Genomic DNA, 57,671 nt, shown 5'->3' on the forward strand with positions numbered 1-57,671 from the left:
AGAACCTGCGCCGGGCGCTGATCTTTTCGCAAGGCGACTGGACGGCGCTTGTGTCCAGCCCGATCAGCATCACCCTGCTCGGTATGTCCGCTCTGGCGCTCATCCTTATATCGACACCCAGCGTGCGCCGTATGCGTTCCAATACGTTTGCCGAGGCCGAAGACTAGAAAACTCAGCAGAGACATGTTCGCATTCGGCGCCTGGAGGCGACCCTAGTCACGGTCGGTGTTCCGGACGCAACGAGCTGTCTCAGACGCGCGCTCAGCCTCTTGAGTGTCGCCATCTGCTTTTCACTAAGCCGCGTACGCGTCCCGTAACGTTCGGTCCTCTGGCGCATATCCATGAGAAACTGGCGCTGACATGCGGTCGGCCGCCCCTCCCGCAGGATGTCATCGATGCGACTGCGAAAATACGTAACCTCGATCTCGCTCAGCAAGTTCGCCCCCACACGAAGATCATAGCTCAACCCGGGCCAAAGGCGAGTACCTTCGTCGCTGGCAATCGAGAGTGCGTCTTGCAAAGCCGATGCTCTCGCCTGAAACGCCTGTTTGGTCCGTATTTGCACCGCTTTCGTCAACCATTTGATATGTACTCATTAGCCTATCAACCATCCAGGTTCTGTAACTTTTAATTTAGTATCGACTCCACTTCAGGACCATGTATAAGTTGCATGGCAATGGAGGGACCATCATGAAGTTGATTAAGCTTGGCGCGGCAGCGCTCATCCTTTTGGGCAGTGCAACCTACGTTTCCGCTCACAGTGGGGGCACAGACGAAAACGGCTGCCACACCAATCACAAGACGGGTAGCTACCACTGTCATTGACACCTGCCCCAGGGGCTCCCTCAGGGCGGCACTTAATGAAGTAGTGGACGAAGGTTGCATGAGCGAAGCAGCGCATGAAAGACATCTGGGATATATTCCAGATCATGAAACGAAGGTCGACCTGCTCCGCAATGAGGCGATCGCAAGGACAGTCATAAACCTCATCACCCTCAGTGATGATCGCCCAATCACAATCGGTGTTCACGGCTACTGGGGCGCTGGCAAATCGTCAGTCCTGGAAATGATCGCCGCCCGCTTCCCCGATCAGGGGAAGGACACGCTTGTTATCCGTTACAACGGATGGCAGTTCCAGGGGTTCGAGGATGCCAAGATTGCCCTGATCGAAGGCATCGTGCACGACCTGATCGAGAACCGTTCGCTTGCTACGAAAGCGGCTGATCAGGTTCGGAACATCCTGCAGCGGATCGACTGGCTGAAGATTGCCAAGCGCACTGGCGGTCTAGCGTTCAATCTTGCGACGGGGCTGCCGTCCCCGGACCAGCTCTCCGACATCGTAGGCTTCATCGGATCCAAGCTAGGGTCACCTGCCGAAGTGCTTACCAAGGAGAACGCAGAAGCCGTCGTCGAAAGGGCTAAGGGTTACTGGAAGGAAAAGGGGGAATCACCTTCCGTCCCCTCTGAGATCCGCGCCTTTCGTGCGGCATTCAAGGATCTGATGACGGCAGCCGGCATAAAGAAGCTCGTCGTTCTCGTAGACGATCTCGACCGCTGCCTCCCCGAGACTGCCATCGAAACGTTGGAAGCCATCCGCCTCTTCGTCATGCTGCCGAACACTGCGTTCGTCATCGGCGCGGACGAGAACATGATCAAATATGCGGTCACGAAGCACTTCCCCAATCTTCCGGAAGGCGAAGTCGCCGCCGAGTACCCGCGGGCCTATCTCGAAAAGCTGATCCAGGTTCCTTTCAGAATTCCGTCGATGGGTCACGCGGAGACGCGCACTTACCTGACGTTGCTCGTCGTCGGTTCGATCATCGGGGAGACGTCGAAAGGATTCGAGAAACTGCTGAAGACGGCGACAGACTACATGTCGAAACCTTGGGAGCAGAAATCGATCTCGGAAGCCGAAGTGCGAGAAGCGCTTGGAAATGGTTACAACGACCAGGTCAAGAGTGCGGTCATCACCGTGCACCAGATCGCTCCGGTCCTCGCTACGGGCACGAACGGCAACCCCAGGCACGTGAAGCGTTTCGTGAACGCGCTGAATCTTCGGCTGCAGGTATCGGAAGCCCGAGGATTCGGCGACGCGATCGATCAGGCCTTCCTCGCCAAGATCATGCTCGCGGAATACTTCCTGCCGGAAACGATGTTCAATCTGATCGCGCGCGAAGTGGCTTCGTCGCCGGACGGACGGAGCCCAAGCCTTGGAGAACTCGAGCGGGCGGTCATCGGTGCCAAGGAGGAAGAGGCGGCAGATGAGGACGATGCAAAGGCCGGCCCGTCGCCAACCGCGACGGGTGACGTCCTACAATGGACTGCCGACACGAAGATCCGGCGTTGGGCCGAGACACTCCCCGCTCTGGCCGATGTTCCTCTCAAGCCCTACCTTTTCGTCATCAACGACGTGAAGAACCACACCGCGTCCGCCGCCCTGCTGGATCCTCACCTCATGGAGATCGTCGTCAAGCTGAACGAGGGTTCGTTCTCGGCGAAGTCGATCAGCAAGGAACTGAAAGCTCTTAGCCCGACAGAAAGCGGCAAGGTTTTCGATGAGGCACGCCTGAGACTGCTTTCCGCTCCGGATTTGATGACCAAGACACCGCTGTTCGAGGGGATCGTGACGTTCGTCGAGACCCTTCAGCATTTCGAGGGTCGATATCTCGACCTTCTGGAAGAACTGCAACCTTCCAAAATCTCCGGATGGATCTCGAGCGGACACGACGGCGCCGTAAAGTCGGCTGCCGGGCAAGCGCGGCTGGTCGCAGTACTGGAGAAATGGAGCAAGTCGCCCAACGCGGCCCTCAAGATCTTCGCAAGCCAGGCCCACAAGCTCAAGGCGGCCAAATAATGGGTACATCGACTCCCTTCGGCGGCGGCAAAGGCAGCAACCCGCTGCTTCCCTCATGGCTGGGCGGTGGAGGCGGCGGAACAGCAGCAGGTGGTCCCGGCAGCCAGTCGCCTGCATCCCCTGGTCACGGTGGCGGCCCCTCCGGCACGCCGCCTGCGCAGCCGGCGGCACCATCGCCGAACAAGAACAGATACCGGGGCGGTCGCCGCCTTCTCAACGCGGCCGCAAAGGCATCCTCAAGCGACGACAGATCGCGTGGCTTCGCCAAGGCCGCACGATCCTATGTAAAGACGGCATCCGGGGGCTCCCGTGGTGCGACCGCCCGAGCTGCATCTGACCGGCGTGCCGCCTCCAAACTCGCCTTTTTCCTGCTCGGTGCTGGTGCTGAAGGATCGGACATCCGGCAGGAACTGCGGCGGCTGAACCTCGAAAGTCTCGCCAACCGGACCACCGAGGAGATCTTCTACGCACTCGTCGACTATATCTGCGAGCCCGGCGGCGATCTGGACGAAGCGTATGCCCGAGCCGCGTACATCGATGCCATCTGCGAGATCCCCGATGGAATGAAGGGGCGGCTGGAACGCCCCGACGCAGAGACGATCAACTTCATCCTGGAGCGCTTCATCGCGAACACCGTGACGAAGCGCATTGAGAACGCTATCGGTAACGACATGATCACCCTGCCGGAAACTGGCCTGTCGGCCCGGGAACTGCAGCGACTGTTCCAAGACTGGGTATCGGGACGAGTGAAGGATGCCATGGCCGAAATCGGCGGCGTTCTCCGCCAGGATCAGGTCCGATCCCAGATCGACATGATCTACGAGGAGGCACACGCGTCCTTTGGCAACTATGATGAGAAGGATGACGAAGAGTGACCCGTTACGTCCTTTCGCCGAAGCTCGGCACCCTTGACAGCTTCTCCCCTGCACCGCGTGGCGATGAGCTGGTGCTGGATTTCGACATTCTCCGTCCGGACCTCAAGCTCGGGCTTTCCATCGATGACGCGATCAGGCAGATGAAAAGCGTCGACGCCGTCCCGTCTACGGTGGGTCTCGAAATCCTTCTCCTGTCGGCGCTGGTGTATCTGGCCGACACGCGGATTAATCGGATTCAGACGAGCCAGGACGGGTGGACGAGAGAGATCGGGTTGTATCTCCCCGTTCATGACGTCGCCATGTGGGATGGCACGAAGGACACCTTGGAAGCCATGCTGAGGTTCCTGACAGGTGACCTGTGGTCCGTCGATTTCCGGCAATGGCCCGAGAAGGTGGCCACAGGACTTCCGGACCAAGCGAACCTTCTTCAGCCAAGCTTCAAGGGCATTTCACTCTTCTCCGGCGGCCTCGACAGCCTCATCGGAGCAATCGACCACCTCAAGGCCGGACGCGAGAATGTCCTGTTCGTCAGCCACCGCGCCGATGGATCAATCAGCAAGCCTCAGGGAGATCTGTTCGAGCACGTCAGGCAGCGCTTTGACAATCAAGGTGTGAAGCGTCTCGCATTCGGCAACCCTCGGATCGATGACGGGTTCCAAGAAATCAAGAGCGAGAACTCCACACGCGGCCGATCGTTTCTGTTCATCGGCCTTGCCGCATTCGCGGGATCAGCCCTGCGCGCACCGTTCCCGATCTACGTGCCAGAAAACGGCCTGATCTCACTCAACGTCCCCCTCGATCCGACCCGCCTTGGCAGCAACAGCACCAGGACGACGCACCCCTACTATTTCCGGCGCTGGAACGACCTCCTGCGGAAGCTCAGGATCCCTGGCACGGTCCAGAACCCTTACTGGAACAAGACGAAGGGCGAGATGATCGTCGAGTGCAAGGATGCGACCTTCCTCAAAGAGGTCGCAAGCATTTCCCTGTCCTGCGCCCATCCCGCACATGACCGATATCATGGCGGCGGAAAACCCCACTGCGGCCATTGCCTCCCTTGCATCATCCGCCGCGCGGCGTTTAAACGAGCCGAGGCGGTGCTGGGACCGGACCCGACGCCCTACAGGACGGATGACCTGCCCGCGATGGAATTCGACAGCAGCAAGAAGACCGGAGAACAGTTCCGCGGCTTCGAGTTCGCGACTGGGATGCTGGCCGAGAACCCGGCGCGGGCCAAGGCGTACATCTACAAGACGGGACCATTATTCGAGGACACGGACAAGATCGACGACTACGCCGACCTCTATCTTAGGGGGATGACGGAAGCTGCAGTATTTTTGAAAGCCGCGGGCGTGACGACATATTCATCTAAGGCCGGAAATGGCTAAGCTGGTCGATTTCCATTGCCACCTCGATCTCTACCCTGACTTCGAGGCCCTTGTGAGGGAATGCGAGTCGAAGGAGATCTACACCCTTGCCGTGACGACGACACCTCGCGCCTGGTCGCGAAACCATGAGCTCGCCTCGAAGACGAAGCATGTAAGGGCTGCCCTAGGCCTCCATCCTCAGCTCGTCCAAAGCCATGCGGCAGACATTGCAATGTGGGAGAGGCTTCTCCCCCAAAGTAGCTATGTCGGTGAAGTGGGACTGGATGCGGGACCGCAATATTACAGGTCACTCCCCGAGCAGACGCGAGTCTTCGAGCGCATCTTGAAGGCATGTTCGAAGCAGGGCGGGAAGGTTCTTTCGATCCACAGCATTCGGACGGCCTCGACCGTCCTGGACATGGCGGAAGAACATCTGGATCTGCGGAACAACACGATGGTTATGCACTGGTTCACGGGCACGCCCGCCGAAGCCCGACGGGCCGCCGAGATGGGGTGCTACTTCTCTATCAATGCCCGGATGCTTAGGAGTTCCAAGGCGAGCGCTCTGCTGAAGGCCATTCCGGTGGAGCGGATGCTGACCGAGACGGATGGCCCCTTCACTGAAGGGAGGGTTGGTCCCGCCAGACCCGGGGACGCAATGGTATGCGTTGAAGTGCTTGCTGGAACATACGACATCACGGTCGCGGATATGCAAAAAAGGATCGTCGGAAATCTGCTCGCGATGTTGAAGAAGACATCCCATTAGACCGCAAGCCCAGACGCCGGAGAATGATAGAGCAGCAATTTCCACGCAGCCAAGCGACGTATCCATAATATTTGCGAAACAAGCCATCCGCCGGATGGTATCACGCAGCACGCACAAGTAAGATAAAATTTAGACGCGAATCGCCGGAGACGATATTGTTTTATGCCAACCCATGGTAGATCGGTATACCTTCATTTCTTTGACCGGGAGCTAGGTGAATCAGTTCAATGCACGGTAACTGAAAACAACGTACAGATTTCTCTTAAGTTGTTGAGCATTCTCACCGGCTCAGCTCTCAACTGCAGCGCGTCCATTTTTTTCGAAAGCCCAGCGATCAACAGCTCACCCTCTCTAGCCGAGTTTACCCAGCTGTTAGTCCATACAGGGCATCTTGATATTTTAAGCAGCCACCCGACACTAGCTGAGTTTTTTGAATCAAGAGCTACGTTGTACACCGACGACCGCGATCGTTACCCCATGTACTTCGGCAAGACTAATAACATCCCCGAAACGTTAGCTATAATACCGAAATCGACAAGCGCTACTTTATCCCTTGCTACGGGCCTTTCAGGATGGGGAGCTGATTTGCAGTCGTCATCCGACGCTGAACGCGACGCGAAGCGAGTTGTGAGCGAAAGTCTGATCAAGCGAGCAGACAGGGCCGTAACTGCGGCTTTGTTTTCAACCGCGACCGAGGCCTCCAAAAGGCCCGAATTCGCGATCGGAATTATAAGGCGTCAGATTTCCGTCCAATATACCAAACATTTTATGGGATCGCTAAACTCCGATATCGCTACGGGTATCGACGGCCTAAGATATTTTGACGACTGTTCGCTGAATTTTCCATGTCTCGATATTCCCATCTTAATTGATGTCGCAAAAACGATTGGCCTCGGGGAACTGATAAAGACCGACTGGCTATCCTCAAAAGCGTTCTGGCAAAATTATTTTTCCTCTAGCTCTCGATTTGATGAGAGGAGTGACCTTCACGAGAAAATGCATCTGCTCGGCGCGAGCCTAGCTGGCATGTATAGAAGTGATATCTCGAATAAAAGGGAAACGTTCCGGCTTTTCGTTCAGCAGACCTTGAGGGCCATCAGCAATCAAGTCACTCGTACAGAGATAAACGCTGGTGCGGAGACGCTGAGTTTAGCCTCTTCACGACTGGAGAAGGTCCTCGGCATTCTTTCACACAACCTAGAATTTCGTAATGCGATGGAGGCTGCCCGAGTGCAGGCGCAAGGAAAGACCATGTTTGATTACGTTATCGTTGTCGCAACGGATATCGAGCGCAACGCAGTCTTTGATGCCGTTAGAAATTTAGGCGGCGAACCCGAGCCAAAGTTTGGCGGTAGCCGAGCCTATTTTGATTGTGGTTATATACATGGAAGCCGCGTTGCCGTCGTAAAGGTGGCGATGGGGTCTGTTTCCGTCGGCGGGTCCGTCTCTACCACGATGCAGATCACATCTCACCTCAAACCCAAGCATGTCATCATGGTTGGGATTGCATTCGGGATGGATGAGTCCAAATACCCTATTGGCACCGTGTTGGTCGGCCGGCAGGTGCTTGGATATGAGCTGCAGCGCGTTGGAAGCGACGAACATGGAGAGGCCGCGGTTGTTTCTCGCGGGTCGCGGACTGACGCCAGTCCGATGCTAGTGAGCCTCATCGAAGCAGCAGCAGCAGTATGGAATGATGCAGAGGTTAAAATCGGGCTACTCTTAAGCGGCGATAAACTGGTCGATAACCTCGACTTTCGGGAAAAGCTTCAGAAACTCGCTGGTGGTGACGCCATTGGGGGCGAGATGGAAGGCATTGGCCTCGTAGTGGCTCTCGCTGAAAAGCCAACCCATTGGGTGATAGTCAAAGGAGTCTGCGATTGGGCCGACGGTAACAAATCTGAGGACAAGCATTCACGCCAAGCGCTCGCAGCCAAGAATGCCGTATCGTTGGTCTTTCGGGCTATGAAGATCGTTCCAGACAGTGAGGGAATCTAATTGTCTGAGAAAGCTGTTGACTACATAGTCCTCGGCGCGGGCTTGGCTGGCATTAACGCTGCGCAAGTACTTGCTGAGGCCGGGAAGAGTGTAACTGTCATCGATGAGAGCTTACCACAAGCAAACGGGGCTCTTGGCGGTTTCACTCGTTTCTCTGGTGCAAAATTTTCCCTGCTTCCCGCAGGACAGGGTCTTATTCCAGTAGCCGGAGGTCTGGACAAACTAGACCAACAAATAGGTCTTGCCTTATCTTTCTGCGAACTGAGCGCCAGAGGAGTAACCCGCTCAGCTGATCTGCATGGTGACGAGCGGCTTTCAAGCGAAGCGACGATAAGAACGTATGAGTCGATCGTCTTGAGCCCGCGCGAAATTGAACATCTTATCGAGACGATCTCAAAGAAAATCCGGAAGCTTGCTCGCGTTTTAGATGCGAAGATTGTTGATCTCAAACATACTCGTACGGGGTGGGTTGTCTCGGATCGTCTTGGTTCAGTTGCCACGGGCCGGGTGCTAATTGCAGCTGGCGGGAGAGCTGCAGGGTCCCTGCTGAAAGTTGCAGGCGTTTCACCACAAGAAGGCAAAGGCCTCGACGTTGGCGTCCGTTTGGAATTTTTAGACCGCCGAGCTGTGCAAAAGTTGCGAGCACGTGGGCCCGATGCGAAGGTTCTTCTGGGGGATACTCGAACGTTTTGTCTGAATCACCCTGGAACGATATTTCGGTACCCGTTCCAGGAGATCTCTATACCTGGTGGCATCGTAGCTGACGAAGGCGAGCCTCACGCTAACTTCGGAATTCTCACACGCGTCAAAGGAAAGGCGGCCGCGCTCAACCGAGCGCTCAACTCATTGAAGGCTGTGCCGCAGGCGGAATATGAGCAGGCCCCCATTGTAATGGGAATTCCAAGCTTCTTTGAGCTTCCGATAATCCGTTCAGCGTACGGAGATCCGGTTGCCCAGAGGCTTACGGTATTTGCGGAGACCTTGGGCGCACTCGGCCTAGTCGACTGGAGTAAAGAACATAGGATCCATTTTCCCTTGCTGGACTGGCACTGGGACGTTTTCGCAATCGGTGACACGCACCGGACTGATCACCCGGATTTATTTGTTGCAGGGGATGCGGCCGGACATGCTCGGGGTCTTTTGCAGGCAGCCGTTTCGGGTAGGCTGGCCGCCTTGGAGGCGTTAGATTATGCAAGCGTTTAGATCATTCGACCCTCTCTACGGCCGCAGCGAGTTCTCTGAGTTCGAGACCGCCTTAATTCGAACGCCGGAGGTTCAAAGACTCCGCAACGTCAGAATGTGCAATATCAATTCTTTACTAATTACGGGCGCATCGGAGATTTCGCGCTTTGAGCATACTCTTGGGGTGGTGCGGTTAGCCAAGGAATGGGCGAAAGCTTCCGATTCCCCGGCTGACACTGCCGCTATGATCTCTGCGGCAGCCATGCTGCACGACATGAAAACTGGGCCATTTGGCCATTCCCTTGAGTATATCTTCGCCGACGATCCCGAGCTCGAGGACCTGAACCATCAGCGGGTGGGACAACGCCTTGAAGACGCTTTCTTCCAGCGCACAAAAGCAAACGTATCTTATTTTGGATCATCATTTCAGGCTCCCGCGCTAATCGGTAAAAACTGGAGCCAGGTTGCTGACGCGATAGCTGGAGATGGACCATTGGGGCCATTGATCAGCAGCCAAATGGATTTAGACAATATAGATAATGTGGTTAGGCTTTCCTACCATGTGGGTATCGCATCGAGAGACGATAGCTACGTTGCACTTGCTCTTGCGAAAGATCTCCGCGTCACTTCAGGCAAATTGTCGATACAGAGCTCAAGCATTCCTCATGTTAGACGGTGGCAGTCTCTGAGACATCAACTGTATCGCTACCTTCTCCACGACTGGGCCGAGTTCTCCGCCAAAGCAATGCTGACAAAGGCAGTAGAGCTGGCAACAAGCGCCGACATAATTGGTGTTGATAGCTGGATACTAACGGATGATCTGCTGATACAGCAGCTCATTTCGGGTTCAGTCGGGGTCAATCAAAACATAGGTACTCTTGTAAAACGCATAATGCTCGCCGACTTGTACTATCCTGTCAGTTTGAGACGCAGCTCCATCACTAGCGGATATGATGAACTATCAACTCCTTCCGTCAAAAGAACGTTGGAGGCGAAGATGTCGCAAGCTCTCAAGTGCCAGACGATCGTTCACGTTATACTTGATCGGTCGAAAACCGACAGGGGCGTAAATTTGCACATTCGAGATAGAAATGAAGATGCTGAAATAGGCGAATCCTCTAACGAGCTTCTGATCGGTCTGTTCTCTTCTCGCGAGCAGTCTGAGAAAGTGAATTCAAAGGCAGCAGAAGAATTCCAGCGTGCTATATCGGAAATTGTCACCGAGTCACAACCGTTAGCAGATCCACTTGAAGACCCTTTTCGGAATTCAACAAGCCAGTTCCAATTGATATGAGCGATCAAGCAGTTTTTAGGCAATTATCCTTCGTTGACTGGGACTTCATTGAGCGTGGTCCATTGGATATTTCAGCACTGCACTGGTATCCGGGAAGTTTTGCGCCTGGCCTACCGGGCGTGCTGGTCGACTTGCTGTCGTCGGAAGGAGATACGATATTCGATCCGTTCTGCGGGATTGGGTCGACGGCTGCAGCAGCGATTTTGCGTGGTCGACACTCGGTTTCATGCGACATCAATCCTGTGGGGGTGATGTCGGGCTTGACCACGACGGGCCTTATTTCTTTGCTGATGAAGGATCATTTTCTTTTCGAGGCTGTGCTTGACGACTTGCGCTCAATTGTTGAGGAGATTCGAACGCCAAACGCCTTTTTGATTGAAGCGCTGCAGTCGGGGTCTACTGTTGACGAGCACATCGATGAGGTAGGCGGTCGATCCGTTTCCAACGTGTTGAACCTGCTGTTCAAGCAGCCAGCAACCGGGAGTCTTAGCAACTGGTATCATCCAAGAACGTTAGACGAGCTGAAAAGACTTCTCGACTTTCTCGAATCCTCCCGTACGGCCCGCTTTACGAAGATAGTCGGCTTCACAATGCTTTCCGCGATAGCACGTGGCACTTGTTCCGAGACACGGAGCTGGGGCCATGTGGCAGACAATGTCCGCCCTCGTGAGTTTGTATACAAAGACGCGGGTGGCGCGGCGCTGGCGTGGATAAAGCGGACGCGGCGGCAATTGGATGGAATTAGACGCACGATCCCCATCACATCGCGACATGGGAGTTTCGATTTTTCGGTGATTGACTGGAACAACGATCGCTTTTCGATGCCGTGTCAGGCACCTGCGCTACTCTTGACCTCACCTCCCTACGGCGGCGCTATCGACTACGGCCTCGCACAACGACTTACGATGTATTTCCTCGGCAAATCGGATGATGAGATAGCAAATCTCGTCAATTCCGAAATTGGGGCGAGAAGAAAGCGGTTTAAACCGGGCCACATCAACACGTGGGCCGAGCAGCTTATACGCGTGGCGACAGTTCAGCTGAGCCTGACAAGCGGACGCAGCGTCGCTGCCTATGTCATGCCTCATAAAGATCATGGACGTGACGCGGGAGAGGTCATGCTTAAGTCTGCCCTTGAGGAAGACGGCTGGGAGCTTTGGTTTTCCGCCGACCGATCTGTTCGCCAATCAAGAACGAGACAATCCTGGACCTCAATCAAAAAGGAAACAATATTGGTTTTTAGGAGGAAGAGTTAGCTATGCTGTATATACTCACAGGTGTCCGCGGTGCGGGCAAGACAACCCAAGTCGATCGGATCAAAAGCACGAATATTGGACAGGTCCTGCAGCCCTCGACAACCCGACCGCCTCGATTTGAAGGCGAATCCGAGTACGATTTTGTAGAAACTTGGTATTCTGAAAAGTATGCTTGGTCTATTGATGTTGGCGAATACAAATACGGAATGCGAAAATCAGAGATACAAAGGGCCGCCACTGCTCCCGCTTTCACGGTATTCGAACCCATTGCGATCGACACCTTCTATGACTTCCGAGATAGATCTGGCGTTTCAGCATGCACCATAGGTCTGGATACAGTGGCTGATCTCGCCGAGCAGGTCAGCCGAGTCAAAAATGCAGGATCACGCATCATGACCATCGATCAATTCAATCTAGCTCAGAAAAAAGTTCGTGAAGCGGACGTCGTCTTGGTAGGAGATGAGGAGGAGGTCTTTGCAAAAATCAGCGCTATTTTGAGTGCGCAATCGAGCCCACCTTCGACTTAAAGGACGCCCCAAGCTCGAAACCTCCCCCTCCCCGTCATCTCCCTGAGGCCGAGTTCCAAAACGATCCGCCGCGCCGCCTGCGGCGTCATGTCGAGCGTCTTCGCCACCATTTTCGCCGACACCAGTGGCTTCGCCATCATCAGCTCGACAAGTTCCGGCAGTTTTGACGACGCTCGTCGCCCGTCCAGTTTTCGGTCCATCATCGTTTTCGCCAGCGTTAGCCGGTCATGCTCTTTCATGCCGATCTCGGCGGCCGCCAAAAGTCCGTGAGCGATGGCGAGCAGCCGCGTTTCGCGATCGGGATGCCGGCGCCGATCGACCGGGATGGTTTTCAGGCCGAGATTGATCGCCGCGAGATGGGCGCTGGTGGTGATGCCGGCCTCTCGTAGGATGGAAGCGCAAAACAACCGGCCGAGCCATGGCGCATGCTGCAGGACGGAGAGTTCGTTCCAGGCATCGAGGGCGACGATCGCCTGCAGCGCCGCCGGCAGATTCTCAGCCTGCCGCAGCACACCGCGCCATTCGTCGATCCTGGCATCCTCGTCCCAGTCGAGGTCGTAGATCATCGGATGTTTTTCTGCCGCGCCGGCGCGACCGGGCCGCGTTGCGTTCTCGATCGCCGCTTCCGAGCGGGCGAGCAGCGCATCGATAGCGGCATAATCGACGCCCGGGAAATTTTCGACGTCGTCGTCCCCCTCCGCTTCCGGATCGATCGCGACCGAGCGCCGGATGGCATTAGCGGTCGCCGCCTCGTCCGTGTCGGCCGATGTGATCTCGGAGGTTTTTCGCAATGTGCGAATGCCGTCGGACGACAGCGCCCAGCCGGGGAACTGGCCAGCAATGCGCCGGCGGGTGCGTAGCACGTCGCGGGCGATTGTCAGCTCGTGGGTGGGCGTGCGAATATCGCGGGTGTCGTCGTGGAGGACGAGGTCTTCGAGGTGGACCAGTTCGCCATCGATCCATAGCGATGCGCACGCATCGGCGAACTGGGACCGTTCGATCCATCCCGCGCCCACCGGTGAACGGGCGACGCGCTCGTCCAGGCGGGTGAGCGCTATGCCGGCGTCGAAAGCCGGCCGCATCAGGGCTGTCATGCCGAGTTTCGAAAGTTCGTAAGCCATTGAAACCATGGTAAATGATTTCTTATAAGAACTCTATATTAAAGTTACGGTTCGCCACATAGTATGGCAGATAGTTGGCGTTATAACCATCGATAAGTATTCCGTATCAATAGGAGCGATTTGGAGTCGCAACCGGAATATGTCGGTCTTCCCGGAAGCCCGGAAACGCCCGGTTTTCCGGGCTTCCAGGCCGTTTTCGCCTGGAATAGCCCGACTCCCCGAAACAGCATTCGGCGGGCGCCGGCATGTACATGGCTCCTCCTCTTCTCCGGAATTGAGTTTCCCACGCCTCCCAGCAGGCTCCTTCTTTCGCAGCCATCTCCAAAGCCGCTATTTTTCCGGCATTTCCGCCACAGAAGCCCGCTGGCGCGCGTTTGCCTATGCAGACGCTCAGTCACTCGTCTCCCGCGGAGACTTGAGTCTGGCGAGCCGCTATTACATGCTTAAAACACGCTTGCAACTGATCAATTTCTCGCGCATTCCTTATCTGTACAAATCTCCTCGAAACGGACCTCTAAAAGCGCAATGGCGAAGCGACAAACAGTTAACGATCACCAGCTTCCAAAGCGTCTGATCGGTTATGCTCGCGTCTCGACAGAAGACCAGGTCCACGACGCACAGATGGACGAGCTGCGTGCTGCCGGCTGCGATCGGATCCATCAAGAACACGGCTCCGGGGCATCGCGCGCCCGGCCTGTTTTAACGCGGCTGCTCGGCGAGTTGACCGCGGGAGACGTCCTCGTGGTCGTCCGCCTCGATCGGCTGGCCCGTTCGGTGAGCCATCTCCTGGCAGTGATCGAGGATCTCGAGCAACGCGGTGTCCATTTCCGGTCGATCCGGGATCCGATCGATACCTCGACACCGCAAGGCATGTTTTCCCTTCAGGTCCTCGGTGCGGTCGCGCAGCTCGAGCGTGCGCTGATCGCCGAACGCACCAAAGCCGGCATCAAAGCGGCGAAGGCGCGCGGCAAGTTTCCTGGAAACCCCGGCCTGCGAGAACGACGACCTGAGGCAATCAAAGCAGTCTCAATAGCACGCGAGAAACTCTATCTCGACGAGCTCATTGCGTCCGCGCAGACGTGGCTGCCGATGGTGCGGCAACTCCGGCCTCAGCACAGTTGGGATAATGTGGTGCGGGTGCTCAATCGCCGCGGTCACGATTGGACCGTCGAGCGCCTCCGTCGCGCCGTTCATCGCATGGTCCGCGAAAAGTTCGCGGAAAAAGAACTCCTGGCCAGATCCCCTCGCCGCGCGCCCGAGGACCATCTGATGAAGCTGGTGGCGGCGATCGCCATTGCCGATCCCGATCTATCACTTCGCGACATTGCCGCTCAACTGGATCAGATGGGCGAGCGGCCCGCACGAGGCGGGAAGAAATGGCAGCCCTCGTCCGTCCGCCATCTGCTGGACGAAGCCCATCGGTTTGGTCTTATCCGCCGCTGAGGGCCCGGTTCGTCAGGCGACCGCGCGGCTGTTTCTTCCTGTCGCTAGTGGATGGACTGCTCTTCCAGGCCTGGCTTTTGAGGATTTGCAGCGCAAGGCGCCTGTTCTCCCTCCCCTCCCGAAAGTTCCTGAAGGCCTCATGCACCAAGGTCGGGACGGTTCCGATCTTCACCACACTCGACTAAGCCAGTAAGATGGCTTTGATGGAAACGGCGCTAGGCACGAGCAGCGTGGATAGCACTGACAGGCAGTCGGCGTTGTCATCCGTCCATGTCGGCCGACGAATACATTTCGTCGATGTCGCGGTGATCCTCGATGATATTGACACCTCGAAACGTTCCTCAACGTAGCGGACGAAGATGACCTATCCATTGTACGCCGCACCCGCATATCGGCACGCAATTCCGGCCTCGATCGGCCAAGGGTGTCGGGGGAGGGAAGTCAGTGTTCGACATCTTTGCCGAAGTTCCCCGACAAAGCAACGTCCCACGACCAAGCTGCCGTGCGCAATTGGTGACATCAAGCGTCCAACGCTGCAGTCCGAGGAGCCAGGAAGAACGGAACTATAAAACAGGTAGGAAACCACTCCCTCTCAGAGCGCCGGAGAACCTTAAAAATGCAGAAAATTTCAGACGAAACGACCCCGTCGAACTTCAGTTCAATTGGCAGCATTCTTGTCCATCGTCATCTCCGCATTGATGATCAAGCCCAGGAACCGTCATCGGCGCTTCGACCGCGGCGAGCTCGTCGGCCGCTTACCAACTCGACCCGGCGCTGGCGCCGCATCAAACGCAGATAGTCCTCGTAGGCGACCAAAACCGAGCGCGGGCGACCGTTTGGTGACAATCAATGGCTCGTGTAAGGCCGCATCCTGATAGGCTCGAAAGTTCTTGGAGACCGCGTCCCCGGTTACGGCGGATGTCATCATCGGTAGCTAGAGCGAAATCCGCCAACGCAATCCTTTGACGAGAGAAGAACTCGACGCGCTCGACGCCATCCTACCTGTCGACCGGCGCGATCAGATTGCTACGCTTCTCACAGACGAGGACGTCGCCATCCTCAAGCATCTCGCCCGCGAAGGCATGGCCGACAATACGCTTCGCGCGCCTGCATCCGACCTCAGTCATCTTCAGGCTTGGCGCTAGCTCGCGACGGGCAGTCCCCTCCCCTGGCCGGCCCTGGAAAGTCTGCTGCTGAAGTTCGTGGCCCATCCCTTTGGGATCTGGTCAAGCGTGCCGCGGACGCTGACCATGGCGTACCTTCGGAGGTGGAGCCTGGCTTGCGGGCAAGCAGCCTCCATCGAGCGAAAGGACCACATGCTCCGGGTGACATGGTGCGGCGGTGTCTGATGACTTGGTTGATCCTGACCCGCTAGTGCGGGCTTATCGGTTCATCAGACTCACGCCTTGCAGTGCGCGCCAGCGCCCGACCGCGACAGCGCAAAAGCAAGTAGGCCGTCCCGGCAGACGTTGTCGCAAAATTGCTGCAGGCCCCGCCGGCAAACTTCGGTCGGCCTGCGCGACCGGCCACTCTGTTGATCGCATTTGCGTGCGACGGCGATCTCATAGACGAGGATCCCGTTCCGATCCGAACGACACAAACCCCCTGCCCTGACTGTCGATCCGTCTCGGTCGTACCAAGACAACGACGAGCGATGGCGATGAACACGTTATCCTGATTGGCCGGCCGGACGTTGCGCTCAAGCGCAGGCTACAGGTCTCCGGCAAACCGAGGGGCCAACGTTTCGGCGCATTGACCAATGGGAAAATGTCGAAAGGCCGAGGCCATGCAGCAGTCGCTGCACAGCTCCGTGACGCAGGCCGCCCGCTCTCACAACGACGCGGAAGGCAAAGCAAGAACGGGCTTTCGAATGGTTTAAGAATTCAGCCCGCGACAGCGAAGCCCCCTTCTCGCGCTCACGCGCGCTGGCATTGGCGACTTCTCTTTCGAAAGCATCCTCCCTTCGAAGACGGCAACGAGCACTCGCGGGGCAACCAGGTCACTCGCCGTCACGATCGAGCACGGCAGGAAGGAGCATTACAGCCCGCTTGAGAAACATCCGTCCACGCTCGATATCACCGAGTGGTTCGGCCTACTTCGCCGAGACAATCTTGGGGGCTCAACAAACGGCTCACAGGCGCGTCGCCTTCCTCCTTAGCAAGGCTATATTTTACGATCGCTTGCGTGGACAGTTCAAACATCGGCAGGAAAAGGCGATTGCTCGAATGTTCCGCGAGGGACCTGCGGGATTTCGCGGCGATGGTCTCTCGTCCGCCCGCGCCCGTCAGCTGCTTCGATAGTCTCGTTCTCTCTTAAGAACAGGCCACGGAACACCGATGAATAGGGCAGGCGGCAACAAGCACCATTTCGCTCAATGAAGCATTGTCGTCATGCGCGTCGAGGACGAGCTGGAGTTGGACTCTCTGTAGGACTCACGAAAGCGCTGCCCTCTTCCAGACACTATCTTCTTCCCGATGGGTCTGGGTTGAGTTCGTTTGGGGGTCACAGCTGTGACCCCTCTACGGATTTGGCTCACATTCCCGATCCGGGGGTCACATCTGTGACCCCCTTTCCAAAGGACCAGATTGCGCAGATCCGCATAGCCGCTCAGCCGAGCCGCTTTACAAAAGTTTAGCACCGAGCGCTCCATAGGGGTCGGGTACGGCGAAAGTGCTACGTCGCGGAGGTACACGATCGGCCACCTTGCTTCTGTGACATCTACTGCAAAGATTGAGCATCTTGGTCGCATGAAATTGCATGCGATGTTCAAGGCGGGGTTGACGCCACGGCGCAGCTGCACCCGCCTGCGCAACAAACCCAAAAAGACATAGCTTTACTGCAAGCGAAACCGTATCGAGCGCATCTTCGCCAAGCTCGCACCAAAGTAAGCACTGGTAGCAATGCGACTACTACTGAAATACGGTTCAGGCAGCCCGGCGGGTTTCGGCGGGAAATTGGCGAACGCTCCCTCCTTGCGAAGAAAGGCCAGAATACGACGGAATCAAAGGCTTTGTTGCCAATCCAGCTAAGCCCTTTCCGGGGAAAGCCATGACGGACCTTCGCAGATGCGCAGGATCTTAGCCACCGATATTGCTCTCGATAGCCTTGACACCGAAACAATCGTGTAGGCGGAGCTGAGGCTGGGCACCCAGGCCGACCCGCAGAGGCTTTTTCTGGCAGTTCCGGTCTTACGGTGCGATCATTTCCAATGCATCAGGAAAATGCGCGATAGAGTGGTTTGAGCGCAGATCAATCCCTCTGTACGAGACTGGACCTTCTGAAAGCCTATTGGTGTAAAGGCATCCTAGACCTACATCGCTTTAGTGAGCAGGCGTCTACAAGAGGGTCACCCAACGGCCGCTGAAACCAATCGTAACTGCCCTCCGTTTCAACAGGGCATGCCCCATACGCAAAAATTGGCTCAAGCACATGATCGAGCGCTGGCGCACTGATCTAGTGGTGTCAGACAAATCGTCAAATCCGAGGAGCACGCGCGCGAACATTCGGCACGGAGGAGACGGGCAGGGGTCGTGTACTACTCCAATATCGGCGAACGACTTGGGGTAATCAGCCACCGATTATCACCGGACCACACCCTTCTCCAAGGACGGAGACAGTCACTGCCCGTCAATGCCAAACGCGTCTGCGGCATCGTGGGGCGCCAAGCCATGCTCCTAGGGAAACCCATGGCTGCGAGCAACAGCCGCATACACGACCGCAAGGACTTAGTCATGGTCATGCGTTCTGTTTGCACCAATGCTCACGCAGGCTGGTCTTCACCAGTTGGTACGGCGCCGATGACCCAGCATCGCCTTCATCGGTAAGTCAAGCAAAACCTCATCTCCTATACGGCATCAGCACGTGGTCGGCTGCGGAAGGACTACCACTGCCAAGAAACCCTCACATGGGAACCTCTGTGTCAAGTTAGTTAAAACATGTCGTCATCCTCAAAGTATCGGTTCCAGGTTCCAAGCCCGTCTGTGCGACACGGCTCGTTTCGCCGAGCCTCATCCACCTCACATACGGTCGCCGTTTATTTCGGCTGCACCAACATCCCGCTTCCGGCGGGCAGGGCTCAGGTCGACAAAACCATTCTATGAGACGGCATTTCGCCAAAGTTTCTCTCGGTCGTCGGCCTGGAACCACCAGGGTTCATGAGGCCTTGGTGGTATCTTAAAGGGGAGAGTGAAAGCGTTATGCGGTCTTCATCACGGCGCCGTCGATGATGACCCCAGAGCTGACGTACTTCCAAAGTGCGACCAACAGCTTGCGCGCCAGCGCGACGATGGTCGTCTTCTTCATGCGACCACCATTATGTTCAACACGCCCCCTGAACCATTGCGCCAATGCCGAATCCGGCTGATGCCGCAACCAAAGCCAGGCTAGCTGGATTAAAGTCGTGCGCAGTCTCGGATTGCCTGCTTTCGACACGCCCTGTTCGCGGTTAATCGAGCCGCTTTGCCAAGGCGTCGGTGCCAATCCTGCATAGGCCGCGACCTGGCGGCGGTTGTCGAAAGGCCGGAACAGACCTTCCGACCATAGGATGTTCGCAAACTCCGCACCAACGCCTTTGATCCCAAGTAATATCGCGACCGGCGATGGTTTGGTCTTGTCTGCCCGTTGCTCCGCGATAAGCGCGTCACGCTCATCCTCGACTACCTTGATTTGCTCCATAACCAGTTCCAACCGGTCCAGCTCACGGGCAATCTGAGCTTTCATATGTTGTGCCAACATATGACCGTCACCTGTTTGCAGTTCCTTGAGGCGCTGGCGTCGATCTTTCTGAAGGGGCTCGTAATCGCTGATACCCTGCGAGAAAAGAAGCCCCTTTATCCGATTGACGTGCCCGACACGTTCTACCATCAGCGCTTTTCGCTCCCGGCCGATCCGCCGCCGGTCTTCCTCTTCATGGGAAATGGCCCGCACCATCGCACAGACGCGCGGTTCCTTCCTCTTGAAGGCCAGCAGAACACGCAGCAGCGCCTCACCATCGACACGATCCGTCTTCACGCGCCGCCGGCGGCGAGGCGTAGCGATTGAAGCCGCATCAACGATGTGACTTTCGATACCTTCTTTCTCGAGCGATCGGTGGACCCAAAAACCATCGAGACCAGCTTCCTGGATCGTAATGATCGGATAGATCTGCCCGGTTCTGGCTCGGCTTCTTTCCTGCAGCTTCGAGAACAACTCAAATAGACCGACAATATTGCCAGCTGCTACCGAGTACTTCGACATCTTCTCGCCGTTCCCCGGTGACAGCGACGTGATGAGCCATGTCGAACGCGAAAGTTCCAAAGACAGAAATATTGCGGCAAGATTGGTTTGGACGGCGGTCGTCGGGATATCGGTCTTAAGCATCGCAGTCTCCTCAGATTAGGTGGTTGATCGGAAGACCACTCATTCTGCAAAAAAAAACGGCGGCCGTGATCCAGCCCATGGGATCTATGAAACCGAGGCCACGGTGCCATTCAGGGGCCAGCCAAACACAATTGTTCATGGCGTAAGCTTGCAGCCCAGGGCCGGCACTTGGTACCGGCTACCGGATATCGTGCACTTCGCCACCATGCCACGGGCTGTAGCTGTGTGCAGGAAGACCGTGCAAAGCACAATTCTCAAGGACTTTAGATCGCAACAGGGTAAATAGCACCAATTGCGCTCGCTATCTTGCCGAAGGACGTTGTTGTGGTGGAGGCGGAGGCTGTCGAAAGCTGGTCTATTATCCATTGCAAGTGGCGTCCTAAGCATCAAGCACTCCACGGCGGTCAACGTGTTGCTGGGATCAATGCAGTTCCTTGTCGAACGTAGAGAGGTGAATCCGGTGACGAAGTATCATGACTTACTTTTACAAGCGGGCTAGACGGACGACATCGACAGCTGTCTGTGGTCAGCAGTTGACGATGATAATGAGACGTAGCTTCCGGATAAAAGTTACGCGTTGTCGAAAGAACGGCCAACGAATGTTATTTCGTAGCCATTTTGGCCCTCCGTTCGAGCCCCTTCGCCGCGCGCAGATGACACGCGCGTGTCGAATGGCATCCTCCGGCCGTCATGGCGCCGCGCCATGACGTGACCTACCCGAAAACGCCTTTGAGCCTTGTCCCACTGGCTACCACGATGGTGACATTCAAATGTTCCACAGCGCGTCTGTCCGGCCAACAGCAGGCCGCAACGGAAAAAAAGGGGGCGAGATCATTGCGTCGGCCGCCAACGAGGCTGGCTCGCAGCGCAACGCTGTACCGCTGTTGCGCTCCATCCGCGCCAATGGCGTTTCTGGAAGGGGAGGGGAGAGGCGTCTCCAGTGTTGGAAACGCCTCCAGAACCCTATCCAGTGACAACATGCATTGAGGGCCTGTTGGATAGTGCATTCACCTCATCGTGCGATGCTCAGCCTTGGTCGCAGTAGCACTCGCTCAATGGCCATAGCTCGCATCTGCAAGCCCGAACAAACTGCGCTCCAGATTCAGGCGCCCATCGATTGCACGTTCAACCATTGCCCTGAAGTATCCGCCCGGCTTTGAGATCTGATCTGGATCACGAATATGCTTCTCGAGTACCGTGGCCAGGATCGCACTGGCCGCGTGAACCCCAATTTTGACCTGCCCATCCGTCCATCCGGCCTCGGAAAGCCCGATCATCCGGCGGAGGACCTCTCCAGACCGGGCCAGTGCCGACCAGCTATCAAACCGCACGCCAGTCAACGATTGGGCTTCGCGGCAGGCCGATTGAAGCAATCCTATCGAGACGGAACCCAGTACTTCTGCCTGAACTGCGCCTGGGTTGCGCTCACGTCCTCCGTCAGGATCAACTTGATGAGTTCTCGGTGCTTCGCCAGGCTTTTTTTCAAAAGCCATTTGGGCAGCTTTGCTGCCGCCAGGGTTGAAGTCCTGCTCGATTGAGCGGGGCCGTTGTTTCTTACTTTCAAGAAATGATTCTTGGGTTGTATTAATATTAGGAGTGACATCGATGTCACCCTCGGACGACATTTTTGATAAAATCTCAACGGGTGAAAGCTGTGCGACTAGCTTTGCATGAAGTGCTTTCAACTCCTCGGCACACTCTTCCACAGCAGCTGCTGCGTCCAGGATGCCCTGTCGCTCCGAACGGATTCCGCTCGCTTCAGCCGGAAAGGCTACACAAAGATCCTCTATTGCACGAGAGAGGCGCGCTATGTCACGTTTTGCGGCAAGGCCTCGGTTCAATTTTGTATGGTATTGCTCAACGGCAGTGCGGATCTCAGCAGAGCGGACCCGCGCGGGCGTAAAGTCAATGCCGAAGCCAGAGAGCATTTCACCGTCGTCATTTCGATAAACGAAACGCCGGCCGGTAGAGCTGTCCCGATAAGCCGCAATGCCTGCTTCGACGAGCCGCTTTATGCACCGAATAACTGTTCGTTCGGAACGCATGGTATACTCGGCGAGTTTTGCGTTGGATATGGCGACGACCGGCCGGCCGGTCCCTTTCCAGTCATCGGCCCGCGACAACCCGAGCAGGATATCCATGACATGATAGGTCGTCCCATCAATGCCGAGCACGGGCGCCGCGCGTTTCAAAAGGAGTGCGATCTCCGACTTGCTAATGTCGGGAACGTCGTTAGCCATTGCGAGACGCGCGCTGGCGACGATGCCAGGCGTCACACGTCTGAATGATGCTACATGAGCTGTTTCGGCCATAGCAATCCTGCTGCGTCCCAAGGAATCGCAGTTCCCATTGTCAGATTGTCATGAAGCCACCGGCATACGCGCACAAAAAATCCAGTCTCTGGGGTTACAGAGACTTGATTATGAACACCGACCGTCTTAGAATCAGATTGCTAGAGCTGATGTTGGCGGTTCGATTTCGTTCCGTTGGCTAATGGTTTAAGGGTCTACCGATTGCTGTCGGTGGGCCCTTTTCCGTTCTGAGTTCAAGTCATTTCAGTATCCTCTTTCTGATTGGCTTGAAATTCTTCCACCAAGTACGGGAGCCGTTGCAGCAGCCACTCAGAGAGCCCAGGGAGCCGCGTGTCGGGAATGAATATCCTTGTCGCGGTGTCTGTTCGCCGGGCTGAGATCACGGTTCCACCCGCTACCGGGACTTCGATCATTTCCGGGTGCTGCCTTGCGGATTGATCGAACGCGTCGAAGACCAACCCGAAGCGCTGATCACTGTTGCTCTCCTTCCAGGCAGGAGAGGCCATTAGATCATCCACTGCCCTCTGCTGGGCCGCACTAAGTGTACGTTGAGCGATCAAGGCACTGAGCTTTTCCCATTTAGGCCGGCCAATCGCGGGCGCTGCGCCAATCTGTCGGATAAGACTCTCCGGTATCATCGCAACAGTGTTTGTAAGGGTCGAGATGTAGGTAATACTTTGGCCTTCTTTACGTCCCAAAGCGTTTGATATCGTCTCGCGGGTATAGCCTCGCTCTTTCAACGTCAAAGCGAATAGGCCTTGCTCAATAAAAGACAAGTTCAGCCGCTCGGAGTTTTCGATACCTTGAGAGACAACCAATTCTTCGTCGTTCATCTCCCGGACAATTGCTTTGACGGGGCGGTTGAGAATTTGGCAGGCTCGCAGCCGGCGGTGACCGTAAGCCGCCTGATAATGACCCGGCTTACCGCCGATCGGACGCACAAGGATTGGAAGCTTTTGCCCAGACTCCTTTATTCCTTCGACAAAAGCGTCGAAGACTGGATCGCTATCGATATCAATGCGATCACTAACGAACGAGGGAACGATACTGTCGGGGTTAAGCTCGACAATTGATTCCGAAGACAAGAGTTGTTCGTGCAGCCGCTTGTTTTCTTCTTCAATGGAAACAAAGGCGCGATCCATCGACTTGACGGCGGCGGACCCCACACGTCGTTTATCAACCTCAGAAATGGTCGGGGCCGCCTGCTTGGACAGCGCATCGGCGTCCACGTTCGCGAAGAGTGACTTCATCCTTTGATTTCGTTCGCGTGGATTGACCATTATCTACCCCACACATGCTTAAGATGCTGGAAGATCTCCGCGTTCACGGCATCAACGGATTCGAGCGCGCGTATTAATGTGTCCCGTCCGACACTGCCCCGCGAAAGCTCGTAAAGGCTTTTCTTTTCAAGCCCAGCGCTCGCAATCGCCGTCGTTTCGACGACAGCTGGCGCCAGAACATCGTCTTTAAAAAGTGATCGTAGAAGCGTGACCACATTGACCTGGGGGCCATCGTTCGGATTGTGGCGCGTTATCACATAACGGATGAAGTCGTGGCTGAGCACCCCGCCCCGATCTTCGATGACGTGCATCAGGTCACTCATCATCGCGAGGAACTGGTTCATGCTGGCGACATCAATCATCGCTGGATGAATCGTGATGAGCAGGCTAGTGGCCGCGCAGAGCGCGCCAAGCGTCAGGTAGCCGAGTTGTGGCGGCGCATCAATCAACACAACATCATAGTTTGCTTCCACCTCAGCAATTACCGCTGCAAGGCGCCTGAAGAAAATCTCGTCTCCTCGGCCGTACCCTTCAGCGATTGCTTGCGGAGTTTCGTGCTCATACTCCATCAGTTCCAGGTTAGCCGGAATCAAGTCGATCCCATCGAAGTATGTGTTGCGAATGACTTCCTGTACCGGTCGGCGACGATCGTCATAACGAATTGCGGCGTAAACGGTTTCGTTCTCATCGACGTCGAATTCGGGCTGGTACCCGAACATCGCAGAAAGAGAGGCCTGCGGGTCGAGATCGATTGCGAGAACACGCAGCCCCATAACGGCAAGATAGTGCGCAAGATGAACGGTTGTGGTGGTTTTGGCAGAACCGCCTTTGAAATTTGCGACGGCGATCACCTGCAGTTTGTCGCCCTCGCGGCGGCGCGGAAGGAAATCGAGTGCCTCGCCGGGTCGCTTGCGAGCGAGATGATCTCTAATTTGGTTGACCTGCGAAAGAGTGTAGATACGACGACCGTTGTCTTGGCGGTCAGGTATGACACTCTCGCCATCTAAGGACATTTGCCGAAGGGTCGATTCCGCGATCCCGAGGAGTACAGCCACTTCTCTAGAGGTGAAGGTCTTCAACGTTTTCACGGTTTCGGGCTGATACAACCGTTGGCGTATCGACTGCAATTGAGCCGATAGCATTTGGGACTGCCGACTGATTTTGTCAGCTGAGGATTCGAGTGGGTCGCTGAGCCGCGTATTCGTCTTCATTTTTTCCTCACGACGGTTTTTTCGTGATCGTCGCCAAATTTCCGTCGAGGCACCGTTACGCGATTCCCTCTTCCCGTCAAACGTTAGTTGGTTAACGATGCCTTAACGGCGAGAGCCGGCTAATTATCAAAATCAAAATATACATTAATAATATCAACAGGTTGTTATGAAACCTACCGGCTCGCGACTGCCGGTTTACTAACACCTTTGTTAGCGAAACATCTCGTCTCAACTGATTTTCGTTCCCGAAAAAGAGGGGAAGCAGAGAATCAGCTCTATCACTTCTGCTAGTGGAATATCCTCAGGATCACGTGCACACCCGCCGCATTGGTTCAGCCAAGGGGCAGCCGCAATGCACGACACCTGCAAGAAAACTTGGTGCGACACGATTCCTCGATATCACGGGCATCGCGCAACGCCCGTGCAGCCTGGTCCACCCACTACCTCGCTTCGGCGAACCAATCGTTGGCGGGGTTTTGGCCGCCTCTCGATAACTGCGAACGCTTGCGCCCCAAAGCATCAGTCTTCGCTCGTGCCCTTCAAAGCGCAGGAACGTAATAAATGATGGCTCCACAACTTCAATCGCGCCCACGCCTTGTTAGCAAACTCCAGAACGCTCTGGGCGACCGCTTGTGTGCTGCGCTCGATGACCCAAACGTCGTCGAAATCATGCTCAACCCCGACGGAAAACTCTTCATCGAGACCTTGGGGCAGAGTATCGCCGCTGCCGGTGACATGTCGAGAGCGGCAGCTGAGACCGTTATCGGAAGCGTCGCTCATGCCCTCGGTTCTGAAGTCGACGCCAAAAGCCCGATTGTCTCCGGGGAACTCCCAATCGGAGGCCATCGCTTCGAAGGATTATTGCCGCCCGTTGTCGCCGGTCCGTCTTTTACAATCCGAAGGCGCGCGTCACGGTTAATCCTGCTCGCCGAGTATATTGCGAGCAAAACGATGACGGCGAACCAGGTCGCCTTCCTTCGTAAGGCCGTAGCGTCAAAGTTCAACATAGTCGTGGCAGGTGGCACCGGCTCCGGCAAAACAACCCTTGCCAATGCCATCCTTGCGGAGATCGTCCAACACGCGCCCGAAGCTCGACTCGTCATCCTCGAGGATACGGCAGAACTTCAATGTGCGGCGGACAACGCGGTCTTCCTGCATACAAGCGACACTGTTGAAATGTCCCGGCTGCTGAAGAGCACTATGCGGCTAAGACCGGACCGCATTGTGGTCGGTGAAGTGCGCGACGGCGCTGCACTCACCCTGCTAAAGGCGTGGAACACCGGCCACCCAGGCGGCATTGCCACCATCCACTCGAACACGGCGCGTTCGGCCTTACAGCGGCTTGAGCAACTGACGGCCGAAGTCAGCCAACAGCCGATGCAAACCGTCATCGGTGACGCTGTCGATCTCGTCGTTTCGATCGAGCGCATGCCAAAAGGGCGCCGGGTTACTGAAATCCTTCACGTGATCCGGTTCTGGAACGGCCACTACGAGATCAAACCACACACAGAGGATGCTTTGTATGCAGTTTAAGCAGGTTCCAATTACCTTCAGTCTGCTCGCGCTAGCGGTAATCGCTGCCACCACACCGGCCGCAGCCGGCTCTGGGGGAAGCCTCCCATGGGAGGGGCCTCTGGAGCAAATTCAGGAGTCGATTACCGGACCCGTGGCCGGATACATCGCGTTAGCAGCGGTCGCAATTGCGGGTGGCATGCTGATCTTCGGCGGAGAACTCAACGACTTCGCCCGGCGGCTCGTCTATGTCGTACTCGTCGCCGGCATCCTGCTCGGGGCCACCAACATCGTCGGCCTGTTCGGCGCGACCGGTGCATCAATCGGACTTTCGAACGATCTCGTAGCTGCAGTTTCGAGCGGAGCAGGGGAGGGGGCTCATGGCTGAGTCCTTTTCCAGCCTCCAGCGCAACCGCATCCACCGCGCTCTATCGCGGCCGAACCTCCTGATGGGAGCCGACCGGGAACTGGTGCTTCTCACTGGGCTCATCGCCGTCATCCTGATTTTTGTGGTGCTGACCCTCTACTCGGCACTCTTCGGAGTCGCCGTCTGGATCGTCATTGTCGGGTTGCTCAGAATAATGGCGAAGTCCGATCCTTTGATGCGGCAGGTCTATATCAGGCACATCTCCTACAAGCATTACTACAAAGCGACCACGTCTCCGTGGCGGCGTTATTGAGGAGGCGCGCATGGTCGCTCTCAAGCATTTCCGGGCCACCGGCCCATCCTTCGCCGACCTCGTCCCTTATGCCGCCTTGGTCGACAACGGCGTGCTGCTGTTGAAGGATGGCAGCCTAATGACCGGCTGGTATTTTGCCGGGCCGGATACCGAAAGTGCGACCGACCTGGAACGCAATGAACTGTCGCGGCAGATCAACGCGATCCTGTGCCGGCTTGGAAGCGGTTGGATGATCCAGGTCGAAGCCGTCCGTATACCGACATTCGACTACCCTTCAGAAGACCGCTGCCATTTCCCCGATGCGGTCACACGGGCGATAGACGCGGAGCGCCGGGCGCATTTTGAACGCGAGCGGGGACATTTCGAGAGCAAGCACGCACTTATCCTCACTCATCGGCCGCTCGAGTCCAAAAAGATTGGTTTGAGCAAATACATCTATTCCGACGAGGAGAGCCGCAAGAAGACCTATGCGGACACGGTGCTCTTCATCTTCAGGAACGCGATCCGCGAGATCGAGCAGTATTTCGCGAACACCGTTTCGATCCGACGGATGGAAACGCGGGAGGTTCGCGAGCGGGGAGGGGAGCGTGTCGCTCGCTATGACGAACTGCTGCAGTTCGTCCGTTTCTGCATCACGGGCGAGAACCACCCGATCCGGCTTCCCGATGCCCCTATGTATCTCGACTGGGTCGCCACCGCCGAGTTTGAGCATGGCCTGACGCCGAAGATCGAAAACCGTTTCCTCGCCGTGGTGTCAATCGATGGACTGCCAGCTGAGAGCTGGCCGGGGATCCTCAACAGCCTCAAGCTGATGCCGCTCACGTATCGTTGGTCGTCTCGTTTCATCTTCCTCGATGCGGAAGAGGCGCGTCAGAAACTGGAGCGAACCCGCAAGAAATGGCAGCAGAAGGTACGGCCATTCTTCGACCAGATCTTCCAGACGCAAAGCCGCTCGGTCGATCAGGATGCGATGACCATGGTGGCCGAAACTGAGGATGCCATCGCGCAGGCGTCTTCGCAGTTGGTTGCCTACGGCTATTATACGCCGGTCATAGTCCTGTTCGACGGTGATCGTGAGGCACTGCACGAAAAGGCCGAGGCGATCCGCCGGCTGATCCAGGCCGAAGGCTTCGGGGCGCGGATCGAAACGCTCAATGCGACTGATGCCTATCTTGGAAGCCTGCCAGGCAACTGGTACGCCAATATTCGCGAACCGCTGATCAATACCAGCAACCTCGCGGACCTGATCCCACTCAATTCGGTCTGGTCGGGAAGCCCTGTCGCGCCATGCCCATTCTATCCACCCAATTCTCCGCCGCTGCTGCAGGTGGCCAGTGGCTCGACGCCGTTCCGGCTCAACCTTCATGTCGATGACGTCGGTCACACCTTGATATTTGGGCCGACCGGCTCTGGCAAGTCGACGCTGCTCGCGCTGCTCGCGGCGCAGTTCCGGCGCTATGAACGGTCCCAGATCTTCGCTTTCGACAAGGGAAGTTCGCTGCTGCCACTGACGCTGGCCGCGGGCGGTGATCATTACGAGATCGGCGGCGACATTGCGGAGGATGGGAAGGCCCTGGCCTTCTGCCCGCTATCGGACCTTTCATCGGAAGCGGATCGGGCCTGGGCCACGGAATGGATCGAAATGCTGGTAGTGCTACAGGGCGTCGCCATCACGCCTGATCATCGTAACGCCATCTCTCGACAGGTCGGGTTGATGGCGAGCGCACCCGGCCGATCGCTGTCGGATTTCGTGAGCGGCGTGCAGATGCGCGAGATCAAAGACGCGCTGCATCATTATACGGTCGATGGCCCAATGGGTCAGCTTCTCGATGCCGAGAAGGATGGCTTGACGTTCGGTGCCTTCCAGACTTTCGAGATCGAGCAGTTGAACATGGGCGAGCGCAATCTCGTGCCGGTGCTCACCTATCTTTTCCGCCGCATCGAAAAGCGCCTCGACGGCTCGCCGAGCCTGATCGTGCTGGACGAAGCCTGGTTGATGCTCGGCCACCCCGTCTTCCGAGCAAAGATCCGCGAATGGTTGAAGGTGCTTCGCAAAGCCAATTGTGCCGTGGTTCTTGCCACTCAGTCGATCTCAGATGCAGAGCGCTCCGGCATTATCGACGTGTTGAAGGAATCCTGCCCGACGAAGATCTGCCTTCCGAACGGCGCCGCGCGCGAACCCGGGACACGCGAGTTCTACCAGCGCATCGGCTTCAATGAGCGCCAGGTCGAGATCGTTTCGAACGCCATTCCCAAGCGCGAATATTACGTCGTCACTCCAGAGGGCCGGCGGTTGTTCGACATGGCGCTCGGTCCCGTGGCGCTCAGCTTCGTCGGCGCATCTGGCAAGGAAGACTTGAAGCGCATCCGTGCGCTCCATTCCGAACACGGCCGCGACTGGCCGATCCACTGGCTTGAGATGAGAGGAGTTCACGATGCCGCATCGCTACTCAACTTCGCATAGATTGCTCACCGGTCTTGCGGTCATCGCCTTGGCGATCGGAAGTACCTCATCGGCCAGCGCCGGTACCGCAACAGGCGCGGCGACCGAATGGACCCAGGTGCTGAACAATGGCGAGCTGGTCGCCCTGGTCGGAAAATCCGGCGAGCAGATTCAGAACCAGCTCACCCAGATCAATCAGTTGGCACAGCAGATCGAGACGCAGCTGAATATCTACCAGAACCTGCTGCAGAACACGGCCACCCTCCCTTCGCATATGTGGGGGCAGGTCGAAAGCGACCTCAGTCAGCTCCGCAGCATCGTTGATCAGGGACAAAGCATCGCATTTTCGATGGGCAATGCCGACGATGTGCTGCAGCAGCGATTCCAGAGCTATTCGACGCTGCAGACCAATTTGCCAAAAAATGAAACATTCTCCTCGACCTATCAAATCTGGTCGGACACCAACCGCGACACGATTGCCAGCACGCTGAAGGCGGCAAGCCTCACGGCCGATCAGTTCGACAGCGAGGAAAGCACAATGTCCTCCCTGCGGTCGATGTCGGAAACGGCCGACGGCCAGATGAAAGCACTGCAGGTGGGCCACGAGATCGCAGCGCAACAAGTCGCCCAGATGCAGAAGCTTCGCGGTCTCGTCTCCCAGCAGATGACAATGATGGGAACCTGGCTGCAGACAGAGCAGACCGACAAGGACCTGGCGCAAGCACTCCGGGAGAGATTCTTCAACGCCGAGGTCAAAACCATTCCGGAAGGTCAGAAGATGGAGCCTCGCTGGTGAGCCGCGCGACCGTCATCGCCTTGGTCATATCTTTTGCTGCTGTCTCGTCTGCCGCCACGGCGCTGATCATCAATTTCAGAGATACGGGCAAGCCTGCGCTGACGGAGGAACAGCGGGCGCCAAGGGAAAAGTTCTTCGGCACAGATAAGGCGCTGCCGCCAACCAAGGACGGCCAGGAGAAGCGCCCGAGATGGTGAAGAGCAGCCTTGTACGTTCTTTCCTCATCGCAGGATTGGTATGGACCGCGATTGCTGCACCCGCTTTCGCGCAGGAGGGACAGGTCCTCACTGAATTGGAGAACCAGGTTTCGACGGCTGCCAAGGGATGGGAAACCACCATCATGGATGCGGCGAAGTCGCTGTTCTGGATCCTGGCCACCATCGAGGTTGGTATCGCGGCGGTCTGGCTCGCAATCCAGGCCGCCTCTCTCGACAGCTGGTTTGCCGAGCTTGTCCGGCGGATCATGTTCATCGGGTTCTTTGCCTTTACACTCACGCAAGGTCCGACGTTCGCCCGCGCGGTGGTCGACAGTCTTTTCCAGATCGGCGCCGGCGGCGGTTCAGCCTCCCCCGCCGAAATCTTGGACGCCGGCATCCGTGTGGCATCGCAAATGTCGCAGCAAGCGCGGTTCGGTGTCTTCGAGGACAACGCGCTCGCGATCGCCGCGGTGCTGGCGATGGGCGTCGTCGTCATCTGCTTTTCGCTTGTTGCCGCGATTTTCGTGTCGGTCATGGTCGAGATGTATGTCGGCCTGCTCGCCGGCATGATCATGCTCGGGCTGGGCGGCTCGTCGTTCACGAAAGACTTTGCGGTCCGCTACCTCGTCTACGCCTTCGGTGTCGGCATGAAGCTGATGGCATTGGTGATGATCGCCAAGATCGGGTCCCAAGTGCTGCTGGGGCTCGCGAATGCTCCAACGGCGTCTTCGGATCAATTCGTTACGACCCTGGCGGTCGCGGGCATCTCGGTCGTGGTGTTCATCATCGCTATGTATGTGCCGAACATCATCCAAGGCGTTGTCCAGGGAGCTTCGGTTTCCGGAGGCATGGAGGCGATCCGCCATGGGGGCCAGGCGGCATCCTTCGGTGCGGGGGCAGGCTTCCTCGCGGGCGGCGCTGTCAGCGCGGGCCTTGCGGCCGGGCAGGCGGCGCGTGCTGCCGGCTCCTCGGTCCCCGGTGCAGCGTTGCGTGGGATCGGCGCCGGCATTGGATCAGCGGGCAAAGCCGCCGGCTCCGCAGCGAAGGAAAAGGCGATCGGTTCGCCCGGCGCTTACGCGGGTTCGATCCTCGGGCTAGCCAACGCCAAGCTCGATGAGAGCCGCAGTGCCCATCGCGGACCAAAGCAGCCACCCGAACGCAAAGACTAACCGCAATCAGAAAGTGAAGGATCGATGGCAGCGAACGGCGCCCCCGAAAACCCCTATATTGCCGCCCGTCAGGAGTGGAGTGAGCGATACGGATCCTATGTGCAGGCTGCAACCGCGTGGCGGATCGTCGGCATTCTTGGTCTCTCCATGGCGGTCATCGGCTTCGGGTATTCAATGTATCTCAGCACCCAGGTCAAGCTGGTGCCCTATATCGTCCAGGTCGACAAACTGGGTACGGCAGTAACCGCCGGCTTCCCCGAACAGATCGAATATGCGGATGTGCGGGTGGTGCGCTCCACGCTCGGCAATTTCGTGACCAGCTTCCGTTCGATAACGCCCGACACCGTGGTGCAGAAGCAATACATTGATCGGACCTATGCCTTGTTGCGCATGTCCGACCCATCCACCGAAAAAATCAATTCGTGGTTTCGCACCAACTCACCGTTCGAGAAGGCAAAGACCGCAACGGTCGCCATCGAGGTCAACAACATCGTGGCACTCTCGAACCAGACCTATCAGATCGATTGGACCGAATACGAGCGGGACCGCAAGAGCAAGGAAACGGGCACACGCCGGTTTCGCGGGATCGCGACTGTGGCGCTGACCGCGCCGCAGGACGAGGCGGCCATCCGCCTCAATCCCATTGGACTCTATGTCCGAGATTTCGACTGGACAGCACAGCTTTGAGGCAGGGGTTTTCAATGCACAGAACAGGATTGATGGCAGCCGCTGGCTGCATGGCCGGACTCGTCTTTATGGGTGGCGCCCACGCGCAGAGCATGACGAGCAACGAGGTCAAGGGCACCAGGCTGTCGAACAAGTGGCGGGGAACGCCGGGCCTCGTCACCACGGGTCCTGACGGAAAGGTGATCTTCCTGTTCGGTGAAACGCAGCCGTCCGTCGTCTGCTCGCCGTTGCAGGTCTGCGATATCGAGCTCCAGGGCGGGGAAATTGTCCGCGACGTCCTGGTCGGCGACACCGTCCGCTGGAAGGTCGAACCGGCAACGTCAGGTGCCACTGGCGGCCAGGCCATCCACCTGATCGTGAAACCCTCAGAACCCGGTCTCGTTACCTCGATGGTGGTGACGACCTCGATACGCACCTATCATATCCAGCTCAAGTCCCATCCTAATCAATATATGGCCCGCGTGGGCTTCGAGTATCCCGAGGATGTCTCGACCAAGCTCGCCGATATCAATTCTCGGCTTGAGACCGGGGGAATTCCAGGGACGGCACCCGACAAACTAAACTTCTCATATTCCGTCAGCGGCTCCGCGCCGTGGAAGCCGAAGCGGGTCTATTCGGATGGCACGAAAACCTACATCCAGTTCTCGAAATCGATCTCGGGGCAGGATGCGCCAGTGCTCTTCGTCGTCTCCGGCGGCCAGAACCGCATCGTCAATTACCGGATGAAGAACGACATGATGATCATCGACTACGCGGTCGACAAGGCGATCCTCGTGTCCGGCGTTGGCTGGCGCCAGCAGAAAATCACCATCCGGCGGGGAGGCTGAACCATGCACAAGCTTGTCGTCTTCATCATCGCGGCGGCTTTTCTTGCCGGCTGCCAAACGGCCGAGGATGGGTTGACCACCAGTTCCACGCCCGTCGCCGTCACCGGCCCGGCCGCCAGTGCGATTGCCGGTGACATGGCGAGCCGGCTCGCCGAGCAGATCGGCCCCTCCGGCACGACGACGCTCAGAATAGCAAAGGACTTGTCCGACTTCGCGACGGCTCTCGAGGCGGCTCTTAAGGGCTGGGGTTATCCAGTCATCACCGATGGCAAGGTGGGCACGGACGTCAAACCGGTCGAGCTCGCCTATTCGATCGATGGCGTCGATGGTCAGGTGCTTGCAAGGCTCTCGACACCATCTGTCACACTTGGGCGGGCCTATACGACATCGGCGGCCGGCGCCACGCCGGCAAGCCCACTCTCCATCCGGCAGCACAACTGAAGAGGCGAGAATGGTCCAGTCTCTGCAGCTCGGCGCCTCCAATCGGGCCGAAGATCAGAACGGCATGCGCCGCCTCAATCGGCTGCCGATCATCATCGCCATCGCTATTGTCGCGCTGTTCGTAGGTGTGGTCGTGATCGGGCTGTCGTGGCGCGGTCTGCCGTTCAACCGCAGCAACGTTATCGACAGCGCATCGAATACACCTGCAACGAACTTCGGTGACCAGCTCAAACGCGGTGTGACCGACGGAATTATCGGCGAGCCAGTCGAACGCGAAACTTTCCAGCCGACGCCTGTGACCGAGCAGAAGGTCGAGAAACAGGAGCCAGCCGTCGAGCGCCGGCCGACTGAACAGCAAGATCGGCGAGCCAGGCTCGAGTCCGAAGCGGAATGGAAGGCCCGGCTGAAGCGCGAACAGGACGAACAGTATATCCGCGAGGCCCAGCGCCAGCGCATGGCCCGGCTGCAGGCGCGGGCAACGGCGCTCGACTCCCCATTGAAGGTCGATATTTCCGATGCCGACAAAGCCGCCAACGACTCCACAGACACGGGCCGGCAGATGACGACTGCGACGGCAAACAACGCCTCGGACCTCTATGCAGCCGCCATGGAAACCGGCCTCATGGGACAGAACGTCGATCCGAACGCTCAAGCCTCGAAGGAGGATTTCTTCAACCAGGACATCAAGGACCTCGGCTACCTCCCAAACAAGGTCGTTCCCCAGTTTTCGCCTTACGGGTTGAAGCGCGGATCGGTCATTCCCGCAGCCCTTATCACTGGTTTGAACTCCGATCTCCCCGGGCGGATCACGGCGCAGGTTAGCCAGAACGTCTACGACAGCGCCACCGGCTACCGCCTTCTCATTCCGCAGGGCGCAAAGCTTTTCGGCCGCTACGACTCCAAGATCTCTTTCGGGCAGGAGCGGGTGTTGGTTGTCTGGACTGACTTGATCTTCCCCAATGGCTCGACGCTTCAGGTCGGCGGTATGGCGGGGTCGGATGCGGAAGGGTATGGCGGCTTCAAGGATATGGTCGATCGGCATCTCTGGCGGACGTGGAGTTCGGCCGCGCTTGTGGCGCTCATTGGCACGGGCATCGATATGTCGATGCCCCAGAGCTCGACGCTTGCGACGCAGGATACCGCGTCGGACGCCGCACGACAGAACTTCGCCGAGAGCTTCGGCCGCGTCGCCGAGCAAACGATCTCCAAGAACCTCAATGTGCAGCCGACGATCAATATTCGACCGGGCTATCGTTTCAATGTTCTCGTTGACCAGGACATCATTTTCCCCTCGGCCTACACTTCAGGCTGAGCCGTGGGCGCAAAGTTGATTTGCGTGCGTGTATTTGCTGTTACACAATCACATATAGGGAAATTCTTTCAGCTCGAAGTCAACTTTTTAGTTTTGCTGCACTTGAATCATCTGCCCTTCACGCGCACGTAAGCTGCCGATCGCCAGGAAGCCTTTGCTTGGTCGAATGTCGTGACCGGCCGGACGAGAAGGAGCGTCGAAAGTTCTTCGGCGAGGCCGCCGAGTTCGGGATCCACGGGATAACGATTCCCATCAAGACTGGCTTCGGCCGGATGGCGATGCTCACGCTTGCATCGAGCGAAATGGATTTCGCCGAAGCACAGGTCCTCTATCCGGTTCGGGTAGCGCAGGATACGTGTAAAAACCGGTCACAAAGGTCTATCGAACGGCAGAGGGACTGGGGCGAGTGGCTTCGGGATATCCTCCATGTCGATAGAGTATTTCCCGAAGCGCCGGATTTTCGCTCGGGCATAGGGGCTTAGGGAGGCTGCCAGCTCTGGCGTGACGGGCAAACCGTCTTCACACCGCCAGCCCCATGGGACGGGCCATGTTCACCATCATCGGCGCCATGGCTGAATTGGAGTCGTCGCTGATCAGCGAGCGCGTCACCGCCGGCATGAAGGCGGCAGCGGCGCGGGGCAAGCATCTCGGCCGCCCCCCGCTCTCGCGCCGAATGGTTGAGGAGATCAAGGCGCTCGCCGCCTCAACCGATCTCAGCATCCGCAAGATTCATGAGAAAATCGGACAAAAGGCCAGTCGCGGCCGCGTTGGCGAAATCGTCAAGCAGATCAGACAGGAATAGCGCATGAAGGCAAACATTCGGTTTTGAGCGGGCTGATCAAATTCCTCGGCTGTGACGACTGGGCGTTCTATTCTGGAGGAGGAGGTGATGTCCGACCATTTCTGGTCTGTCATGGGTCTTTGATTTTGAACCTGAAGCGATCAACGAAGCGCTCGGCGATCATTGGGCCATGACCCTGTGGGGCTGCGCGTTCGAGGGTCCTCATCCGGGATCATCTTCGACCCCGGCGGCCACCATGATAGTCACTCGAAACAGGGGCACCGGCCGATCATTTCATATGTAAGCAAAAATCCCTCGCCAGCCTGTTACAGGCTCAGGCATCTTCTGCCTCAGCAAACGTCTTTGAAGACGTTAACGCCAACATTTCAAAGGGCGCCGACGATCTGGGCCAGTTAGCACCTGTAATGACACCAAACTTGAAAAAACGTGAGGTTCAAAAGTATGGGCAATGATTCAGCCTGGGATCGAATGCTGGCAAGTGCTCGCCACCGACAAGCCGACCGATTGGAGCATAACAGGACCGCTGATGCTCCTTCCACGAGCGAGCGAGTAGACACGGAACATGAAAAGTCTACGGCTGAAACAGAAGCTGCTTTTCAGATTTTGAACAAAGTGGCGAATTATCTGTACGATGATGATCCAAGAAAGGCGGCAAACAACATCACCAAGCTCAAGCTGCTGAGCCCAGCAACGCGCGACTTCGTGGAAACGATACCCTTAGGGGCGTTTCATACCAAGCTTAACGAGGCCGGTAGTACAGCAAAAGACTTGCACGAAAAAACATATCCGAAAAACGGACTTCCGGAAGTGAGGCCTGGTCCTGACGACGAAGTGGAGGAATTGAACCCACCAGCACCTGCAGGCGATCTTATTTGGGCAGTGGGACCAATTATTAAGTTTCTGTCTGATGATCAGAGGTCCGAGATTGTCAGAGACGTACTCAACATTTCCAATGTGGACGCTAAAGCGGACGCGATGGCAACACTTGCTGGATATATTGGTGACCTGGATCATAAAGATCAAAAATCTCTCATTGACGAAGCAATTGCCTTCTTTGGAGAGGAAGGGCAGCCCAACACCTTTCGGCGCGAAATGGCCGCCGAAGTGATTGCGAAAGCTTTTAACTATCTGGACACTGACCACCACCTTTTGATTGACGACTTACGAAGTAAGCGGGCGGACCTTGGCAAGTTACTTGATTCACACATCGAAAAGTTCGAAGCGATATCGCTCGCCGCAAGAGCAACGCATATTGACGACATGGCGCGTGACGATCAGCTGCATCTCATTGACCGAGCAATTGGGATATTTTGCGAAGAAGGAAACCTGTCCACTTTTCGGCGAAGCAAGGCGGCTGAAGCAATCGCCAAAGCGCACCATTGTCTTGACCCAGAACACCATTCGAAGCTTGACGATATACGGCATGAACGCCCGAACCTTGGCAGATTGCTCGACTCGAGCATTGACAAGTTCAAAGCAAAATTGCTCTCTGCAAAATCGGAGCACATTGATGATCTAAAACCGGAAGACCAGAAGCGTCTCATTGACAAAGCAATTGCTATTCTCAGAAAAAAAGATCAACCTTATACGGCCCCTCACTGATCAAAACTCATTGGCCCATTCTCTGCGACCGATAGACATAATGCGCCAGGGCTGGCTTTCGAGCTTTCGCCAGGCATCGCAGCAATGATCGACGATGTCGTCGTAGGATTTGAAGACGCGGTTTGAGAGCCAGTTGTCGCGCATGAAGTGCCAGAGGTTTTCGACCGGGTTGAGTTCCGGCGACTTCGGCGGCAATGGCAGGATGGTGATGTTTTCGGGCACGACGAGATTGTTGGACATGTGCCAGCCTGCCTGGTCCATGATGAGGATAGCGTGCGCGTCGCGATCGACGTGCCGGGCGATTTCGGCCAGATGCTGGGTCATTGCGTAGGTGTCGCACCATGGCATGACCAGCGCCGCCGCCTTGCCGAGCTTCGGGCAGATTGCGCCGAAGATGTAGGCCGACCTTGTGCGCTGATCGTGCGGTGCTGAAGGCCGTGTTCCGCGCCTGGCCCAACGGCGCGTGATCTTGTTCTTTTGCCCGATACGGGCCTCATCCTCGAACCAAATCTCTATCCGTTTTCCTCGGGCTGCTCCGGCGGCAATCTGTGCCACTGCAGCGGGGAAACTTTTTTAAAATCCTCAATGGCTTGAGGGTCTTGAGCGTGATGTTTGGGCCGGGCAGCCAGCTTGCGATAGCCCATGGCCCGTACTTCGCGGCTCAGCGTTTGCTCGCTTACCGAAACGCGAAACTCTTCCCAAAGCCATTGAGCCAGGTCGCACAGACGCCAGCGAACAACGCCGTCGAGATAGGGTGTCGGCCCACGCTCGATGGTCTGCGCCAGGGCCGCACGCTGCTGATCGTTCAAGCGCGACTGCGGGCCGGGAGCCTTGCCATTGATCAGGCCTTGGGGACCGCGTTCGTTGAACCGCATGACCCAGTCCCGGACAATTTGGAGCGTGACGTTGCCGAGGCGGGCGGCATCGGAACGCGAGCCTCCATCGTAGATCGACGCGAGTGCCAACAGACGTCGTGCCTGGGCTGCGTCCTTCGTCTGCCGCGCCAGTCGCCGCAGACCTTCTCCATCAAAATCGTCACGTAATGAAATCCCTGATCGCATCGCAGACCTCCGGTTTGCACCAGAGATTCAGATTCACCGCGCTTTGGGAAGGCCAAAGAGTCGAGGTCAGCGAGGCGGCGTATTATTCCCTCGAGAAAGATGCATCGGACACAATTGCGAAAGCCTTTAAATACCTACTACCAGATCACGAATTCATACTTAAAGATTTGCGACGCGAGAACGGGGAACTTGGCAATACGCTTGATTTAAGCAGTCACGCGTTTCGCGGCAATCTCCGCGAAAGGCTCAACAGGGCATCTAGCGACAGGTCGCTCCTCGATCGCGAACGAGTGGAGACAATACGGTCAATTGCAGAGGTAATTCCAGAAAAACTTCAACGGGCGCAAGAGAAGTTCATCGACACCATACGGAGACGAGAGCGCTCGTTCGGGCGGTGAAGGCGCATTCAGTACTCGACCGTCATAATAGTCAAGTATAGCAATTGGAAGGTTATGGCGTTTCCTGCACCACGCTTTCCTACTGTTTCGCAGAACTGTGCAGCGTTCAAGGTTTGTTCTGTCGCGGCGTTGTTTAGCGGGAAATAAACGCGATGCCCTCCTTGTGACCGGTTTTTACACGTATCCTGAACCTATCCCCGGTTGGCGCGCGGCGTCCTTCGGTCAGGTGCACTCCCGATTGGAGCTGATGCGGTTGCGGCCTGCGCGTCGCAGCAATATCCGCCTGAAATCCGACGAACTCACCTGCCTTCGGTGGTCGGCCGAAGGCAAATCGATGAACGCTATCGCCATCATCGAAAACACCACCTACGCAAACGTCTGCTTCTTCCTGCGCAACGCCAAGAGCGCGCTCGGAGCCTCGACTCTTCCGCAGGCGACCGCGTTGGCGAAAGAGTTCGGATTGATCTGACGGAAGCTTAGTGGGGTGTCGTCTTTAGGGTCTCGGGAATGTAGCCCAGGACGTCGAGAAGCGTTGATACGACCGTCTGCTGTGCGTGAACGGCGATCATCGCGGAAATGTACGCCCGCCTGTTTTCCGTGACCTCGATTTGATCCGTCTCGGAGTCCAGAGAGGATTCGATCCGAACCGCTTCGTCACGCAGGCGACGATGCTTCTCGATTTCTTCAATGACGAAACACTCGATTTCGTCGAGCTTCAGGCCACCCATCAGGCCGATGAGCGGCCTCAACACCAACTTGCCGCCCGAGACGAGATCGTTGCGTTTCGCGCCCGCTCTATTCACCAGCATTCGCCCCTTGCGGTTCGTCTCTGCATTGATTGTGAAGACATCCGGAAGCCGAAGCCGACATGCTTCGACCGAAATTGCCCGACACGCATCGGACACCCCGCGACTACTAACCAATTTCGTCCGCCTCGAAAAGGGCGGGAGTCATGGTTCCGAAGTGCCAGTACATATTGTAGTTGATAAACTTAAAGTATGTAAACGACGATGTTCTGGCGCATGGATATGCGCAAACTGGTCGGCTCGAACTTCGCGCCTCCGTCGGGAGAAAGGCCTGACGCAGGAGCAGGTCGAGGCGCGGTCGGGCATTAGCCAGCAGTACCTCAGCGGCCTCGAACGCGGTCGGCGGAACCCGTCGATCATTACCCTGTACGAACTCGCTCAAGCGCTAAATGTCAGCCATGCTGATCCGGTCATGCCGACCGATGACGCCAAGTTCGATATGAAATCTGACTGACGAAGCGGCGGGCCTAGGGGTCTTCCGGTCCTTCGAGATCGTCATTCATACCGAAAATACGGTTCGGGTCGTGGATCGACGCTTTCAATTGGCCGCCATGTGTATTTCAATTGGTCATCTATGCCACCCTTGCGCTCGCGATATGGAAAACTGGGCCTGCCGTCTGGTGCTCCTGGCGATCACAGATCGAACTGGGATGAGCGAATGGTCCGGGCATCTGAACGCCCGACGCCGCTCGCTCGCGGCTCACATTGTCCATAGAAGAGATAGCGGGGCCGCTTGGAGCTTTTCTCCAAATGGCGTCACTCGGTCGTGGTCGTGTAAGACGAGTCCTCGCACGAAACGATCGCCCACCGCGTCTTGTAACTGGCGCAACCCGCGAAAATCGTCAGACTTCACCGTTGCCGACGCCTTTACTTCTATCCCAACGATCCGGCCGCGCCGGTCCTCGATGATGACATCGACTTCATCTCGGTCTCTCGTCCGGTAATGCGAGAAGGATAAACGCCGGTCTGACCAGGATGCCAACTTCAGCAGTTCTGACACCACGAAGCTTTCAAGAAGGGCGCCAAAACGACTTTTGTTGTCGCGCAACACATCCGCTTCATCCTCTCGCAAAGTGGCAAGCAAGCCTGTGTCAAGAAAGTGAAGCTTTGGTGTCTTGACGAGCCGGCTCAAGCGGTTGTTGGACCACGGGACAAGTGTCCTAATCAGAAACAGGCGCTCAAGGATAGCAACGTATTTCTGTGCTGTGATGCTCGACAATCCGAGCGCCGCACCGAAACTGCTATGATTGACCAATTGTCCGGCGTGCTCCGCTAGGACATCGAGCAGCCGCGGAAGCCGGTCCAACTGATCGATGTTGGCGATATCACGCACGTCGCGGTCGAGGATCAATTTCACATAATCTTCCAGCCAAGCAGTCCGCCGGCCGGGCGTCGGCCGACGCAAAGCTTCTGGATAGCCGCCCTGTAGCACCGTCAACAGCAGGTCGTCGCCAACCACCGTGTCCTCCCCTGTGGAAGGCTCCTCTCCGGCAAACAGCCGATCCAGGAGACGACCCGGAGTAGATCGGATTTCAGATTGGGCAAATGGCAATAATGGGACAACGGCCATACGACCGGCGAGCGAGTCTGCAATCGCCGGAACGGTGGCCAGATTGGCTGAACCCGTGAGCAAGAACCGCCCGGGCTCGTCATCGCGGTCAACGCTTTCCTTGATCGCCAGTATCAGTTCGGGCGCCCGTTGCACCTCGTCAATCACGGCCCGTTTGATGCCTCGGATAAAGCCGATCGGATCGGTCTTTGCTGCATTCAGCGTACCAATATCGTCGAGGGTGATAAATGGACGAGCGGAGCCAGAGACCTGTCGCGCAAGGGTCGTCTTTCCGGCTTGCCGCGGACCGGCGATGAGTACGACACGTGTGTCCGCCAGCGCAGTTTCGACGATCGGTCGGGCTTTGCGTTCAATGAGCTTTTTCGGTGGCGGCGGGTCTGTCATCGGCTATCATTAACCGAATTCTCGGCCAATTTAAAGTACGCGTTCGGTTAATTTTAATTTCCGCCACGGCTAATTAAAAGCGGCGCCAGCCTCGATCGAATCGCACTCCTGTCAAATTACAGGTTGCCGGCGCGGACTAACATCTCGGAGAATTACACTAATGTCATGCATTTTCAATCGCACTAATTTTCTGCATTGACCCTAACTTTGAATAGACCTCGACACCCCGCATGGACGGACGCTAATGCTGGCCACCGGGCCGAGAGAGTTCGATCCGGATGCCAGCATCCTCCACCTTCGATTGAGACGACGCGGCCGGCTCGACAGATTGATCAACCGTCGTTGCCGCATCGCGCTGGACGGCACTGCTGGGCTGCTCGGCTACCGCGCCGCCCGGATCCTCTGCCTGAAACACGCTCTCCCCCTCAAACGCGCCCGTCTTCCACGCATAAACGGCGTCATCGAATATCTGAGGGAAGCCCTCCTCCCTCTTGAGGTTTTCGTGCCACTTGGTCACAATTCGAAGGATTTTGGCGAACATCGCCGTTCCCTTGCGAAGGTTGGCACAGGGCTCGACAAGGTCGGGTTTCAGCTCGTCCCTCACGCCGACACCAGCCGGAAACTGCGTCAGGCCAACCCGAACGACCGCATGCCCGACATTTTGCCGAATGATCTCGATCGCCGCGTCCGCGGTTTTCGCTTTGGGAACGAGGATCAGTCTCCTCGGACTTCAAGTGTTGAAGGAAGGAACAAGGGGTTTTGCGAAGAGCTTTGCCCAGGCGATGGTGCTGGCCCGTTGGATCGCGACAATGGATGTTCCTTTGGTCCACCATCCGTTTCCGACCGCGACGATAAAATCCGGATCGCGGAGCATCGATTGCAGGACCGGCCAGACGACGAGCTGCTCGTAGCAAATCAGGGGCGCGACCTGGTGATCACCTATGGCCGCAGTCGGATTGGCGAAGAAATGCGCACGGGCGCTGCCGGTCTCGCCGAGCCACGACCGCCATGGCTGCCACATCGAGCCCGGGACCGGCATTCGCTCCCGATAGAGGATCCTGCCGCCGTCGGCGGGGAGGACGACGAGCACATTGTCATATCCCTCAGCATCGACGACGGCGGCGCCGGCGACCACCGAAATTATCGTGCCCTGAAGAGCTTTGATCCAAAGCCGTTCGACTGTCGGCGTCCAAAGACCAAGGGCGCTTTCCGGCAAGACGACATTCGAGATGCCGCCAGATGCAAGGTCCTTCACCGTGGCAATCAGATCACGGTGGCGCTGCATACTGGCGTCCCGACCCAGAGACGACCCCAATTGGAGATCGACGCCCCGCCAGCCCTCAGGTAGTTTCGGATCGGTCCAGAAGGCGGCGGACCAGAGCCAAAGCCCTGCGAAGGCGATTGCAACAGCCGGCCACATGCGGGTTACGAGGCCCATGAGGCCGGCTGTAATTGCCGCCAGTCCCCACCACCCCCATCCGGTAAATAGAACGCCGGCGGCTGTCACGGGATGTGTCCAGCCGGTGATGGCGAAGGGTGGCACCGCCATGAGGACAACCGCCAGCAGATAGCGAAACGGACGAACACCAAGTTCCTTCGTCCAGAGTACCGCATGCACCGTGACGAAGCTCAGGGAGGCACATAGCCAGAGCAATAAGCCCAGCCATAGACCGGACGCGTAGAAGGCCGCCACCCCTTGTGGCAGACCGCGCGACGCCGCCAGGTAATACCCGGCTGAAACAATCGCCGCCACCGATCTGGTTTGCGCTCGCGCCCAAATAATTGGGAATGCCAGTGCGACCGGAAGCAGCAAGACATGACCACACCATCCGATTGTCCCGGCAAGGATCGCAGCAATGATCAGCAGCGTTGGTTTGAGGCGATCAGGGCGCATAGGTCAGAACCTCGCGTGCCAGGCCGAGGATGCCGGAAGCGGGGACGGGACCGAAATATCGGGAGTCATAGGAACCCGCGAACGGCGAGTGCAGGAAGACGCTACCCGCCGGCAGGACACCGCCGGAGAACCCGGCCATCGGCCGCCCCTGTCCGTCCCGGTGCTGAAGAGCGGAGTGGGCAACCGGATGTCCGTCGACGTTGACGCTCACGCCAACGGCGACGCGCTGTCCGGCAACGGCAATGACCGTCTTGATCAGCGGGGCGATGCCGCCCCGGCAAAGGCCGGAGCGCAGGTAACCGCGACTACGCGCCTCCTGCATGGCTGCCGATCGAGGCGGGCAAATGAAGACGAGATCGCCGACAACAGCTGCGCGATCGAGCTTGACGATACGCCAGAGACCGAGTGGTTCGCTCGGGGTGAGGTTGATCCGATAGCCACCGAGCCCGGCGATCACGATTGCACCGAGAAGCACTGTCACCGTCGCCACCGCGGGAAGGAGCCATGTGTACGGCCACCGCGCCGGCCCTATTTTTACGAGAGGCCTGTTCATTTCAGCGACATCCCCTGACCCTTGGCTTGGCGGAGCGTCTCCGCGTGCTTCAGGGCTTCGGTCGTTCGCTCGTGGGCACTGAGTTTGTGCACTGCTCGCATCAGGCTCCAGGCCGACTGGACCTCCGCTTTCTGAACGGGGCTCATGCCCGCCGTGATCGTCTTGAAGGTCTCACCGTTCGTGTCCTTGGCGGCCAGGGGCATGAAGGTCCGCTCGCCGAAACGTTGGGCGACCGCCTTGGCAAATCCCTCCAGTTCCGCCTTCACCATCTTGTCGGCGAGGGCGAATTCGAGCGCCGACGGTAGTTCGTTGCGATCGACGGCGTCGCGCACACGCTCGATCGTCTGACGCGCGTCCGGAGACAGCGCTGGGATGTCGATCGAGACCTTGCGACGGACCGCCACTTCCTCCGCTTGATAGCGTTGTTCGGCCTGGCTGCGCTGGCGCATGTAATCGCCGAGACTTTGAGCAAGAGCAGGAACGTTGCGTTCCGCCCTCTCGCGATCCTGCTTGTGGGCGCTGCTTGCGAGCAGGCCCGTTTTCCCCTTGAGCACGCCATAGCTTTCCGGCTGACCGGTGACCTTCGCAAGCGTCGATTTGGCGACGGTCTCATCCTTCAGCATGGCGTCCACATTGACGGCCTTGAAAGCGGCTTCCGGCTGCGCATAGACGAGATGGAAGCGGGACGACACGTCCTCCCATTGCTTCTTGAGACCCGGATCGGATTCGAGCTTGCCGGCGACCGCCTGCTCGATCGTTTTCGGAAATGTCGCGATCCCGGCAACCATCGGGGTGGCCTCCTTGCGGCTTTGGGAGTGGTTCGGTTTGGTGCTGGCGCCGAAGCCAAGTTTCGTGCCAATGGCAAGGAGCCGGTGAGCCAAATCAGCCAGTTTCTGTTTCTGGCGGATCGTCCATTCGAGCCGGTCGCGGGCGATCGTACGGGCAACGTTGACGATATGCAGGCCCCGGGCTTCAGCGAAGCGCAGCGCCTGCCGGTAGAAGGTGGCCTTCTCGTAATCGAGCGTGGTTTCCTTGGCGTTCTTTCGCGACAGGATCTTGATCAGGCCGCCGGCGAAAGCGAAGGATCGAGAGCCGAAATAGACGCGGAGATCCTCGCGATGGCGGGTCATGGCCACGTAGGTCAGGTGCCGATCGAGGGAGAGCGACGCGAGCACTTTGACCCGGTCGACGGTGGCGCCCTGGCTCTTATGAATCGTGGTGGCATAGCCATGGTCGAGATTGTTGTAGAAGCGCTGTTCGACCGTGACCTGGCGGCGGTGCTCGCCTTCGCCAATCTCTGCCACGATGCGGTTTTGCGCGGCTCCGATGACCTTGCCGAGCATGCCGTTCTTGACACCGAGAGAGCCCTCGTTCTTCAGGAAAACGATCTGGTCGCCGGGAGCGAAGTTGCGGTGTCCGTCCTCCGTCCGGAACGCAAATCCTTCGTCAAGGATACGACGCTCGACGAGCTCGGCCCGCGCCATGTCGTTTAGCATTCGCACGTCGCGCCTGAGATGAGCGAGGATCAGAGTCGTCTTTGCCGGATCGTAGTCGCGGTTCCAATCGGCGATGAGGGTCTCGACAGCCTCGTCCTTCAGTCTCAAACCGATCATTCGACCATGAGCAGTGTAGGCATCGACCGCCTTGCGGACGTTGCCGCGGGCGAGATCGAGCGAAGCGTCGCGCATCCACTGCTCGCGCTGACGATAGATGGTTTCAAGCTCGGCGTAGCCAATGCGATCGGCAATCGCACGGAACGCGGCGCCGGCTTCGATCGGCTGAAGCTGTTCCGGATCGCCGACCAAAATGAGCTTGGCGCCGGCCTTCGTCACCGTCTCGACTAGATGCGCCATCTTCCGCGACGACACCATGCCGGCCTCGTCCAGGACGAAGACAGTCTTTGCATCGAGTTGATTTCGGCCTTCGTTCCAGCGAAGCTCCCAGGACGCGAGCGTGCGCGAGGCGATCCCTGCTTCCTTCTCCAGTCCTTCGGCGGCCTTGCCGGCGAGCGCGCCACCGACGACATGGTATCCGGCGGCTTCCCACGCCTCGCGCGCCGCCTTCATCATCGTCGTCTTGCCGGCGCCGGCGCGACCGATGACAGCCGCGATCCACTCGGGTCCCGCGACATGCTCGATCGCTGTCTTCTGCTCCTCCGACAGGCGGGAGTGGCGCGCGTACGTTGCCTCGAGCACCGCTTTCCGAACGCCATGCGAAGATCGCATCGAGAGCCAGATCGCGCGGTTGGCCATCTCGGCTTCGAGCCGGATCAGCTCGCGCGTCGTGTATTTGGCCGGCACCCGGGTGCCTGTCGCAAACAAGATCTGCTCGCGTTCGAGACGGAGCGCTTCGGGGCTCTGCACGACGCGGACCACCAGGTTTTGGAACAGGGCGGCATCGTCGATATAGCGAAGCAGAACCTTCGCCACGTCACGCTCGTCGAAGACGCTTTTCTCCCGCGTGATCAGGTCGAGAACGATTTCCGGCCGGCGCTGGATGCGGCGCGCGTTTTCTGACCGACGCTCCTCCTGCAGCTCGATCCGTTCGAGTTTTGGCGAACCTGCCGACGACTGCGTCTTCGCCTGTTCCGCCTTACGGTCGATGGCGGTTGCGCCAACACCAATATGGATGGTCGGCTCCACATCGATCCCCTGCTTTTCGAAGGAACGGCCATCGACGCGAATGTCGAGGCCGGCCATTGCCAGATGCTGGTTCTGGCAGGCGAACCACCCGTCGCGAAAGGCGTTGAAGTCGTCGATGTTCCCGGCCCAAAGCTTATAGACAATTTTGCCGGCGTCGTTGCGGATAGGATTGCCATCCGGTCCGAGAACCGCAATCTTCTTGGCGCCAAACCCGTCCTCGGTGAGTGGCCTCAGTGTCGTCATCAGATGCACATGCGGGTTGTCCGGCGCGTCATGATAGACCCAATCGGCCACCATCCCTTTGGCGGTGATGTGCCGTTCGACGAAGTCTCGAACCAGCGCGATATTCTGCTCGGCCGTCAGTTCGATCGGCAACGCAATCGTGACATCCTTGGCGAGCTGGGCATCGGAGCGCTTCTCGAAATCCTCGACCTTATTCCAGAAGGCTTCCGATGCGCCTGAGACCGAGCGATTGGCAGTCATCGACCTCAACCATTCGGGTGCGCCGGGAGGGATCACGAACTCTTCGTGCCGGAGGCCCTGCTTGCGGGTGTAGTCGATAAAGCGCGCTTCGCGCTCATATTCCATCCGGGCGCAGTGGCGATAGGCGACCGACAGCACGGCGCTGCGGCCGGAACCGCGGGCAACGACGTTGACGGAGAAATGGGGGACGGCCACGACGAAATTCTTTCCCGGTTGCGAGCGAATCCACGAGTTCGGTCCAAGAGCCGCGGCCCGGCCAGGTGTCTCAGCAGAACGTCGCGACAGCGACGTATAATTGCGCCCTTGGAAGCCGCTCCTTTGGAACGGCCGGGATCATGCTCAAAGGCGTTGGCTGCGCCAACTCGCATTTCTGTTAGTAGATCGGCACGCCGATCTCATGGAATCTCATGCCGTTCAAACTGTGAAACGGCATGAAAGGACGACCGGGAATGAAGAAGCCTTCCTCCAAAATCCGCGACGAAATCGCCAGACTCCAGGAACAGCTCAAGGCCGCGGAAACACGAGAGGCCGAGCGGATCGGCCGGATTGCGCTGAAGGCAGGTCTCGGAGAAATCGAGATCGAGGAAGCCGAGCTTCAGGCGGCCTTCGAGGATCTGGCAAAACGGTTTCGCGGAGGTCAGGGCGCTTCGAACGGAGGGAAGAAGGGCGATGGGGCCGCCAGCGTCGGCGCATCGACCGCGATGGTCCCGCCTGGCGCGGCTCAGGGCGGCAATGGCGAGGCTTGAGCGGATGGCGAGAACGACGACGTCCGATGCCCGCAAGAAGGACACGCGCGAGAAAATCGAACTCGGCGGCCTGATCGTCAAGGCCGGCTTGCGATACGAGAAGCGCGCGCTCCTGCTCGGGGCACTGATCGAACTGAGTTCCCGGGTGAAGGCGGACGACGGAGAGCGGACGCGATTGATCGCAATCGGCGTGGAGGCTTTCGGCCATGACGGTGAATAAGGTTGCTCTCGCCATCGCCCCAGTCGTGCTGATGCTGCTGGCGGTCATCGGCATGGCCGGAATCGAACAATGGCTCTCGGCCTTCGGCAAGACGGAAGCCGCGAGGATGACTTTGGGCCGGGCGGGCATCGCCGCGCCCTATGTCACCGCCGCGGCGATCGGCGTGATCTTCCTGTTCGCGAGCGCTGGCTCGGCCAGCATCAAGTTCGCGGGTTGGGGTGTCGCTGCCGGAAGCATAGCTGCGATCTTGATCGCGGCGATGCGCGGGATGACACGCCTCGTGGCATTCGCGGGGCAGGTGCCGGCGGGCAAGTCCATCGCCTCATATCTCGACCCTGCGACGATGATCGGCGCAGCGGCAGCGCTGATGGCGGGAGGCTTTGCGCTACGTGTCGCGCTGATCGGCAATGCCGCCTTCGCGCGCCCCGAGCCGAAACGCATCCGGGGACAAAGGGCGCTTCACGGTGAGGCCGACTGGATGAAGATGCAGGACGCGGCGAAGCTCTTTACCGACACCGGCGGCATCGTCATCGGCGAACGCTACCGGGTCGACAGGGACAGCACGGCGGCGCGCTCGTTTCGTGCCGACGACGCCGAGACCTGGGGCGCCGGCGGCAAGTCGCCGCTGCTGTGTTTCGACGGTTCGTTCGGATCCTCGCACGGCATCGTGTTCGCCGGTTCGGGCGGTTTTAAAACGACGTCCGTGACAATCCCGACGGCGCTCAAATGGGGCGGCGGCCTCGTCGTGCTGGACCCTTCGAACGAGGTCGCGCCGATGGTGCGCGAGCATCGCAAAGGCGCCGCGCGCTTCATCCGTATTCTCGATCCGAAGGAGCCGGAAACCGGGTTCAACGCGCTCGACTGGATCGGTCGATTTGGAGGGACGAAGGAGGAGGATATCGCCTCGGTCGCATCGTGGATCATGAGCGACACCGGCAGTATGCGTGGTGTACGCGACGACTTCTTCCGCGCATCGGCGCTTCAGCTGTTGACCGCGCTGATTGCCGACGTCTGCCTGTCCGGTCACACCGACCGAGAGAATCAGACCTTGCGCCAGGTTCGGTCCAATCTGGCCGAGCCCGAACCGAAACTGCGCGAGCGGCTCCAGGAGATTTACGACAATTCGAACTCGGATTTCGTGAAAGAAAATGTGGCGGCGTTCGTCAACATGACGCCGGAAACCTTCTCCGGCGTCTACGCCAATGCGGTCAAGGAGACGCACTGGCTGTCCTACACCAACTATGCCGCACTCGTATCCGGTTCGACCTTCTCGACCGACGCGCTTGCGGACGGCAAGACCGACGTGTTCATCAACATCGACCTGAAGACATTGGAGACCCATTCCGGCCTTGCGCGGGTGATCATCGGCTCGTTCCTCAACGCGATCTACAATCGCGACGGCGAGGTGAACGGCAGGGCGCTTTTCCTCCTCGATGAGGTGGCACGTCTCGGCTACATGCGCATCCTGGAGACCGCCCGTGACGCGGGCCGCAAGTACGGCATCACGCTCACCATGATCTACCAGTCGATAGGCCAGATGCGCGAGACCTATGGCGGTCGCGATGCCGCCAGCAAATGGTTCGAGAGCGCGAGCTGGATCTCGTTCGCCGCGATCAACGATCCCGACACCGCTGACTACATCTCGAAGCGCTGCGGTATCACCACCGTCGAAATCGATCAGGTCAGCCGCAGTTTTCAGTCGAAGGGATCGTCGCGGACGCGGTCGAAGCAGCTTGCTGCCAGACCGCTGATTCAGGCGCATGAGGTCCTGCGGATGCGCGCCGATGAGCAGATCGTCTTCACGGCCGGCAACGCGCCGCTTCGGTGCGGGCGCGCCGTCTGGTTTCGGCGGGACGATATGAAGGCTTGCGTCGGCACGAACAGGTTTTCGCGAACTCAAAAACAGGGCTGAACTTCGCCTGATCGCCGGCCCGCAAGTGAACGAGTGAGGCATGGATGTTGTGTGACTTAGATATAGAACATGATTTCTCCGGCATTTGCAGCATTTCTGTAAATGCTGTAGCTCCGAAGAAAAGGACCCCACCGTAGGCGGGGTCCTTTTGTCCTAGTCCCGGTTCTGGCGCGACCAGATCAGCTGGTAGCCGTCTTCGCCTTCGACCTCCGCGAGCGTCGCATAGATCGGGGCCGGGAAGCTCGGGTCGTCCAGCTTGACCGAAAGGTAATCGCGACCGGTCTGCTCGGAGCTTTTCTGCCAGGCCGCGCCGAACTCGACGTTTTGCGGTGCACCGCAAAACGTCGATTATGCTGAGAGTGTGATTATGCGGAGTTCCGGCCGCTGAAGGCTGGATTTGTCGACGATAGCGGCGGATTCTGCTCCGCATAATTCCGATGGAGTGGAAGGAGGCGCCCCGCTGTGAGCGGAACGCCCATGGGCTGGTCAGCGCGACCAGATGAGCTTGTGCTCGCCCTTGTCGCCCTGAACCAGGGAGGCGTAGACCGGCGCCGTGAAGGACGGATCGTCGAGCTTGAGCGAGAGGTATTCGGCGCCTGTTTCGCGGGCGGTGCGGGTCCAGCCTGCTCCGAACTCGACACCCCCTGCGGTGACGCGGAAGTCTGGGGCGCGGTCGTTGTCGCGGTCGCAGGGCTTGATGGTGGCCTTGACGTTGAGGGTGAGGGTTTTGATGGTGCCTGCGTAGGTGCCGTTTTCGTCGCGGGTGAAGGTGCCGATCTGAGCCATTGTCGTGTCTCCTGAGGTTGTCCGAAGCCACCCGATGTGGCCTCGATGGCGGTCGAGAGGCGACGGATCGGACGGAATGCATCTGAAGGACCGCAGCGTGAGCGTAGGACGGCGGCAGCCGAGCTTGTTGGCTCGCGAGGAATGACCGCTTGCGGTCAGGGGAAGAAGGTCGGCCGAGCCGTTGCAGGCCAGGGCCGGTCCGGTGCCAGACCAGCCCAAAAGACAGGCCCTATGGGGGGCTTTGCGCCGTCAGCAGAGAACGACGCGAATGATCCGTGTCTCCTCATCAGCATGATCAGCGCCGCTGCCGGTGCCATCACCCCTTCCGTCGTCTCGGTCGGCCAACATCTTCCGATGCGCCACGCTAGCCGCGCCCGACAAAGCACACCGGCTATGCGAGCGCGATATCAGATGAACCGGAACAGACCGTAGCGGTGCAGAACTCCGCTCAGGGGTGCACCCGTTCGGAACGCGCGGGTACGTCCTAGTCGGAGAGCAATGATGCGATCAAAGCATCCGGTGCCTTGAACCGGCCACGCCTCAGTTCAGGGGGGATTGCCGCCTCGACCGCTTCCAACTTCTCGGATGGGTCCATGCGAAGGTAGACCTCCGTCGTGCGGATATCGGCGTGCCCGAGCCACAGGGCGACCTTACGGATGTCGCGGGTTGCCTGCAGCATCACGACTGCGCAGCCGTGCCGAAGCTGATGAGGTGAGACGCGACGGCCGCGAAGCGATGCGCACCTCTCGGCCGCCTTGCCGACATGCTTGTCGAGCACATACTCGAAGCCGGCGCGGGTCATCGGATCGCCCTGAGCATTGACGAAGAGCTCCGGTACGCGGACTGCTCCCCGGACGCTCAGCCAGGCACGGAGATCCCGCGCAGTTTCCTTCCAAAGCGGCAGGCAGCGTTCCTTGCGGCCCTTTCCCATAACTGTCAGGCTCGCGTCCTGCCGAAGCGACAGGTTCTCTGTTTGAACGCCCACCAGTTCGGAGACCCGCAAGCCTCCGGCGAAGCAGAGATGCATCATCGCCCGATCACGGATCCCATACCTCGTCGCCAGGTCGGGCGCGTTGAGAATTGCGCGGACCTCGTCCATCGTCAGATGACGGATGAGCTTCTGGTCATGGCGCTTGGTCGGGATCGCATGGACCCGGCCGATCTGCTTCAGTGCGGGGGGCACCTTGTGCTCGAGGTAGCGCATGAACGCCTTGATGGCGGCGAGCCGCACATTGCGTGTGGACGCGCTATTGCCGCGATCCTGTTCAATGTGCGCAAGGAAAGCCACGATCATCGGTGCGTCGAGGTCTTCGATGGCAAGCAGCGACGGGCGAGTGCCTAGCCGGCTTGCTGCGAAGTTGAACAGCAGCTTTAAGCTGAACGCGTATGTCTCGCAGCTTTGCGGGCTATAGCCTCGCTGCTGAGGCATATAATCTCGCAGGAAGCCAGTGATGAGAGGGGCGAGCTCCGTCATGCGGTGTTCTCCCCGACCAAAGTCTCTGCAGCCGCGGCAATGTCGGTCATAAAGTCGGTTGACCGCGACCCGGCTCAATCCAATCTGGCTGGTCGATATGCTTGAGGTCCGACGGGCTCATGTCGAACTGCCAACAATCGTTTGAGTGCCGCGCTTCGAACCGGATTGCGGCAGGAGCCCGCGCCATACGCGGATGGTCGAGCCCCCCGGCTGCGCAGCCAGCGGTTTACAGTCGTCGGCCGAAGCACACCTTGAGCAGCCTGCACATGGCCTTCCGGCGTGTCGATGCCGAACGCTTCCAGAAGTTCAATGGCGCGGTTCGTCGACAGTCGCCGCCCCTTGCCGTTCTCCGTTCTGATCTTGAGTGCGGCGATGATCTCGCAATACCGCGTCATCGTTTCGGCCGCGACAGCACGAGGCTGTCCTCGATCTGAGCGTCGCACGGATTTTGGACGCCACGGATTTTGGACGCCGGAGCTGCTGTAGTTGACGATAGACCGTGGCGGAACTAACGCCGAACAGCTCTGCGACCTGATCGATCGCGACACGGCGCTGCGTGTCGCGGGCCGACAGATTGGCAAGCCGGGTGCGAAGTCCCAGCAATGTCTCCGCCGGGATGCGTCCTATACGGCCCATCCGAGAATTCCTCGATGTAGGCGTAAAGCGTGGCGCGCGAGATTCCCATCAAGTCGCAGATTTCCTTCGCGGTGTGCTGGCGCGACTTGTAGAGATCAACGGCATGGGCGCGCTTACGGGGATCGAGTCTCTTGCGCCGCCAGAAAGCCGGGACATGCTTGAAGCGTTTCTTGGTCGGGTCGACGGCGGTGCCATCCCGAGTGAGGGACTCGACCGCTTCGACCGCCAGCTCTCTACAGCTTGTCCCCGTAATTGCCGGTGTGTGAATAGTTTCACGGGCGGGCAGGGGTGTTTGAGGGGCGGGGCTAGGGGCGCCCCTCAACCTTTTGCGGCCCCAGAGGCAAAAACAGGCGCACACGAAAAAGCCCCGCCTTAAAGGCGGGGCGAGGGTCGCATCCAGATGGCTCGCTGGATGCGAGGCGCATCGCGATCAGCGCTTGCCGAACAGAGTGGCCATCTTTTCTCCAATCAGCCAAAGAGCCTTGTTGAGCTTGATGTCCTGGTCGATGCCGTTGATAGCACGAGACTTCATGCGGCGCGACCGCCCGAATTCGTCGCGGCTCACGGCCCGCAGGCCGCCTTTGATGCTGTTTTCTTGTACGACGTTCCAAACGGTCCAAAGATCGTCGGCGCGGTCCTCCTGGCGTCGGGGCACGAGTAATTGTTCCGCCTTGATCGGGGTCTTCACCGAGCCATCGGCCCCACCAAAACGCAGAACACGTGCTGCCTCGGCCAAAACCTCTTTTTCCTCCCGAGCCATCTTGAAGGTCGACCAATCTTGCGGTGCGACAAGTGCGCGATCAGCTTCGCCAAGCACGCGATAGGTGCCCTCTACCACCTTGCCGGCAACATCACCTGAATGCCGAACCTTGATGGCGTCAATCGTTCCGGTTTGAGCGACCAGGGAATTCAGGCAGCAGACGCGGAAAAGCCCTGCCAACAGTTCGTAAGCGCTCGTCCCATCATTCGCATTTTTCAGCAGGATTTCGCAGACGGTATCGCCCACATTGTAGACGTGTCCGTCGTCGAGCCGACGAAGGCGGATCAGGTGCTTGGTGAAGTTGGCCTTTCCTTCCGTGCGGCTGACAGACTGGCGCGCGCCAACCGGCATGAAGCCCTCTTTCATGAGACCGCGTAGGATCTCGATCGTTGGGATCGGCTTGAAGCGGTCGGAGCGGCTTTCGTGTGCCGAGGTTGAAAAGATCGAAGGCGCGATCATAAGCATCTCGTCCTCGCTGAGCGAGCGACCGGTATCGAAGCGTGCTGTCTTGGCGTATATGCTCATCTTCATTTCTTCCTTTTCCCTTTGGACCGCGAAGCAGGGCCGCGTCCTGCTTCCCGGGGCCGCGAGAGCGGTGGGGATGGAAGGGGAAAACAGTCTTCGCGGGGAACTGCCTGCACGAAACGCAAGCGCAGCGAAGAGGAGGAAGGTGGGCGGAAGGCTGTTTGGGGCAGAGAAGGGGCAATGCCCCTCGGTCCCTCAAATGCAAGGGACGGCGAACTATAGAACCAACTGCCGCATCGTGCCCGACGATCGCGGGCCACGAGGGTTCTCATCGACCAGGCGCTGTCATCCCTCATCCTTCGATATTGTGACTGACAGCGCCAGCATCGGTGAGCGGAATTGCAGTGTTACTTTGATCTCGTTAGCGAGAATAGCAACCCTCTGAGCAATGTTCTGCAACTCGGTCGGCGACCCTAACGCAGAGCGACGCGGAGAGAGCCCACGTCGCAACATTGGAACTGCTTGCCTCCAGCGTGAGTGGAACGATTTGGGACTAAATCGTCGAGGTAATGGCGCGTTAGATATCCCCCGATCGCATTTTTTTGGATCTGCATTTGGAGAGGGCTTAGCTACGTGCCGACTCGAAGCCGATAGGCTGGGCTGCAAGCGACCCTAAAGGCGGCAATTCTTGACCTCGATCTCACCTACACGACAACCATCAGCCGGCGCAATGAAGCGCTGGTGTCCACCCGTTCGAGACGCCGGAGTGCCTTGCTCACATCCAAACCCACGTAAATGCGATATCATCGACCACGGCTCGTCTTCTGTGTTTGAGGCTCTGACTCTGTAGCTAACCCTCGTTGTCAACATGTTGCGAGACGAGCCACCCAGGCGATCAAGGACATGGGATCTCATGGCGCACTTTTGTATGTCGTGACCGACGAAGAGTGAGGCAAGCATCGAAGACCTCAGATGGCTATCCAAGTGTCACAATCAGATAGTGAGTTGCGTACCGACCTCCACCACACGTCCAGTCGGAATCTGGAAATACTCTGTGGCATCGGCGGCGCTCCCGGCCAGCGCGATGTAGAGCCGATCCAGCCAGAGGGGCATGCGGGAATTTGCTGATGCCTTTAGAGCGCGGCGCGACAGAAAGAATGAGGTCGACATAATGTCGAACTTCCAGCCCTGTTTGCGGCAGCTCGCGAGCGCTTTTGGAATGTTGGGCTGCTCCATATAGCCGAACGTCATCGTCACCCGCATGAAGAGATCATTGACCTGCTCGATCTTGACCCGCTGGCTGTCCGGAACAGTGGGATCTTGCGCAGTTGTCACCGTCAGGATGACATTGTGTTCGTGCAGCACCTTATAGTGCTTCAAGCTATGCAAGAGGGCCGTCGGCGCGCACGTCCGATCACTGGTTAGGAATACCGCAGTGCCAGGCACAAGGTGCGGCGGTTTCTTGGCCATCTGTTCAGCAAGGAAACTAAGTGCAACTTCGTTTGCGTGGGCCTTTTGAAAGAGGAGACTGGTTCCGCGCACCCACGTTGTCATAACTAATACCACTACGGCTGCGATCGTGATCGAGACCCAGCCGCCGTCGAACACTTTCACAATATTGGCCAGGAAAAAGCCGACATCGACAATCCCGAAGATGACTGCCAGCCCGAGCGCTGGCAAAAGTGTCCACTTCCAGACGCGTCGCATCACAACGTATAGTAGGATTGTCGTCGCGACCATCTCGCCGGTCACCGATATGCCGTAGGCGGACGCGAGAGCACCGGATTCGCCGAAACCGACGACCAACAACATCACCAACAACGCGAGCAAAAGATTGACGCGTGGCAGGTAAATTTGCCCGGATCGCGTTTCCGAAGTATGCCGAATCTCAAAGGGCGGCAGGAAGCCGAGCTGCACTCCCTGGCGCACCATTGAATAAGCGCCGGAGATCACCGCCTGGCTGGCAATGACGGTCGCCGCCGTAGCGAGCGCGACCATCGGTACCAGCGTCCAGCCGTGGTTCATCTCGAAGAACGGGTGTCCGATTGTCCCGCCGCGTGCAAGCACGAAGGCACCTTGGCCAAAATAATTGAGCAGTAGGCAAGGAAAGACGATCAAAATCCAGGCCAGCACGATCGGTTTGCGGCCAAAATGGCCAAGGTCGGCATAGAGTGCTTCCGCCCCTGTCACTGCAAGGAACACGGCACCGATAGTCACGAAAGCGGTGCCCGGCGAGTGGTTTAGAAAATGCGCAATGTGGACCGGGTTGATTGCCGCAAGAACACTCGGATCATCCGTGAGTTGGATCAATCCAGACAGCCCGATGGCCAAAAACCACAGCGCCGTGACCGGTCCAAACACCGAAGCAATGCGGCCCGTTCCAAACCGCTGGACTGCGAATAGTACGGCCAAAATGGTGAGCGTGATCGGTACAACGTAGCCGTCGAAGGTCGGCGTCACCACTTTAAGACCTTCTACTGCGGAAAGTACCGAGATCGCAGGCGTTATGACGGCGTCCCCGAGAAACAATGCGGCGCCACACATTGCGACGAAGAGGAGTGGCTCCGGGCGCTTCACAAGACTGCGGCGTGCCAGCGCCATTAGCGACAGCGTGCCGCCCTCTCCCTTATTGTCGGCTCGAAGCACGAAAACGACGTACTTGATCGTGACGATCAGCGTCAGCGCCCACACGATCAGTGATAACACACCGAGAACGTCTTCGCGCCCTGCCTGATTTGTGCCGGTCGACGCATGCAATGCTTCGCGCAGCGCATAAATCGGACTGGTGCCGATGTCTCCGTAGACAACGCCGAGAGCACCAAGCATCAATATCTTCAGATTTGACCGACCGAGGGATTTTTGGGCTGGAAACTGCGTGGCATCGGTAATTCCGTCAGCGTTGTCCATAGTCCTACTCCGTTCAACCCGGCTAACCAGCGTTGTGATGGAGTGCTCAGAGAGGTTTGAACCAGCAAAGGCCGGAAACCAGGTCTGAAGCGCCATCCAATTGAGCTACGAGCGCATTGCTGTGCGAAACGTTACTTATGAGCCGATAAGTGGCGTTTCTCCGAGCGCTAATGCGATGCGGCGCAGCTTGCTAGGGTCGGCATCATCGCCGCTTTCTATTTTGGCGATTTCGTTGATCGTCAAACCGCATGTGACCGACAAATCCTCAATGCTATATCCTCGTGCTTTGCGCGCACCCTCAACGACGTTGGCGCCGGAGGCGATTGCTGTGGCCGTCGCGTTGGGGAGAGGTCGAGTGCTGCTGCTGGAAATCATGGGTAATTCCATCTTGATGAAACGGCTTGATTGAACAGCCAGCCTAAGGGCTCATCCATGAGATCATCCCGTTGGAGGAACAAACTCGCGGTGGGGATCAGGTCAGGGACACCAATCGGCAACAGGCTCGCGTCAATTATTTCCACTTAGGCAAATATATGAGTTTTAGTATAATTTATATTCCACGGCACAAGAACATCCGTCAAATTAGACACAGTATAATCCGACACCACATCAAAAACTCGTTAATTGTGTTTACGCGTCTTTCAGGAAACTATTACATCCAA

At 57.9% G+C, this 57,671-nt stretch carries 47 protein-coding genes and 7 pseudogenes; 33 read left to right on the forward strand and 21 right to left on the reverse strand.

What is annotated here, in order from left to right:
- Positions 1–690 precede the first annotated feature (690 nt).
- From C6558_RS41495 to C6558_RS35280, 10 genes are all read left to right on the forward strand, one after another.
- Positions 691–825: a YHYH domain-containing protein gene (locus tag C6558_RS41495; protein WP_107028452.1), complete on the forward strand. Its 135-nt coding sequence runs from the start codon at positions 691–693 to the stop codon at positions 823–825.
- Positions 826–883: 58 nt separating this feature from the next.
- Positions 884–2,854: a Qat anti-phage system ATPase QatA gene (qatA, locus tag C6558_RS35240; protein WP_107028453.1), complete on the forward strand. Its 1,971-nt coding sequence runs from the start codon at positions 884–886 to the stop codon at positions 2,852–2,854.
- On the forward strand, positions 2,854–3,729 hold the full coding sequence (gene qatB, locus C6558_RS35245; protein WP_107028454.1) for a Qat anti-phage system associated protein QatB: 876 nt from the start codon (positions 2,854–2,856) through the stop codon (positions 3,727–3,729). The genes qatA and qatB overlap by 1 nt, the downstream gene beginning before the upstream one ends.
- A gap of 71 nt (positions 3,730–3,800) precedes the next feature.
- On the forward strand, positions 3,801–5,117 hold the full coding sequence (gene qatC, locus C6558_RS35250; RefSeq protein WP_146160945.1) for a Qat anti-phage system QueC-like protein QatC: 1,317 nt from the start codon (positions 3,801–3,803) through the stop codon (positions 5,115–5,117).
- Positions 5,110–5,862: a Qat anti-phage system TatD family nuclease QatD gene (gene qatD / locus C6558_RS35255; protein WP_107028456.1), complete on the forward strand. Its 753-nt coding sequence runs from the start codon at positions 5,110–5,112 to the stop codon at positions 5,860–5,862. Before qatC ends, qatD begins: the two co-directional genes overlap by 8 nt.
- Before the next feature lie 162 nt (positions 5,863–6,024).
- Entirely contained in the window at positions 6,025–7,860 is a 1,836-nt protein-coding gene (locus C6558_RS35260; RefSeq protein WP_245449280.1) for a hypothetical protein, read from the forward strand.
- Complete coding sequence (locus C6558_RS35265) at positions 7,861–9,063, forward strand: FAD-binding protein (RefSeq protein ID WP_107028457.1); 1,203 nt, start codon at positions 7,861–7,863, stop codon at positions 9,061–9,063.
- Entirely contained in the window at positions 9,050–10,336 is a 1,287-nt protein-coding gene (locus C6558_RS35270) for an HD domain-containing protein (protein ID WP_107028458.1), read from the forward strand. Before C6558_RS35265 ends, C6558_RS35270 begins: the two co-directional genes overlap by 14 nt.
- Positions 10,333–11,592 (forward strand): DNA methyltransferase, encoded by a 1,260-nt coding sequence (locus tag C6558_RS35275; protein ID WP_107028459.1) that lies wholly within the window; start codon positions 10,333–10,335, stop codon positions 11,590–11,592. The genes C6558_RS35270 and C6558_RS35275 overlap by 4 nt, the downstream gene beginning before the upstream one ends.
- A gap of 2 nt (positions 11,593–11,594) precedes the next feature.
- Complete coding sequence (locus C6558_RS35280) at positions 11,595–12,119, forward strand: hypothetical protein (RefSeq protein WP_107028460.1); 525 nt, start codon at positions 11,595–11,597, stop codon at positions 12,117–12,119.
- Here C6558_RS35280 and C6558_RS35285 read toward each other — a convergent pair.
- The gene (locus tag C6558_RS35285) at positions 12,116–13,249 is read right to left on the reverse strand and encodes an RHE_PE00001 family protein (RefSeq protein ID WP_107028461.1); all 1,134 of its coding nucleotides are present in this window, start codon (positions 13,247–13,249) and stop codon (positions 12,116–12,118) included. The two genes, C6558_RS35280 and C6558_RS35285, sit on opposite strands and share 4 nt — an antisense overlap.
- A gap of 130 nt (positions 13,250–13,379) precedes the next feature.
- Here C6558_RS35285 and C6558_RS39810 point away from each other — a divergent pair, with 130 nt between their 5' ends.
- Entirely contained in the window at positions 13,380–13,814 is a 435-nt protein-coding gene (locus C6558_RS39810) for a hypothetical protein (RefSeq protein ID WP_146160946.1), read from the forward strand.
- The gene (locus C6558_RS35290; protein ID WP_107028462.1) at positions 13,766–14,683 is read left to right on the forward strand and encodes a recombinase family protein; all 918 of its coding nucleotides are present in this window, start codon (positions 13,766–13,768) and stop codon (positions 14,681–14,683) included. Before C6558_RS39810 ends, C6558_RS35290 begins: the two co-directional genes overlap by 49 nt.
- A 658-nt stretch (positions 14,684–15,341) precedes the next feature.
- Here C6558_RS35290 and C6558_RS41205 read toward each other — a convergent pair.
- Positions 15,342–15,608: pseudogene (locus tag C6558_RS41205) on the reverse strand (type II toxin-antitoxin system Phd/YefM family antitoxin).
- A 19-nt stretch (positions 15,609–15,627) separates the two neighbouring features.
- On the opposite strand from C6558_RS41205, the pseudogene C6558_RS35300 reads away from it, so the two are divergent.
- A pseudogene (locus C6558_RS35300) lies at positions 15,628–16,562 on the forward strand (integrase).
- 2,315 nt (positions 16,563–18,877) lie between these two features.
- Here C6558_RS35300 and C6558_RS35305 read toward each other — a convergent pair.
- The 4 genes from C6558_RS35305 to repA form a co-directional block, all read right to left on the reverse strand.
- Positions 18,878–20,041, reverse strand: coding sequence for an IS110 family transposase (locus tag C6558_RS35305; RefSeq protein ID WP_199197109.1), 1,164 nt, complete (start codon positions 20,039–20,041; stop codon positions 18,878–18,880).
- Positions 20,042–21,093: 1,052 nt separating this feature from the next.
- Positions 21,094–22,353: a plasmid replication protein RepC gene (repC, locus tag C6558_RS35310; protein ID WP_107028463.1), complete on the reverse strand. Its 1,260-nt coding sequence runs from the start codon at positions 22,351–22,353 to the stop codon at positions 21,094–21,096.
- A gap of 233 nt (positions 22,354–22,586) precedes the next feature.
- On the reverse strand, positions 22,587–23,603 hold the full coding sequence (repB, locus tag C6558_RS35315) for a plasmid partitioning protein RepB (protein ID WP_245449282.1): 1,017 nt from the start codon (positions 23,601–23,603) through the stop codon (positions 22,587–22,589).
- 29 nt (positions 23,604–23,632) lie between these two features.
- Positions 23,633–24,844, reverse strand: a complete 1,212-nt coding sequence (gene repA / locus C6558_RS35320; RefSeq protein WP_107028465.1) for a plasmid partitioning protein RepA — start codon at positions 24,842–24,844, stop codon at positions 23,633–23,635.
- 561 nt (positions 24,845–25,405) lie between these two features.
- Here repA and trbB point away from each other — a divergent pair.
- The 14 genes and pseudogenes from trbB to C6558_RS35390 all read left to right on the forward strand — a co-directional run bounded on the left by trbB (position 25,406) and on the right by C6558_RS35390 (position 37,312).
- Positions 25,406–26,377, forward strand: coding sequence for a P-type conjugative transfer ATPase TrbB (gene trbB, locus C6558_RS35325; protein ID WP_107028466.1), 972 nt, complete (start codon positions 25,406–25,408; stop codon positions 26,375–26,377).
- Entirely contained in the window at positions 26,367–26,744 is a 378-nt protein-coding gene (locus C6558_RS35330) for a TrbC/VirB2 family protein (RefSeq protein WP_107028467.1), read from the forward strand. The genes trbB and C6558_RS35330 overlap by 11 nt, the downstream gene beginning before the upstream one ends.
- Positions 26,737–27,036 (forward strand): conjugal transfer protein TrbD, encoded by a 300-nt coding sequence (locus tag C6558_RS35335; RefSeq protein ID WP_107028468.1) that lies wholly within the window; start codon positions 26,737–26,739, stop codon positions 27,034–27,036. The genes C6558_RS35330 and C6558_RS35335 overlap by 8 nt, the downstream gene beginning before the upstream one ends.
- A gap of 10 nt (positions 27,037–27,046) precedes the next feature.
- Positions 27,047–29,500: a conjugal transfer protein TrbE gene (locus C6558_RS35340; RefSeq protein ID WP_107028469.1), complete on the forward strand. Its 2,454-nt coding sequence runs from the start codon at positions 27,047–27,049 to the stop codon at positions 29,498–29,500.
- Entirely contained in the window at positions 29,472–30,275 is an 804-nt protein-coding gene (trbJ, locus tag C6558_RS35345; protein WP_107028470.1) for a P-type conjugative transfer protein TrbJ, read from the forward strand. The genes C6558_RS35340 and trbJ overlap by 29 nt, the downstream gene beginning before the upstream one ends.
- Positions 30,272–30,472: an entry exclusion protein TrbK gene (trbK, locus tag C6558_RS35350; RefSeq protein ID WP_107028471.1), complete on the forward strand. Its 201-nt coding sequence runs from the start codon at positions 30,272–30,274 to the stop codon at positions 30,470–30,472. Before trbJ ends, trbK begins: the two co-directional genes overlap by 4 nt.
- A complete protein-coding gene (gene trbL / locus C6558_RS35355) occupies positions 30,466–31,641 on the forward strand; it encodes a P-type conjugative transfer protein TrbL (protein WP_107028472.1) in 1,176 nt (391 codons plus the stop codon). The genes trbK and trbL overlap by 7 nt, the downstream gene beginning before the upstream one ends.
- A 24-nt stretch (positions 31,642–31,665) precedes the next feature.
- Positions 31,666–32,328: a conjugal transfer protein TrbF gene (locus C6558_RS35360; protein WP_107028473.1), complete on the forward strand. Its 663-nt coding sequence runs from the start codon at positions 31,666–31,668 to the stop codon at positions 32,326–32,328.
- Between the two features lie 14 nt (positions 32,329–32,342).
- The gene (gene trbG / locus C6558_RS35365) at positions 32,343–33,155 is read left to right on the forward strand and encodes a P-type conjugative transfer protein TrbG (RefSeq protein ID WP_107028474.1); all 813 of its coding nucleotides are present in this window, start codon (positions 32,343–32,345) and stop codon (positions 33,153–33,155) included.
- A gap of 3 nt (positions 33,156–33,158) precedes the next feature.
- Positions 33,159–33,596, forward strand: a complete 438-nt coding sequence (trbH, locus tag C6558_RS35370) for a conjugal transfer protein TrbH (protein WP_107028475.1) — start codon at positions 33,159–33,161, stop codon at positions 33,594–33,596.
- 10 nt (positions 33,597–33,606) lie between these two features.
- Complete coding sequence (gene trbI, locus C6558_RS35375) at positions 33,607–34,908, forward strand: IncP-type conjugal transfer protein TrbI (protein ID WP_107028476.1); 1,302 nt, start codon at positions 33,607–33,609, stop codon at positions 34,906–34,908.
- Positions 34,909–35,066: 158 nt separating this feature from the next.
- Positions 35,067–35,216 (forward strand): annotated as a pseudogene (locus C6558_RS41820) (autoinducer binding domain-containing protein); the annotation flags it as partial.
- Between the two features lie 239 nt (positions 35,217–35,455).
- On the forward strand, positions 35,456–35,710 hold the full coding sequence (locus C6558_RS35385) for a recombinase family protein (protein WP_245449285.1): 255 nt from the start codon (positions 35,456–35,458) through the stop codon (positions 35,708–35,710).
- A 441-nt stretch (positions 35,711–36,151) separates the two neighbouring features.
- Complete coding sequence (locus tag C6558_RS35390; RefSeq protein WP_107028477.1) at positions 36,152–37,312, forward strand: hypothetical protein; 1,161 nt, start codon at positions 36,152–36,154, stop codon at positions 37,310–37,312.
- Here C6558_RS35390 and C6558_RS35395 read toward each other — a convergent pair.
- A protein-coding gene (locus C6558_RS35395; protein WP_199197110.1) for an IS630 family transposase occupies positions 37,313–38,373 on the reverse strand; the annotation gives its coding sequence in 2 pieces (ribosomal slippage) (positions 37,313–37,881 and positions 37,881–38,373; 1,062 coding nt in all). It lies immediately after the preceding gene.
- Here C6558_RS35395 and C6558_RS35400 point away from each other — a divergent pair.
- A complete protein-coding gene (locus tag C6558_RS35400) occupies positions 38,355–38,771 on the forward strand; it encodes a hypothetical protein (protein WP_107028479.1) in 417 nt (138 codons plus the stop codon). The genes C6558_RS35395 and C6558_RS35400 overlap by 19 nt on opposite strands.
- A gap of 253 nt (positions 38,772–39,024) precedes the next feature.
- Positions 39,025–39,240: a LuxR C-terminal-related transcriptional regulator gene (locus C6558_RS35405; protein ID WP_158268995.1), complete on the forward strand. Its 216-nt coding sequence runs from the start codon at positions 39,025–39,027 to the stop codon at positions 39,238–39,240.
- A 7-nt stretch (positions 39,241–39,247) separates the two neighbouring features.
- Here C6558_RS35405 and C6558_RS35410 read toward each other — a convergent pair whose 3' ends face one another.
- Complete coding sequence (locus tag C6558_RS35410; RefSeq protein WP_146160947.1) at positions 39,248–39,580, reverse strand: transcriptional repressor TraM; 333 nt, start codon at positions 39,578–39,580, stop codon at positions 39,248–39,250.
- A 213-nt stretch (positions 39,581–39,793) separates the two neighbouring features.
- Here C6558_RS35410 and C6558_RS35415 point away from each other — a divergent pair.
- Positions 39,794–40,031 (forward strand): annotated as a pseudogene (locus C6558_RS35415) (helix-turn-helix domain-containing protein).
- A 246-nt stretch (positions 40,032–40,277) separates the two neighbouring features.
- Here C6558_RS35415 and C6558_RS35420 read toward each other — a convergent pair.
- The 5 genes and pseudogenes from C6558_RS35420 to traA form a co-directional block, all read right to left on the reverse strand.
- Positions 40,278–41,531, reverse strand: coding sequence for an ATP-binding protein (locus C6558_RS35420; RefSeq protein WP_107028482.1), 1,254 nt, complete (start codon positions 41,529–41,531; stop codon positions 40,278–40,280).
- 241 nt (positions 41,532–41,772) lie between these two features.
- Positions 41,773–42,252 (reverse strand): annotated as a pseudogene (locus tag C6558_RS35425) (conjugal transfer protein TraH); the annotation flags it as partial.
- Between the two features lie 9 nt (positions 42,253–42,261).
- The gene (locus C6558_RS35430) at positions 42,262–43,425 is read right to left on the reverse strand and encodes a conjugal transfer protein TraB (protein ID WP_107028484.1); all 1,164 of its coding nucleotides are present in this window, start codon (positions 43,423–43,425) and stop codon (positions 42,262–42,264) included.
- Positions 43,415–43,978 carry a conjugative transfer signal peptidase TraF gene (traF, locus tag C6558_RS35435; RefSeq protein WP_107028485.1) on the reverse strand — a complete coding sequence of 188 codons (564 nt, stop codon included), beginning with the start codon at positions 43,976–43,978 and terminating at the stop codon, positions 43,415–43,417. Before traF ends, C6558_RS35430 begins: the two co-directional genes overlap by 11 nt.
- A complete protein-coding gene (gene traA / locus C6558_RS35440; RefSeq protein ID WP_107028486.1) occupies positions 43,975–47,298 on the reverse strand; it encodes a Ti-type conjugative transfer relaxase TraA in 3,324 nt (1,107 codons plus the stop codon). The genes traF and traA overlap by 4 nt, the downstream gene beginning before the upstream one ends.
- Before the next feature lie 254 nt (positions 47,299–47,552).
- On the opposite strand from traA, the gene traC reads away from it, so the two are divergent.
- From traC to traG, 3 genes are read left to right on the forward strand one after another with little or no spacing between them, the layout of a single operon-like run.
- Positions 47,553–47,849 carry a conjugal transfer protein TraC gene (traC, locus tag C6558_RS35445; RefSeq protein ID WP_107028487.1) on the forward strand — a complete coding sequence of 99 codons (297 nt, stop codon included), beginning with the start codon at positions 47,553–47,555 and terminating at the stop codon, positions 47,847–47,849.
- A gap of 4 nt (positions 47,850–47,853) precedes the next feature.
- Entirely contained in the window at positions 47,854–48,069 is a 216-nt protein-coding gene (gene traD, locus C6558_RS35450; RefSeq protein ID WP_107028488.1) for a type IV conjugative transfer system coupling protein TraD, read from the forward strand.
- Positions 48,056–49,981 carry a Ti-type conjugative transfer system protein TraG gene (gene traG, locus C6558_RS35455; RefSeq protein WP_107028489.1) on the forward strand — a complete coding sequence of 642 codons (1,926 nt, stop codon included), beginning with the start codon at positions 48,056–48,058 and terminating at the stop codon, positions 49,979–49,981. Before traD ends, traG begins: the two co-directional genes overlap by 14 nt.
- Before the next feature lie 153 nt (positions 49,982–50,134).
- Here traG and C6558_RS35460 read toward each other — a convergent pair.
- The 8 genes and pseudogenes from C6558_RS35460 to C6558_RS35490 form a co-directional block, all read right to left on the reverse strand.
- Positions 50,135–50,305: pseudogene (locus tag C6558_RS35460) on the reverse strand (DUF736 domain-containing protein); the annotation flags it as partial.
- Between the two features lie 162 nt (positions 50,306–50,467).
- A complete protein-coding gene (locus C6558_RS35465) occupies positions 50,468–50,767 on the reverse strand; it encodes a DUF736 domain-containing protein (RefSeq protein WP_058328783.1) in 300 nt (99 codons plus the stop codon).
- A 484-nt stretch (positions 50,768–51,251) separates the two neighbouring features.
- Complete coding sequence (locus C6558_RS35470; protein WP_107028490.1) at positions 51,252–52,241, reverse strand: tyrosine-type recombinase/integrase; 990 nt, start codon at positions 52,239–52,241, stop codon at positions 51,252–51,254.
- A gap of 49 nt (positions 52,242–52,290) precedes the next feature.
- Positions 52,291–52,859, reverse strand: a pseudogene (locus C6558_RS39815) (IS481 family transposase); the annotation flags it as partial.
- Complete coding sequence (locus C6558_RS41825) at positions 52,750–53,235, reverse strand: helix-turn-helix domain-containing protein (RefSeq protein WP_158268996.1); 486 nt, start codon at positions 53,233–53,235, stop codon at positions 52,750–52,752. The pseudogene C6558_RS39815 and the gene C6558_RS41825, both read right to left, overlap by 110 nt.
- A 72-nt stretch (positions 53,236–53,307) precedes the next feature.
- A complete protein-coding gene (locus tag C6558_RS35480) occupies positions 53,308–54,168 on the reverse strand; it encodes a DUF932 domain-containing protein (RefSeq protein WP_371412327.1) in 861 nt (286 codons plus the stop codon).
- 927 nt (positions 54,169–55,095) lie between these two features.
- Positions 55,096–57,009 carry a potassium transporter Kup gene (locus C6558_RS35485; RefSeq protein ID WP_371412328.1) on the reverse strand — a complete coding sequence of 638 codons (1,914 nt, stop codon included), beginning with the start codon at positions 57,007–57,009 and terminating at the stop codon, positions 55,096–55,098.
- Between the two features lie 135 nt (positions 57,010–57,144).
- The gene (locus tag C6558_RS35490) at positions 57,145–57,384 is read right to left on the reverse strand and encodes a helix-turn-helix transcriptional regulator (protein ID WP_107028492.1); all 240 of its coding nucleotides are present in this window, start codon (positions 57,382–57,384) and stop codon (positions 57,145–57,147) included.
- Positions 57,385–57,671 lie beyond the last annotated feature (287 nt).

The sequence above is a fragment of the Ensifer sp. NM-2 genome, assembly GCF_003024455.1.
Classification (GTDB): domain Bacteria; phylum Pseudomonadota; class Alphaproteobacteria; order Rhizobiales; family Rhizobiaceae; genus Ensifer; species Ensifer canadensis.

Bases quoted from the DNA above. Each gene is read 5' to 3' on its own strand.
- C6558_RS35480 (WP_371412327.1), bottom strand. From the start codon at position 54,168: ATGAAGATGAGCATATACGCCAAGACAGCACGCTTCGATACCGGTCGC.
- C6558_RS35305 (WP_199197109.1), bottom strand. From the start codon at position 20,041: ATGCTTAAGACCGATATCCCGACGACCGCCGTCCAAACCAATCTTGCC.
- C6558_RS35430 (WP_107028484.1), bottom strand. From the start codon at position 43,425: ATGCGCCCTGATCGCCTCAAACCAACGCTGCTGATCATTGCTGCGATC.
- trbH (WP_107028475.1), top strand. From the start codon at position 33,159: ATGCACAAGCTTGTCGTCTTCATCATCGCGGCGGCTTTTCTTGCCGGC.
- C6558_RS35270 (WP_107028458.1), top strand. From the start codon at position 9,050: ATGCAAGCGTTTAGATCATTCGACCCTCTCTACGGCCGCAGCGAGTTC.
- C6558_RS35280 (WP_107028460.1), top strand. From the start codon at position 11,595: ATGCTGTATATACTCACAGGTGTCCGCGGTGCGGGCAAGACAACCCAA.
- repA (WP_107028465.1), bottom strand. From the start codon at position 24,844: ATGAAGACGAATACGCGGCTCAGCGACCCACTCGAATCCTCAGCTGAC.
- trbG (WP_107028474.1), top strand. From the start codon at position 32,343: ATGCACAGAACAGGATTGATGGCAGCCGCTGGCTGCATGGCCGGACTC.
- repB (WP_245449282.1), bottom strand. From the start codon at position 23,603: ATGAAGTCACTCTTCGCGAACGTGGACGCCGATGCGCTGTCCAAGCAG.
- traC (WP_107028487.1), top strand. From the start codon at position 47,553: ATGAAGAAGCCTTCCTCCAAAATCCGCGACGAAATCGCCAGACTCCAG.
- C6558_RS35470 (WP_107028490.1), bottom strand. From the start codon at position 52,241: ATGACGGAGCTCGCCCCTCTCATCACTGGCTTCCTGCGAGATTATATG.
- trbI (WP_107028476.1), top strand. From the start codon at position 33,607: ATGGTCCAGTCTCTGCAGCTCGGCGCCTCCAATCGGGCCGAAGATCAG.
- C6558_RS35465 (WP_058328783.1), bottom strand. From the start codon at position 50,767: ATGGCTCAGATCGGCACCTTCACCCGCGACGAAAACGGCACCTACGCA.
- trbJ (WP_107028470.1), top strand. From the start codon at position 29,472: ATGCCGCATCGCTACTCAACTTCGCATAGATTGCTCACCGGTCTTGCG.
- trbB (WP_107028466.1), top strand. From the start codon at position 25,406: ATGATGGCTCCACAACTTCAATCGCGCCCACGCCTTGTTAGCAAACTC.
- C6558_RS35260 (WP_245449280.1), top strand. From the start codon at position 6,025: ATGCCAACCCATGGTAGATCGGTATACCTTCATTTCTTTGACCGGGAG.
- C6558_RS35400 (WP_107028479.1), top strand. From the start codon at position 38,355: ATGAAATCCCTGATCGCATCGCAGACCTCCGGTTTGCACCAGAGATTC.
- C6558_RS35410 (WP_146160947.1), bottom strand. From the start codon at position 39,580: ATGCTGGTGAATAGAGCGGGCGCGAAACGCAACGATCTCGTCTCGGGC.
- C6558_RS35485 (WP_371412328.1), bottom strand. From the start codon at position 57,009: ATGGACAACGCTGACGGAATTACCGATGCCACGCAGTTTCCAGCCCAA.
- C6558_RS35490 (WP_107028492.1), bottom strand. From the start codon at position 57,384: ATGATTTCCAGCAGCAGCACTCGACCTCTCCCCAACGCGACGGCCACA.
- qatD (WP_107028456.1), top strand. From the start codon at position 5,110: ATGGCTAAGCTGGTCGATTTCCATTGCCACCTCGATCTCTACCCTGAC.
- traG (WP_107028489.1), top strand. From the start codon at position 48,056: ATGACGGTGAATAAGGTTGCTCTCGCCATCGCCCCAGTCGTGCTGATG.
- C6558_RS41495 (WP_107028452.1), top strand. From the start codon at position 691: ATGAAGTTGATTAAGCTTGGCGCGGCAGCGCTCATCCTTTTGGGCAGT.
- traD (WP_107028488.1), top strand. From the start codon at position 47,854: ATGGCGAGAACGACGACGTCCGATGCCCGCAAGAAGGACACGCGCGAG.
- C6558_RS35340 (WP_107028469.1), top strand. From the start codon at position 27,047: ATGGTCGCTCTCAAGCATTTCCGGGCCACCGGCCCATCCTTCGCCGAC.
- C6558_RS35285 (WP_107028461.1), bottom strand. From the start codon at position 13,249: ATGGTTTCAATGGCTTACGAACTTTCGAAACTCGGCATGACAGCCCTG.
- trbL (WP_107028472.1), top strand. From the start codon at position 30,466: ATGGTGAAGAGCAGCCTTGTACGTTCTTTCCTCATCGCAGGATTGGTA.
- C6558_RS35290 (WP_107028462.1), top strand. From the start codon at position 13,766: ATGGCGAAGCGACAAACAGTTAACGATCACCAGCTTCCAAAGCGTCTG.
- C6558_RS35390 (WP_107028477.1), top strand. From the start codon at position 36,152: ATGGGCAATGATTCAGCCTGGGATCGAATGCTGGCAAGTGCTCGCCAC.
- C6558_RS39810 (WP_146160946.1), top strand. From the start codon at position 13,380: ATGTCGGTCTTCCCGGAAGCCCGGAAACGCCCGGTTTTCCGGGCTTCC.
- repC (WP_107028463.1), bottom strand. From the start codon at position 22,353: ATGGCCGAAACAGCTCATGTAGCATCATTCAGACGTGTGACGCCTGGC.
- qatB (WP_107028454.1), top strand. From the start codon at position 2,854: ATGGGTACATCGACTCCCTTCGGCGGCGGCAAAGGCAGCAACCCGCTG.
- C6558_RS35360 (WP_107028473.1), top strand. From the start codon at position 31,666: ATGGCAGCGAACGGCGCCCCCGAAAACCCCTATATTGCCGCCCGTCAG.
- C6558_RS35420 (WP_107028482.1), bottom strand. From the start codon at position 41,531: ATGACAGACCCGCCGCCACCGAAAAAGCTCATTGAACGCAAAGCCCGA.
- traF (WP_107028485.1), bottom strand. From the start codon at position 43,978: ATGAACAGGCCTCTCGTAAAAATAGGGCCGGCGCGGTGGCCGTACACA.
- qatA (WP_107028453.1), top strand. From the start codon at position 884: ATGAGCGAAGCAGCGCATGAAAGACATCTGGGATATATTCCAGATCAT.
- C6558_RS35385 (WP_245449285.1), top strand. From the start codon at position 35,456: ATGTTCACCATCATCGGCGCCATGGCTGAATTGGAGTCGTCGCTGATC.
- C6558_RS35335 (WP_107028468.1), top strand. From the start codon at position 26,737: ATGGCTGAGTCCTTTTCCAGCCTCCAGCGCAACCGCATCCACCGCGCT.
- C6558_RS35330 (WP_107028467.1), top strand. From the start codon at position 26,367: ATGCAGTTTAAGCAGGTTCCAATTACCTTCAGTCTGCTCGCGCTAGCG.
- C6558_RS35275 (WP_107028459.1), top strand. From the start codon at position 10,333: ATGAGCGATCAAGCAGTTTTTAGGCAATTATCCTTCGTTGACTGGGAC.